Origin of the sequence: Novosphingobium aquiterrae (assembly GCF_042434435.1) — a bacterium.
Taxonomy (GTDB): Bacteria; Pseudomonadota; Alphaproteobacteria; order Sphingomonadales; family Sphingomonadaceae; genus Novosphingobium; species Novosphingobium aquiterrae.
On record NZ_JBHLTL010000011.1, the window covers coordinates 392,192 to 447,568 of the forward strand.

At 65.2% G+C, this 55,377-nt stretch carries 52 protein-coding genes, 2 tRNA genes and 1 other RNA gene (2 of these 55 only partly in view); 24 read left to right on the plus strand and 31 right to left on the minus strand.

Annotated features, from left to right (window positions below):
* The 18 genes from ACFFF7_RS15365 to ACFFF7_RS15450 all read right to left on the minus strand — a co-directional run.
* On the minus strand, positions 1-1,980 hold the 5' portion of the coding sequence (locus ACFFF7_RS15365) for a conjugal transfer protein TraG N-terminal domain-containing protein (protein WP_379482218.1). It extends 741 nt beyond the left edge of the window; only the first 1,980 of its 2,721 coding nucleotides appear in the window; its start codon is at positions 1,978-1,980; its stop codon lies off the left edge, out of view.
* Positions 1,981-2,012: 32 nt separating this feature from the next.
* Positions 2,013-3,362 carry a conjugal transfer protein TraH gene (locus ACFFF7_RS15370; RefSeq protein WP_379482372.1) on the minus strand — a complete coding sequence of 450 codons (1,350 nt, stop codon included), beginning with the start codon at positions 3,360-3,362 and terminating at the stop codon, positions 2,013-2,015.
* A 76-nt stretch (positions 3,363-3,438) separates the two neighbouring features.
* Positions 3,439-4,272, minus strand: coding sequence for a conjugal transfer protein TraF (locus ACFFF7_RS15375; protein WP_379482219.1), 834 nt, complete (start codon positions 4,270-4,272; stop codon positions 3,439-3,441).
* Positions 4,253-5,953, minus strand: coding sequence for a conjugal transfer protein TraN (locus ACFFF7_RS15380; RefSeq protein WP_379482220.1), 1,701 nt, complete (start codon positions 5,951-5,953; stop codon positions 4,253-4,255). The genes ACFFF7_RS15375 and ACFFF7_RS15380 overlap by 20 nt, the downstream gene beginning before the upstream one ends.
* Positions 5,950-6,642, minus strand: a complete 693-nt coding sequence (gene trbC / locus ACFFF7_RS15385; protein WP_379482221.1) for a type-F conjugative transfer system pilin assembly protein TrbC — start codon at positions 6,640-6,642, stop codon at positions 5,950-5,952. Before trbC ends, ACFFF7_RS15380 begins: the two co-directional genes overlap by 4 nt.
* A gap of 62 nt (positions 6,643-6,704) precedes the next feature.
* Positions 6,705-7,736: a conjugal transfer pilus assembly protein TraU gene (traU, locus tag ACFFF7_RS15390; RefSeq protein WP_379482222.1), complete on the minus strand. Its 1,032-nt coding sequence runs from the start codon at positions 7,734-7,736 to the stop codon at positions 6,705-6,707.
* Positions 7,733-8,380 (minus strand): type-F conjugative transfer system protein TraW, encoded by a 648-nt coding sequence (gene traW, locus ACFFF7_RS15395; RefSeq protein ID WP_379482223.1) that lies wholly within the window; start codon positions 8,378-8,380, stop codon positions 7,733-7,735. The genes traU and traW overlap by 4 nt, the downstream gene beginning before the upstream one ends.
* The gene (locus ACFFF7_RS15400; protein WP_379482224.1) at positions 8,377-8,922 is read right to left on the minus strand and encodes a S26 family signal peptidase; all 546 of its coding nucleotides are present in this window, start codon (positions 8,920-8,922) and stop codon (positions 8,377-8,379) included. Before ACFFF7_RS15400 ends, traW begins: the two co-directional genes overlap by 4 nt.
* A complete protein-coding gene (locus ACFFF7_RS15405) occupies positions 8,909-9,325 on the minus strand; it encodes a TrbI F-type domain-containing protein (protein ID WP_379482225.1) in 417 nt (138 codons plus the stop codon). Before ACFFF7_RS15405 ends, ACFFF7_RS15400 begins: the two co-directional genes overlap by 14 nt.
* The gene (locus ACFFF7_RS15410; RefSeq protein ID WP_379482226.1) at positions 9,322-9,792 is read right to left on the minus strand and encodes a hypothetical protein; all 471 of its coding nucleotides are present in this window, start codon (positions 9,790-9,792) and stop codon (positions 9,322-9,324) included. Before ACFFF7_RS15410 ends, ACFFF7_RS15405 begins: the two co-directional genes overlap by 4 nt.
* Positions 9,793-9,824: 32 nt before the next feature.
* A complete protein-coding gene (traC, locus tag ACFFF7_RS15415) occupies positions 9,825-12,371 on the minus strand; it encodes a type IV secretion system protein TraC (protein WP_379482227.1) in 2,547 nt (848 codons plus the stop codon).
* Entirely contained in the window at positions 12,371-13,129 is a 759-nt protein-coding gene (locus ACFFF7_RS15420; RefSeq protein ID WP_379482228.1) for a conjugal transfer protein TraV, read from the minus strand. The genes traC and ACFFF7_RS15420 overlap by 1 nt, the downstream gene beginning before the upstream one ends.
* A 5-nt stretch (positions 13,130-13,134) precedes the next feature.
* Positions 13,135-14,001: a DsbC family protein gene (locus ACFFF7_RS15425; protein ID WP_379482229.1), complete on the minus strand. Its 867-nt coding sequence runs from the start codon at positions 13,999-14,001 to the stop codon at positions 13,135-13,137.
* Positions 13,998-15,365: a TraB/TrbI/VirB10 family type IV secretion system protein gene (locus ACFFF7_RS15430; RefSeq protein WP_379482230.1), complete on the minus strand. Its 1,368-nt coding sequence runs from the start codon at positions 15,363-15,365 to the stop codon at positions 13,998-14,000. The genes ACFFF7_RS15425 and ACFFF7_RS15430 overlap by 4 nt, the downstream gene beginning before the upstream one ends.
* The gene (locus tag ACFFF7_RS15435) at positions 15,358-16,107 is read right to left on the minus strand and encodes a type-F conjugative transfer system secretin TraK (protein WP_379482231.1); all 750 of its coding nucleotides are present in this window, start codon (positions 16,105-16,107) and stop codon (positions 15,358-15,360) included. The genes ACFFF7_RS15430 and ACFFF7_RS15435 overlap by 8 nt, the downstream gene beginning before the upstream one ends.
* Entirely contained in the window at positions 16,107-16,679 is a 573-nt protein-coding gene (locus ACFFF7_RS15440) for a type IV conjugative transfer system protein TraE (RefSeq protein ID WP_379482232.1), read from the minus strand. Before ACFFF7_RS15440 ends, ACFFF7_RS15435 begins: the two co-directional genes overlap by 1 nt.
* Before the next feature lie 13 nt (positions 16,680-16,692).
* On the minus strand, positions 16,693-16,980 hold the full coding sequence (gene traL / locus ACFFF7_RS15445) for a type IV conjugative transfer system protein TraL (RefSeq protein WP_084276813.1): 288 nt from the start codon (positions 16,978-16,980) through the stop codon (positions 16,693-16,695).
* Positions 16,981-17,008: 28 nt separating this feature from the next.
* Positions 17,009-17,338 (minus strand): hypothetical protein, encoded by a 330-nt coding sequence (locus tag ACFFF7_RS15450; RefSeq protein ID WP_084276814.1) that lies wholly within the window; start codon positions 17,336-17,338, stop codon positions 17,009-17,011.
* A 353-nt stretch (positions 17,339-17,691) separates the two neighbouring features.
* Between ACFFF7_RS15450 and ACFFF7_RS15455 the strand changes: the two genes are divergently transcribed.
* Positions 17,692-18,159, plus strand: coding sequence for a hypothetical protein (locus tag ACFFF7_RS15455; protein WP_379482233.1), 468 nt, complete (start codon positions 17,692-17,694; stop codon positions 18,157-18,159).
* A 66-nt stretch (positions 18,160-18,225) separates the two neighbouring features.
* Positions 18,226-18,417 (plus strand): helix-turn-helix transcriptional regulator, encoded by a 192-nt coding sequence (locus ACFFF7_RS15460; RefSeq protein ID WP_379482234.1) that lies wholly within the window; start codon positions 18,226-18,228, stop codon positions 18,415-18,417.
* 299 nt (positions 18,418-18,716) lie between these two features.
* Here ACFFF7_RS15460 and ACFFF7_RS15465 read toward each other — a convergent pair.
* Positions 18,717-18,793: transfer RNA gene (locus ACFFF7_RS15465), tRNA-Pro, on the minus strand.
* Positions 18,794-19,047: 254 nt separating this feature from the next.
* Here ACFFF7_RS15465 and yajC point away from each other — a divergent pair.
* From yajC to secF, 3 genes are read left to right on the plus strand one after another with little or no spacing between them, the layout of a single operon-like run.
* Positions 19,048-19,380 (plus strand): preprotein translocase subunit YajC, encoded by a 333-nt coding sequence (gene yajC, locus ACFFF7_RS15470; protein WP_379482235.1) that lies wholly within the window; start codon positions 19,048-19,050, stop codon positions 19,378-19,380.
* An 18-nt stretch (positions 19,381-19,398) separates the two neighbouring features.
* Complete coding sequence (gene secD, locus ACFFF7_RS15475; protein ID WP_379482236.1) at positions 19,399-21,003, plus strand: protein translocase subunit SecD; 1,605 nt, start codon at positions 19,399-19,401, stop codon at positions 21,001-21,003.
* Between the two features lie 11 nt (positions 21,004-21,014).
* Positions 21,015-21,992: a protein translocase subunit SecF gene (gene secF / locus ACFFF7_RS15480; protein WP_379482237.1), complete on the plus strand. Its 978-nt coding sequence runs from the start codon at positions 21,015-21,017 to the stop codon at positions 21,990-21,992.
* Here the strand turns inward: secF and ACFFF7_RS15485 are convergent.
* Positions 21,989-23,170 (minus strand): glycosyltransferase, encoded by a 1,182-nt coding sequence (locus ACFFF7_RS15485; protein ID WP_379482238.1) that lies wholly within the window; start codon positions 23,168-23,170, stop codon positions 21,989-21,991. The two genes, secF and ACFFF7_RS15485, sit on opposite strands and share 4 nt — an antisense overlap.
* Positions 23,167-23,739, minus strand: coding sequence for a helix-turn-helix domain-containing protein (locus ACFFF7_RS15490; RefSeq protein WP_379482239.1), 573 nt, complete (start codon positions 23,737-23,739; stop codon positions 23,167-23,169). The genes ACFFF7_RS15485 and ACFFF7_RS15490 overlap by 4 nt, the downstream gene beginning before the upstream one ends.
* Before the next feature lie 96 nt (positions 23,740-23,835).
* Here ACFFF7_RS15490 and ACFFF7_RS15495 point away from each other — a divergent pair, with 96 nt between their 5' ends.
* Positions 23,836-24,309 (plus strand): DUF6456 domain-containing protein, encoded by a 474-nt coding sequence (locus ACFFF7_RS15495; RefSeq protein ID WP_379482240.1) that lies wholly within the window; start codon positions 23,836-23,838, stop codon positions 24,307-24,309.
* Between the two features lie 404 nt (positions 24,310-24,713).
* Here the strand turns inward: ACFFF7_RS15495 and ACFFF7_RS15500 are convergent, their stop codons facing one another.
* On the minus strand, positions 24,714-26,588 hold the full coding sequence (locus ACFFF7_RS15500; protein ID WP_379482241.1) for an ABC-F family ATP-binding cassette domain-containing protein: 1,875 nt from the start codon (positions 26,586-26,588) through the stop codon (positions 24,714-24,716).
* A 148-nt stretch (positions 26,589-26,736) separates the two neighbouring features.
* Between ACFFF7_RS15500 and ACFFF7_RS15505 the strand changes: the two genes are divergently transcribed.
* The 4 genes from ACFFF7_RS15505 (at position 26,737) to ACFFF7_RS15520 (ending at position 30,171) form a co-directional block, all read left to right on the plus strand.
* Positions 26,737-27,579 (plus strand): aminotransferase class IV, encoded by an 843-nt coding sequence (locus tag ACFFF7_RS15505; RefSeq protein ID WP_379482242.1) that lies wholly within the window; start codon positions 26,737-26,739, stop codon positions 27,577-27,579.
* 67 nt (positions 27,580-27,646) lie between these two features.
* On the plus strand, positions 27,647-27,940 hold the full coding sequence (locus ACFFF7_RS15510; protein WP_379482243.1) for a PepSY domain-containing protein: 294 nt from the start codon (positions 27,647-27,649) through the stop codon (positions 27,938-27,940).
* Between the two features lie 66 nt (positions 27,941-28,006).
* Positions 28,007-28,684, plus strand: a complete 678-nt coding sequence (locus ACFFF7_RS15515) for a response regulator transcription factor (protein ID WP_379482244.1) — start codon at positions 28,007-28,009, stop codon at positions 28,682-28,684.
* Positions 28,685-28,854: 170 nt separating this feature from the next.
* The gene (locus ACFFF7_RS15520; protein WP_379482373.1) at positions 28,855-30,171 is read left to right on the plus strand and encodes a sensor histidine kinase; all 1,317 of its coding nucleotides are present in this window, start codon (positions 28,855-28,857) and stop codon (positions 30,169-30,171) included.
* A gap of 3 nt (positions 30,172-30,174) precedes the next feature.
* Here ACFFF7_RS15520 and ACFFF7_RS15525 read toward each other — a convergent pair whose 3' ends face one another.
* Positions 30,175-30,474: a chorismate mutase gene (locus tag ACFFF7_RS15525; protein ID WP_379482245.1), complete on the minus strand. Its 300-nt coding sequence runs from the start codon at positions 30,472-30,474 to the stop codon at positions 30,175-30,177.
* A gap of 89 nt (positions 30,475-30,563) precedes the next feature.
* Between ACFFF7_RS15525 and ACFFF7_RS15530 the strand changes: the two genes are divergently transcribed.
* The 3 genes from ACFFF7_RS15530 (at position 30,564) to ACFFF7_RS15540 (ending at position 33,265) form a co-directional block, all read left to right on the plus strand.
* Positions 30,564-31,580 carry a polyprenyl synthetase family protein gene (locus ACFFF7_RS15530; RefSeq protein ID WP_379482246.1) on the plus strand — a complete coding sequence of 339 codons (1,017 nt, stop codon included), beginning with the start codon at positions 30,564-30,566 and terminating at the stop codon, positions 31,578-31,580.
* A 171-nt stretch (positions 31,581-31,751) separates the two neighbouring features.
* Entirely contained in the window at positions 31,752-32,084 is a 333-nt protein-coding gene (gene sciP, locus ACFFF7_RS15535) for a CtrA inhibitor SciP (protein ID WP_379482247.1), read from the plus strand.
* Positions 32,085-32,248: 164 nt separating this feature from the next.
* A complete protein-coding gene (locus ACFFF7_RS15540; RefSeq protein WP_379482248.1) occupies positions 32,249-33,265 on the plus strand; it encodes an aldo/keto reductase in 1,017 nt (338 codons plus the stop codon).
* Positions 33,266-33,268: 3 nt separating this feature from the next.
* On the opposite strand, the gene ACFFF7_RS15545 is transcribed toward ACFFF7_RS15540, so the two are convergent.
* Positions 33,269-33,526, minus strand: a complete 258-nt coding sequence (locus ACFFF7_RS15545) for a hypothetical protein (protein WP_379482249.1) — start codon at positions 33,524-33,526, stop codon at positions 33,269-33,271.
* 70 nt (positions 33,527-33,596) lie between these two features.
* Here ACFFF7_RS15545 and hrpB point away from each other — a divergent pair, with 70 nt between their 5' ends.
* The 5 genes from hrpB (at position 33,597) to ACFFF7_RS15570 (ending at position 38,815) form a co-directional block, all read left to right on the plus strand.
* On the plus strand, positions 33,597-36,038 hold the full coding sequence (gene hrpB / locus ACFFF7_RS15550) for an ATP-dependent helicase HrpB (protein WP_379482250.1): 2,442 nt from the start codon (positions 33,597-33,599) through the stop codon (positions 36,036-36,038).
* A 51-nt stretch (positions 36,039-36,089) separates the two neighbouring features.
* On the plus strand, positions 36,090-36,368 hold the full coding sequence (locus tag ACFFF7_RS15555) for an ETC complex I subunit (RefSeq protein ID WP_379482251.1): 279 nt from the start codon (positions 36,090-36,092) through the stop codon (positions 36,366-36,368).
* 190 nt (positions 36,369-36,558) lie between these two features.
* An RNA gene (gene ffs / locus ACFFF7_RS15560) (signal recognition particle sRNA small type) lies at positions 36,559-36,653 on the plus strand.
* A 49-nt stretch (positions 36,654-36,702) separates the two neighbouring features.
* Positions 36,703-38,475, plus strand: coding sequence for a DNA polymerase III subunit gamma/tau (locus ACFFF7_RS15565; RefSeq protein WP_379482252.1), 1,773 nt, complete (start codon positions 36,703-36,705; stop codon positions 38,473-38,475).
* Between the two features lies 1 nt (position 38,476).
* Complete coding sequence (locus ACFFF7_RS15570) at positions 38,477-38,815, plus strand: YbaB/EbfC family nucleoid-associated protein (protein WP_379482253.1); 339 nt, start codon at positions 38,477-38,479, stop codon at positions 38,813-38,815.
* Here ACFFF7_RS15570 and ACFFF7_RS15575 read toward each other — a convergent pair whose 3' ends face one another.
* Together ACFFF7_RS15575 and ACFFF7_RS15580 are read right to left on the minus strand one after the other, a co-directional pair.
* Positions 38,816-39,580 carry a COG4705 family protein gene (locus tag ACFFF7_RS15575; protein ID WP_379482254.1) on the minus strand — a complete coding sequence of 255 codons (765 nt, stop codon included), beginning with the start codon at positions 39,578-39,580 and terminating at the stop codon, positions 38,816-38,818. It abuts the gene before it with no gap.
* Positions 39,577-40,866 (minus strand): Xaa-Pro dipeptidase, encoded by a 1,290-nt coding sequence (locus ACFFF7_RS15580; protein ID WP_379482255.1) that lies wholly within the window; start codon positions 40,864-40,866, stop codon positions 39,577-39,579. Before ACFFF7_RS15580 ends, ACFFF7_RS15575 begins: the two co-directional genes overlap by 4 nt.
* A gap of 200 nt (positions 40,867-41,066) precedes the next feature.
* Between ACFFF7_RS15580 and lon the strand changes: the two genes are divergently transcribed.
* The 5 genes from lon (at position 41,067) to ACFFF7_RS15605 (ending at position 48,014) form a co-directional block, all read left to right on the plus strand.
* Entirely contained in the window at positions 41,067-43,484 is a 2,418-nt protein-coding gene (gene lon, locus ACFFF7_RS15585) for an endopeptidase La (RefSeq protein ID WP_379482256.1), read from the plus strand.
* A gap of 246 nt (positions 43,485-43,730) precedes the next feature.
* A complete protein-coding gene (locus tag ACFFF7_RS15590; protein WP_379482257.1) occupies positions 43,731-44,003 on the plus strand; it encodes an HU family DNA-binding protein in 273 nt (90 codons plus the stop codon).
* Positions 44,004-44,149: 146 nt separating this feature from the next.
* On the plus strand, positions 44,150-44,428 hold the full coding sequence (locus ACFFF7_RS15595; RefSeq protein ID WP_379482258.1) for a hypothetical protein: 279 nt from the start codon (positions 44,150-44,152) through the stop codon (positions 44,426-44,428).
* 88 nt (positions 44,429-44,516) lie between these two features.
* Positions 44,517-47,252: a preprotein translocase subunit SecA gene (gene secA, locus ACFFF7_RS15600; protein ID WP_379482259.1), complete on the plus strand. Its 2,736-nt coding sequence runs from the start codon at positions 44,517-44,519 to the stop codon at positions 47,250-47,252.
* 24 nt (positions 47,253-47,276) lie between these two features.
* Entirely contained in the window at positions 47,277-48,014 is a 738-nt protein-coding gene (locus tag ACFFF7_RS15605; protein ID WP_379482260.1) for a sulfite exporter TauE/SafE family protein, read from the plus strand.
* Here ACFFF7_RS15605 and ACFFF7_RS15610 read toward each other — a convergent pair.
* From ACFFF7_RS15610 to ACFFF7_RS15620, 3 genes are all read right to left on the minus strand, one after another.
* The gene (locus ACFFF7_RS15610; protein WP_379482261.1) at positions 47,931-48,896 is read right to left on the minus strand and encodes an acyltransferase family protein; all 966 of its coding nucleotides are present in this window, start codon (positions 48,894-48,896) and stop codon (positions 47,931-47,933) included. The genes ACFFF7_RS15605 and ACFFF7_RS15610 overlap by 84 nt on opposite strands.
* 58 nt (positions 48,897-48,954) lie before the next feature.
* Positions 48,955-49,029 (minus strand) — tRNA-Asn (locus tag ACFFF7_RS15615).
* Between the two features lie 80 nt (positions 49,030-49,109).
* A complete protein-coding gene (locus ACFFF7_RS15620) occupies positions 49,110-49,889 on the minus strand; it encodes an NAD kinase (RefSeq protein ID WP_379482262.1) in 780 nt (259 codons plus the stop codon).
* 76 nt (positions 49,890-49,965) lie between these two features.
* Between ACFFF7_RS15620 and ACFFF7_RS15625 the strand changes: the two genes are divergently transcribed.
* The gene (locus ACFFF7_RS15625) at positions 49,966-51,261 is read left to right on the plus strand and encodes an EAL domain-containing protein (protein WP_379482263.1); all 1,296 of its coding nucleotides are present in this window, start codon (positions 49,966-49,968) and stop codon (positions 51,259-51,261) included.
* On the opposite strand, the gene ACFFF7_RS15630 is transcribed toward ACFFF7_RS15625, so the two are convergent.
* Positions 51,248-52,765 carry an ArnT family glycosyltransferase gene (locus tag ACFFF7_RS15630; protein WP_379482264.1) on the minus strand — a complete coding sequence of 506 codons (1,518 nt, stop codon included), beginning with the start codon at positions 52,763-52,765 and terminating at the stop codon, positions 51,248-51,250. The two genes, ACFFF7_RS15625 and ACFFF7_RS15630, sit on opposite strands and share 14 nt — an antisense overlap.
* A gap of 46 nt (positions 52,766-52,811) precedes the next feature.
* A protein-coding gene (mfd, locus tag ACFFF7_RS15635) for a transcription-repair coupling factor (protein ID WP_379482265.1) crosses the window boundary here: on the minus strand, positions 52,812-55,377 show its 3' portion. It continues 908 nt past the right edge of the window; the window shows 2,566 of its 3,474 coding nt (coding positions 909-3,474); the start codon falls outside the window, past its right edge; the stop codon is at positions 52,812-52,814.

Consider the following 55,377-nt stretch of genomic DNA (forward strand, 5'->3'; position numbering starts at 1 on the left):
GGACTGGTTGCGCCCCCCTTTGAGGTTAGCTCCAGCACTGAAGACGCCTGCGTTGCCGCCCACACCCGCGGACGCCTCTCCATTCAAGAACCAAGATACAGTGATGTCGTCCGCAGCACGGCGCGATAGCCCGTATTTCTGCTGGAGGACGTTGGAAGCCTGGTCGACCTCGCTGTACGCGCTCTGTACGCTGTCGGAGCTAGACGTACCGCTGGCGGTCTCGATGCTTTGGCCGCTGTTGGTCTGGTCGCGCAGCTCGCGGAATTGCGCGATCGAGCTGATCGTCGATTGCTGGGCAAGCGCGCTCTTGGCTTGGCTGTTGGCATGGTAGCCGCTTGCCATGGTCGAGAGGCGCGAAGAGAAATCGCGGCCGAGCGTCGGGGTGAACGGGTAGCTCGAATTCGGGAGCTGGTCGTAGGCGGCCTCGGGGTAGCTGGTGGTCTGGCTGCCGCTGTCGCTGATCGTGCGGGTCTGTGCCGCGCCATAGGTGAAGCTCGGCGCGATCGTCCCTTGCGCGAACTGGCGGGTCATGACGGTCGAGTTCTCGAGGCTGGTGTTTCCGAGCGCGACATTGCCGGTGCTGGCTTCCCGAGCAGCTTCCTCGGCGGCATTCTGGCTCGGGTTGAGGTAGCTCGTGGCCTGGTGCGAGATCGCCATGGCACCCTTGGCAACACCGCCCGCGAGAAACGGCACCGAGGCGATGAGATAGCCGGCGAGAAGGCCAATGTCGGAGTTCACGTCGGCCATGCCGGTGAAGGTTGCAAGGCTGAGGCCACCCGCTCCTGCGACCGCAGTCATGTCAGCGGCGCCTTTGACCATCAACATCATGTGGAGGATCACGAACAGCGGTCCCCAGGCGGCAAGGTAGAAGAACCCGGTGACGTAGCCCTTGAGCGCCAGCGGTCCGGTTTTGGGCAGCAGGAACAGCGGAAACAGCACCGGGAACAGCGCATAGAACAGCACGGTCAGTACGACATTGAGCAGCGGCACCCATTTCATCGCGGAGTTCGCGATCGAGGAATAGGTCCGCTCGGTCTGGATGTCGGCGCGGGTCTGGGCATAGACATCGACATTGCCTGCACCGCTCGCCCCGCTGAACCCGTGCATCGCAGCTTCAATCGCGTTGATCGTCAGCGTCTGCTTGAACAGGTCGGTCGCGCTTGCCGAAACCCCGGTGAGGTACTGGTAAGCGACCGGCAGATCGGCGAACAGCTTGGCCTTGGCGAGCGCAGCAGTCTGGTTGGGGTAGAGCTGTCGGCCGAATACCGTGCCCATGGCGTCGATGAGCGAAGTCCACTGCGCGTTCATCGCGTCATAGGCCTCGCGGCAAGTGATAATCGTGGAGGTGACCTGGCCGCCGGTGTCGCGGGTGAGGAAGCGCTGGGCGCGGGCCTGGCTGCCCGGAGCGATTGTTGTCCAGATGTCGCTGCTCTCGGCGAGCTGCTTCATCGAATAGCGACCCAAAAGCACGTCGTAGAACACGCATTGGCGGAAGTGTTCGTCGAGGTTCGCAGCGAACTCCGGATCGGAGATGCGAAGGGAGCGCGTCGCGTCATAGAGCCGCGCGCCGTAGATCATCCCGTTCTTCGAGTAGTTGAGATCGCCGGGAAGGCCGAACACCACCTCGGCTGAGCCGGTCAGGTAGTCGCCGACCTGGCTGGTGAAGCTCGCCATCAGTGCCAGACCGAGCGGCACGTTGCTGACATTGGCGGGCGCAAGGCTCGGGTTGAGCCGGTCGGTGATGTGCACGTCGGTGCGCGGCACCATCAGGCAGGTGTACATCAGCGTCGCGCCGAGGAACCAGTTGATCCAGGCGCGCCAATCCTGATTGAACGCCAGCGTGATTGCCGAGAGCGCCAGTCCCATGACCATCACGACCTGGAGCAGGCTCTTGTAGCCGCCATTGCCCGTCCAGGCGGCAACCGCCTGAAACACGTTGACCAGATAGTCGCCGCCGCCAACCGTGAAGATCTCGAGCATGGGATTGGATGCCTTCTTCGGCTTGAAAGGTGTCAGTGGGTAAGTGCGCGGGTCTGGAGACCGCGCGACCAGTCGAGCGCGGCGGCCATGCCGGGCGACATTTGGGTGGCGAGCACGTTCTCGATGAACGCGGTCTTCTCGATGATCTGGAGCACCGCATTGACCTTGAGGTGGGTGTTGGCCTGCCGGTCGGCGAGCGCCTGACGGACGGTGTTCACTTGCCCCTGCCACATCGCGATCTTGGCTTCGTCGGCGCCGATAAAGCTCGACATCGAGCGCCCGGCTTCGCTGACGATCCGGTCGAGCACCGCGAACAGCAGGTCGACCGAGGCGAGCTCGGCGAGCGTCTCGCGGTCGTCAGTCGGCATGCCTCGCCCGTAAGCAGCCTGGACAGTCAGGATCTTGTAGAGCGGGACCGAGGAGACCTGAAGCAGCTCTTTCTGCGCTGCCGTGATCGGAGTGTCATCGCGGATCGCTTGCACCATCCCGTCGATCAGCGTGGAAACCCGGTGGCGCAGCGATTTCGAGACGGGGAGGTTCAGGGAGCGGAAGCCCGGATCGAGGCACTTGTCGGTCTCGTCGCAGTGGAAAATCAGGACATTGCCACTCGTCGTGCCGTCGAGCAGCGAGGTGACCAAGGTCGAGGAGCTTTCGCCAACGATGGGCACGAATTTGCCCGGTTCGTCGTCCTTGGGCGGCACGTAGATGATCGTGCCGAGCAGCGTCATCGCATATTCGGCGAGTTCCTGGTCGAGCGCGCCACCCGGCGAGAAGAACGCCGATTTCTTGAGGATCGTCCAGGTGTAATTGCGCGGCACACCGGGATTGACGTCGTCATACTCGCCCGCGCCCGCCGCCGTGGTGCTCGAGCGCTGTCCGCGCGTGCCGCAGCCGTGTTTGGCGGCGGCATAGTCGGTGAAGATCCCTTCCGAGTTCCCGATCGCCTCGCAGATCGCCTTGTCGGCAAGATCGCCCTTGGGCCAGATTCCCCCGACCAGGCCCTGGGCAAGCTCACACGAGTTGATGTTGAGGTTATTCATGAGCTGAGCCTTTTGGCTGAACTCCTGCATGATCTTCGAGCACTCGGGGCAGACCGTGTCGATCGCGAGGGAGAACGCGAACCCGACCGCATTGTTGGCGACGGCTTTGAGCATCGCAACGATTTCGCTCGCGTTGATGAAGCTGAAGGAGCCCGCGAAGATGTCGATCCCGCCGCAGCCGGCGCGGGCGCGCGGCAGCTGCAGGTTGACGAGGTTGGTCGTCTTTTGCGGGAAGCGCGTCCAGACGTTGCCGAGGCTGTAGTAGCCCGCCGACTGGCCCTGGAAGGCAGTTGGCCCGTTGACCTGCGCCGCGCCGCCGACATCGTTGAGGAACGAGTCCATAGACGATCCGACGTCGGCGCGAACGCTGTTGAGGGGGAGGGTTGCCGCCAGCAGCGCGGCGACAATGCGTTTGAACCTAGTAGTCACGTCCGGCTTCCTTCGAGGTCAGGAGGTAGATGCGGTCCTGGAGTTCGTCGGCGCTCATCACGCCGTATCCGATCGGGATCGCTTGGCCCTTGGCCGCGTCCCACAGGACGACGGCGGGGGTGATGCCCGGATCGAGCCCCATTCGTTGGCGCTGGTTGGTCTCGACCGTGTAGCGCGGGAAGTGGCGCGAAGGTCCGCCATCGGTCGACACCGCACGCACCGTAATGTGCCAGGTCTGCGCGACGCTCTGGACGATCGGCGACATCACCTCGCAGGCGCCGCAGGACTGGGCGAAGAAGTAAAACAGCCCGTAGCGCTCGGAGAGGTGCGCCATCACACCGTCGCGCTCTGTCTTGCGGTTGTCCTGCCAGGCACGCTTGCCAAGCGTCGAGACCGGACGTTGGAGCGTGTAGTCGAGGTCGGGCTCCTGCCAGATCGCGCGCTGCCAGACGTCACTGAACAGCGAGGCCTGGTCGAGCTGGCGGCGCTGGAAGCGGATGTATGCGGTGACGTTCTCCGGGCTGGGCTCGAGGATGGCCCTGGCCTTGAGTTCACGCAGCTCGGCGGTGATCGCATCGAGGCGGCTTGTCGCGCTCGGTTGGCTCTCCGGTAGGGGCTCTTGTCTTTCCGGCGGCTTGGGCCGGGTGCAATAGAACCAGTAGCCGAGCCGCCGCTCGGCGCAGTAGAACGGGTCCTGTCCGTCGCTGGTCTGGACGTTTGGCTGGTCCTCCGCTGCAGCGGGTAGCGGAGCTGAAAGGAGGCTGGCGGCGATCAGGCAGGCAGCAGTGAGCCGCCGGGTGCGGCTAATTGCGGGCGTTGGCATAGTAGTCCTCGATCTTCTGCTGGATCTGGGTGGCGGCTTGGAGCTCGTCGGGAAGCCGCGCGGCATCGGTGAACTCGGCGTAGACCTCGCTGAAATCCATCTTCGAGAGGTCGAGCCGGGAAAACTCATCGATGGTGAAGCCGAGGCACTGCTCGGTCTTGGGCTTGCCCCAGGGCTTGTTCAGCTGGAGGCGGCCTTGCTCCTGGAGGATCCGGCTGAGCTTGGATTCAAAGCAGCAGTAGACCTTGCGCTTGGTCAGGCAGACTCCGAGGAACGAGGACGAGCAATAGGTCCCGACATAGGCGCAGAGGCCCTGGACGTCCTTCTGGTGGAGCAACATCTCCTCGCGGCTGCAGCCCAGTGCCACGAGCAGCTGGATCCCCGGGATGAGCGGGAAGCCCTTGCCCTTGCAGCAGTTGAGGATGCCGAAGACTTTCGACGAGCAGCTCTCGCGGGTGCCCTTGAACAGGGTCAGGCTGTCGGGATCGAACTCGCGGCGGGCCTGGTCCATTGCGTTGAGTGCAACAACCGCGTCCTTGAACTCGTCGTTCGCCTGCCGCTGGATCGTCTCGCAGCTGCCATCGATGCAGTAGACGTCGCCGTCGCAGATGAACTGGTTCGGGTCCTGTGGCTGGTCGGGGACCGGGCAATCATAGACCCGCTCGAATGTGCGGCAGGGCACTTCGTCGGTGATGCAGTATTCCTGTTCCAACGTGCACCCAGGCGTGGAAGCGAGGGTATCGCAGTCCTGCGCCGGGCTGAAACGGTTGCACTGGTAATCGCGGCGCCAGGCCCAACAGGGCTGGGTCACTGCCACTCCGTCGATGATGCGGGTGGTCGGATCGCTGTCGGTGCAGGTCTCGACCGGATTGGTGCAATTGCTGTCGGCAGCGAGATTTGCGCACTGGCTCTCGTCCTTGGCGGTAGACACCGACTGGCGGGTCGAAACACGGATGGGCGTTTCGCCTGCAACGGGCGCAGAACAGGTATATTCGTCGACCGGATCGCCGGGCTCGAAGCACTTAAACCCGCCAGGCGTATCGACGCCCTGAAGGCACTTGCCTGGGTGGCTTCCAGTCCGCCGGCAAGTCGGAAGCTGAAATGCCGTGCAGTCGGGATCGAGCCTGGAGCAGTAGTAGAGATAGTCGGTGACCGTGGTGACGCTCGCCTGGAGCGTCACCGCGCAACTCTGGGTGCCGCTCTCGACAGTGTAGCCGGTGTTGCAGGTTGCCTTGTAGCGCGCGGCAGTGCCGCTCGTGGGTGGAAGCGGCACACAGCGACCCTGCGTGCCGCTGACCCCCATCCCGCTCGTATAGGAGAGCGGGTCCTGGCTGATGGTCTTCGACCGCGCGATAGTCGCGTCGAGATCGACCTTGTCGAACCTCGCGCGGCGATCCATCGAGTCCCGCATAGTCTGATATCCAGTGTTCGAAGAGACCTGGCTTGCGGCGGCGCGTTCCATCGATTTGGGATCATCGAAGTAGCCCGACTGGCTCGGCGTTCCATTGAACCCTGGCACCCGGTCGGCACTGGGCTGGGTCGTCGCGGCACTTTGCGCAGCGGCGCCAATGTCCCTGCCGAAAGCCTTGCCGTCCGCCTTCGCGGCATCGGCGGTAGTCTGCGCCTGCGCGGCGCAGGGCAGGGCAAGCGCAAGGGCGAGCGCGAGGGTGAGACGGGTCATGGCTGGTCTCCCTGGAGGCGGGCGAGATGCTGCGCGGCGATCCGCGCGCCGGGGCCGCCGCCTTCGGCAAAGGTGCGCAGCGCGTATTCGGCGGTGACGTTGCCGTTCATCCGGTCGTAGGGCGGGACTTCGCTGGCGCAGTCGAAGCCCGAGCAAAGATCGAAGTCGCTCGCGGTGACAACGTAAGCAGGAACCTCGCTGACACCGAACGCGCGGAACAGGCGCGGGTCGATTCCGACCCCGTCCATGCGCTCGCCGGGCTTCAGTACATTGCCGAGGGCCTCGGTCATGACCTTGGCCGAACCCTGGGTAAGCCCGCGAAACACCACGACGCCGCCGGCGCGGGTGACATCGTCCATCATCTGGCGGAGTGCCTGGGCCGGCATCGACAGCGACGCAAAGGCGATGAACCGCGGCGCCTCGCCGAGACTGTCCTTGGCCATATCCCCGGCGTCGGCGACCATCCGGTCAAAGTCGAACGTCGCATCGCCAGACGCAGGGCGGGCCGCGGCACCGGCATAGCGGCGGCCATTGGCCTTGCCTGCTTCGGCGCTCATGCTTGCGTCGCCGGTGACCTGCTCGGCCCGCTCACGCGCGCTCGCGGCAAGTGCTTCGGCTTCAGCGGTCTGCTCGGCGGCGCGAGCGCGGATCGATGCAAGGTCGATATCGGGGTCGCTGGATTGCGCCAACGCGCCACCGACCGCCGACGTCGCAGCAATCAGTGCAATTGCAAAGGCTTGGGGAGGGGTTCTCATAGCGCGCAGCAGTTCCGTTTGCGCCAGACCAGGTAGCCCATGTCTTCCCCGATCGCGGGGTAGACCTGGCCGGCCGACATGAAGGTGGTGGACGCGCCGATCGGCGCGCAGGCGTAGCGGCCCTTGGTCTGCGGATTGGGGTTGGTGGCCTGGAAGCGGTATTGCTGCTTGCGCATCACCGGCATCAGGTATTTGCCGCAGAGCCCCTTGCCGCCCATCGTGCCCCAGGCGACGAGCTCGCGGTGGAGCTTGTAGGCGAAACGCGAGAGCGCGAGCCGCGAGGCCTGGACGTGGCCGATCGTCGCCGAGACATTGCCGTTCAAGGGATACATCGAGCCTTGGCAGCCCGCGCACCAGAACAGGCTGTCCGAAGGCAGCTTGGTGGTCGCAAGGACGCAGTCGGCGGCGCAGGCGGCAAGCGCCAGCGGGTTGGCGAACAGCACCGCCTCGGGATTGATGATCGCGGTGAGCTCGCTGTCCTGCCACAGCGGATCGATCTCGGTGATGTAGAGGATGTCGATCGAGCCTTGCTCAAGGCAGAGGAAGTCGGCAACAAGCTCCATCCAGTAGATCAGCGGGTAGGCGTACCAGTGGATGTTCCACTGCGAGTTGTACTGGGCATTGCCGCCGACCGCGGAGGGTCCGGCCATGGTCTTGAACCCGATGTCGAACCCGGGATCGAGCTTGAGTCCGCCCAGGTTGACGAAGCACCATGGCTTCATCGAGACATCGGCGAGCCGGACCGGCTCCCAGAACCCCATCGCGATCCCGGGGCGCAGCCCGCACAGGCATACCGGGAGGTCGGGATTGTCGGGATCGGGCCGGTTCGAGGGCCAGATCTTGAGTCCCCCGATCGAGATCGGGAACAGGCACGACCAGCAGATGTCGGTGATCGGGTTGACGAAATGCCCGGTGCACTTGCCCGGACCCGAGGCGGCATGCGCCGGCGGCGCGGCAGCGCCAATCAGGAAGATCGCTGCAAAGACCGCGGACCAGAACCGCGGCAGGATGGATCGTATCTGTTTCATGACGGCCTCGCTGGCGGGAGCTTGGGGGGCTGCTCGGTGACCAGAAGCTGGCGGCCTTGCTGTTCGACCACGGCGGGAACCGCATGGATGGCGAAGTGTGCGGTGAGCTTGCCGCCCTGATCAAAGTAGAACCGGCGCTGCTTCGTCTTCATCAGTTCGAGCGGCGCGCCGCCGACGAGGATGAACTTGGCGGGCGTTCGGCCGTAGCGGGCGAGTGCCCAGTCGATCTGTGCCTGGTCGTCGCCATCGAGAAACACGAGGGGCGCGCGCAGCGGCACGGTGTCGAGCGGATTGACCCGGGTGCCGCGGGCGATGATGGTCCGGCCCTTGTCGTCCATGATATCGGCATCGACCGTGATCGTCGGATCGAAGCTCCAGCGGCGCACTGCACTCGCATTTGCGATACCGGCGACCGGCGCGGGCCTGTTCACACGCGCGATCGTGCGGCGCTTCAGTTCCTCGTTGAGCCTCGCGGTCTCGCCGGTCTGCTCGAGGTGGACGAGGCGCGCATGGATCTGGGCGAGGAGGTCGGGCTCGACCACCGTCCAGACGGTGCCGTGCTGGCCGTAGTCCCGCGCCTCTGCAGACGAGGCGACAACCAGGCAGAGCGCGGTAGCGCAGAGCGGGAAATTGAGGCGTGTCACAGCACAGCTCTCCCGACCCCGATGACCTGCGATTTGCAGATCCATCCGATCGCGGCGTAGCGGCTGTCGAACCCGTCCTTATGCTCGGAGCCAACGAAGTAGCAGCCCTTGGGAATGATCCCGGTCGGTCCGAGTGCAAGCGGTTCGCCCAGGCGGCTAGTGAGCTTGGCGAGGGCAACCGGCTTGTCGTTGACGTAAAACTCGCGGTTCGTCTCGGTGACACGGTCGCCTGCGACACCCAGCACGCGCTTACCGAACGGCTCAGGCTTTGTGCCGAAGTGGCGGATGACGAAGCTTGAGCGCGGCGGCATGAACACGATGAGGTCACCGCGCGCGGGCGTGCCGTTGCGGTCGAGCCAGATCGCCCAATAAGGGAGCGACGGACTGGCGTTGATCATCAGCGCATGGCTCTCGGCAAACCGGCTCGTCGCCGCAAGCACAAGCGCGCCAGCGACAAGCCCCGCGAGAAGCGTGAGCCGCGGTACCCGGGTCAGCAGCCTGCCAATCCGGGACGAGAGACGGGGCGCATCAGCGTGCGTCATGGTTCGCTGCGCCTGGTGCGGTGAGCCGCCGCGCAACGTCGGCGCGGACCTGCTCGGTGAGATCGGGGACGCCGCCCGAGACCACGGCCTCGGCGACGAGCACGGTTCGTCCGTCCCTACCAAGCGCTTGCACCGAGGCCTCTACCGCCTTGAGGTATGCGGCGACACGGGCCTGGGTCTCCTCGGCGGGGCGGCCCGAGCGGGCCTCGGCCTCGACGAAGTCGCCCATGATGTGGCTGAGCTGAACCGTGACCACTTCGCGGCGCTGCAGGGTCACGATCTCGCGGGTCGCCCAGGCACCCCACAGCGTCGAGGCGAGCATCGAGCCGGCGAGCACCAAGGCGGTCGGCGAAAGTCCGGCGAAGCGTCGTGAGAAGCTGGATGTTGCCAGAATGTTCTTCACGAGACTTTCCTTCTCGTCTTGAGGCCATCGCTGACTTCATCGAGGAAGCGTGGCAGCCGCCAGGCGGCGACCGCGGTGGCGAGCGCAACAAGCACCCAGCTCGCTTGGGCAGCGAAGGCATATTGGCGGTCGGGGGTGGCATCGGCGTAGGCCCCGAACAGCGAACCCAGGAAGACCAGGCCCTTGTCCATCTGACCGCCGGTGAGCAGCAGCAGGAACATCAGCGGCAGCCCCATCGCGATGATCCAGCAGGCCATCAGATAGAGGCCGGACTTGATCACGATGTAGCAGCAGTCGGCGCCAAGCCCCCACCAGTGGCGGCGCGGGGCCTTTGCTGCACGGCGTGGAGGACGAGGGAGCTCCTCTCCGCGCTCGACGGCTGCAATCATTGGCGCGTGCGGGAGCCAGTCCGGCTCGGGGTGCGCGTCGACCTCGCGGTCGAACGGGGTTTTCAGGTAGTGCGGCATAGGATTTCTGGTCCTCCTGTTTGCTTGGGGGTTCATTGGATTTCGGGGAAGGCGATGCGTTCGATCGCATCGGCGAGCTGGAGGCCGCGGGCGATCTCGGCATCGATCGCCGCGAACGTCGCGGGCGAACTCGAGAACAGCGTCGCGGAATAGTCGTCGAGCACGAGCCGGCCGATCGCCTCGGTTTCCGGGCCCTTGATGAACACCTCGGAATAGGCCGAGCCCGAGCGCTTGAGGCTGCGGATCAGCGTTTCGGTGCGCTCGTCCATGTCCAGACGCTTGCTTGCCTTGAAGTCGGCGATCGTCTCGGGCTTCTGCTGAAGGATCAGCATCCAGTCGCTGTTCTCGAGCGCAGCCGTCGCGCCGTCGGACTTGTAGTAGTCGTTGAGGCTCTGGGTCGCGGTGGCGAGCGCGCCGCCGTACTTGCGGCAGGTGCGGGCATAGGTCTCGACGAACTCACCCATCGAGCCGCCCTTGAGCATCGACCAGGCCTCGTCGATCAGCAGCAGCTTGCGGACCGAGCGCGGGCTGCGGGTCATCGCCTGGCTGGTCATGAACATGATCGCCGAAAGCACGACCGAGCGCAGTTCCTCGCGGGTAGCGAGATCCGACATCTCGAACACGGTGAAGTCGGCCTCGAGATCTAGGCTCGCCTGACCTTCGAAAAACTGGGCGTAAGTGCCCCCGGCGGTGAACGGACCCAATGAGGTGGCGAGGTCCGCGGCGGTCTCGTTGCCCATCGCGGCGAGACAGTCGCCAACCCTGGTGACGCTGGCGTTGGGCCCATGCTCGGACCAGACCAGGTTGACCGCGCGGTCGATCAGGCCACGCTCGGTATCGGTGAGCCGCGCGACGTGGCGTGCCATCTGGCCGATGATGGCTTTGACCATTGCAAAGCAGTCGAGCCGGTAGTCTTCGTCCTCAGCGGCGCGCGCGGCGTCAATCATCGAGAACGGATTGAGACAGAACCCCGAGGCGAGGGTGAACTCGATGAACCGGCCGCCCTGCAGCTTGACCGAGTGCTCGAAGCTGCGGCCGTCGTCGATCACGACGACCTTGGCACCCGCTCCGCGCAGCGCCGCGCACATTTCCTGGAGGAGCACCGACTTGCCCGAGCCGGATTTTCCGCAGATCGCGACGTTGTGGTTGCCCGCCTCGTTCTCGAACGGCGACCAGTAGAACGGTTGGCCGCGCCGCCCGACGAACAGCAGGTGCGGCACCGGGCCGCCGAGATACTCGCCCTGCAGCGGTGCGATATTGGCGGCCGTGGTCGAAAGTAGCGTCTTGAAGCGTTTGAGGCGCTCCATGTCGGCACCGAGCCCGTCGGCGAGGGTAAGCGGCATGGCGGCGAGCAGCCCCTGGATCTGCAGATAACGCTCGTCCGAGAGGTCCCAGCCTGCGGCTTTGTAGATCGACTTTACTGCCCGCTCGTGGCGGTCGCCCTGGCCGAGCGGTGACCAGGTGGTGATTCCGTAGAACACCCGGACCAAACGGCGGCCTTCCTGGAGCTCGGCCTGGACGTGCTGCCATTCGGCCGACTGTTCGGCGATCCGCGGCAGGAACCGGGCGCTGCGGGTCTGCGACAGGCTGGTGGTGCGCATGAATTTGAACCCGGCCTTGGCGGCGGCGGCTTCCTGGTCGGGGTAGACGAGGCACAGCATGGTCGCCGCCGGGCAGGGGAACCGCAGCTTGTCGGTGAAGAGATCGCCGATCAGCCGTGCGCATTCGTGCGGCGCCCAGCGCGGCGGCATGTTGCGCACCGCAAAATGGCGCACATCGAAGCGGTCGGGATAGACCGTGCCGATCTCGGGCACGCCCTGGTTGTGCACGCCGGTGGCGCGGAAGCGCTCGGTGCCGAGCTCGATCCGGTCTTCGCGTACCAGGAGCTCGATGTCGCGGCGGATCGCTTGGGATCCAATCGGATCATTGGGATTGTAGGGCACCGCATCGTCCTGCGGCGCGGTGGTCGGCGAGGTCAGATCGTCGAGCAGCGCGATGAGATCGTGCGGTTCGTATTCGATCACGCCGAGGTTCAAGGACTTCAGCATCGCGATCAGTCCCTCGCGGGCGTGGGTGAGCTCTTCGTTGCTCACCGCCTTCGCTTCGGGCACGCCGAGCGAAATCACCACCTGGTGTGCGCGGGCGTGGAAGGGGGCATCACTGGCGCCCGACTTCCAGACCATCGAATAGAGCTTTTTGGCGCGGTGGCGGGCGATCGCCTCGTAGACCCCGCCCTGTTCGTAGCGCGGGGCGAACCAAGGGCCGACGATCCGGCTGATCCGAGGGCTGGCGAGGTGAAGGATCTGCAGGCAGGAACCGGCCGGCAGGCCTTCGGAGAAGAACGCGCCGAGGATCTCACCGGTCCGCTCGTCGGCGCCGATCAACGGGGTGACCCCGAGGACGAAACCCTTCGAGCGGGCGTTGACATAGAGCCGGCTCGTGGGATCGTAGACCCGGTAAGGGAGCCAGTCCGAGAGCATGTCGAGCATGAGCATGGGGCGGCCCGCCTCGACCTGCTCGGCGTCGCCGAGCAGGCCTGCCAGCAGGCGTTCGCGCAGGGCCCCGAACGAGAGCGCCATCACTTGGGCTCCTTCTTGGGCGCAGCATCGACTGCGTGCTTGAGCGTCTTGGCAGCTTCAATCGCGGCGGCGCTCGGCCAGACGCGCTGCTCCTCCAGAGGCCGAGGGGCCCGGACATGCCGGGTGGGGGACATGTCGGACCCCTCGGCGGCCGATGGGGGGACATCGGCCTGGACCTCGCCGCCCGGGGAGGGGAGGACAAGCGGCGAGGAAGGGATGAAGGGATTGGTCGATGCAGGAGCATTGTCTTCGGGAGACAGGGGCGCGGGGTTCGCATCCGCGTCGGCGTCGGTCTTGCGCGAAGCATCTGCGGCGCGGCGGGCCTGGTCCTTGAGCGCTTGGCGCAGCGCGCGCATCGTGCCTTTGGGCTCGGTCACTTTGTCGCCGCTGAGCTCGCCTGCCCAGTGCGCCGCCTCGACCACAGTCCAGACCGCAGCTTCGTCGTGCAGCGTACCCGAGGCATCGACGTGCGCCGGGAACACAACCTTCAGGGTGCGCTCGCCGGTCCGGGCGGTTTCCGCCGCAGCTACAGTCACGCGCTGGCGAACTGCTGCGAGGTCGCTGCCTTCGGCCTTGATCAGTTCACGGATCGCCTTGGCATCAACTTCGCTGAGGGGCTGGCAGCCAGCCCCATGAGTTCGACTGGCTTGCGCGCGGCACGAGAAATCGCCCGCAATGTTGGTGCCGAGATGGGTGCAGCCGGCGAGGCTGAGGGCGAGGCCGAGGCTGGCGATGGTGAGCGGGATTGAGCGGTGCATGGGCATCATCCTTGGGGCTGAGTGGGGGAGAGGAAGGCGCGCAGCGCGGCGGCGTCGCGGTAACCCTCGATCACCGCGCCGTCGGACGGACGGACGATCACCGGCGTGCCATTGAAGCCGTGAGCCTTGGCAAAGGCCTCGTTGGCATCAAGCCCGCGCGTGTCGCAAGGAGCTGGGTTGGCGAGCGCCAGCCCGGAGTAGGCGGCGTGCAGCGAGACTTCGGGCCTCTGCGAACACAGCACCCGTTCTGCGTCCTTGCGTGCTTCCGCCCCGAAGATCGAAATCGGGCGTTCTTCGACCCGCGCGCCGATTGCCTTGAGCTGCGCCGAGAGCTTCTTGCAGTAGCCGCAGTGGAAGTCGGAGAAGACTGTGACCTTGGGGCCGTTCGCCGGACCCCAGGTGACCGCGCCATTGGCGGGAAGCCCGGCCAGCGACACCTGTTTCGGCGCACTCTTGGTCTGGGGCTGCGCGTCGTCACCGTCACCGCCGCCGCGCCGGGCAGCCCCGGCAGCGAGCAGGTCGGGATTGAGCGCCAGCAGCCGCGCCGCGGTCAGATCCTGACGCGCCTCCATGTCGTAGACCCGGCCGATCACCAGGTATTTGGCGCGGGCGTCGACATAGAATAGCGTGGTCTTCGAGGCGACTTCGCACAGGCCGCCAAGCCCCTCGCAGTTGATCGCGTCGATCGGGGTCTTGGGGAGGCGCAGTTTGAGCGCCGCCTTGACCTTGGCGAGATCGGGCGAACCGATGCTCCTGGCCGCAAAATGAGCAGCGCCCCATCCGGTGGCGCCCGAGAGCAGGGCTAGGGTGGCCACGCCGAGCGCGAGTCTGGGCCAGCGGCGCTGAGCCGGCGAATGCAGTCCTTCGATCATTTGGAATTCCTCACGTAGACGCCGTCGAGGAACACGACTTCGACCTCGATGCCGGTCGGCATCTCGACAACGGGCTGGTATTGTTCGGCGCGCTCGATGAGGTACTTGCTCACCGTATCGGCCGCGTCGGCAGCGCCCTGGCCGAGTCCGCCGCCGAGAATGTCGCCGGCAGAGAGCTTGGCCTTGGAGCCATCGGGATTGGTGCGGGTGGACGAGAACACCGAATTGGCATTGGCCGAGAAGCCGCGCCCGAACCCGCCGACGATCCCGGCGAGCAGAGCTTGCGTCACCAGGTTGCCCTCGCGGCTGACAACGCGGCCGCGCACCCCGGACTTGCCGGCAAACGAGATGAAGCCCTTGACCTCGCTGACGGCGACGCGCCCGCCGGGCTGGTCGCAGGTCATCCGTGCGAGCTTGACATAGACCTTCTCGCTCGAGAGATCGCCGCGCGCCGCGCCGTTGATCACGCAGCCCTCGAGCCGGGTGGTCAGCACCCGCCCGTTCTGCAGCACCGAGCGGGCCGGGCCGGTGATGCGCAACACCACGGGAAGTGGATCGGTCTGGCTCGCAACCCCGGCCGAGGCATCGACCCCGACGATCACCCGCGCCCGCGCGTAGCTATTGGGCGGCAGGTAATCGGGCGAATCCTCGACCACCAGCGGCGGGACATCGGCGCGGGCCAGTTTGACCCCGGCATCTGCGCCCTTGTCGCCGCTGAAGTTCATCAGCTTCACCTCGGCGGGCGGCGGCGCGCCATCGGCGCCGGTGTTTCCCGGAGCCAGGCCCCCCGAACTCGGCGGCGTGCCAGCGGCCCCTCGAGCATCGTAGCCGCCGGCGCGGGGACCGTAGGCGGGCATAGCCGCGGCATTGGGAGCGGGCGCGGCGGCCTGCGTCTGCAGCTGGTTCTTGAGCTGGGTGTTCTCGGCCGAGATCGCGTCGATCGCCGCTTGGCCATCGGTGCGCATGGCCTGATTCTCGGCCTTGAGTGCAGCCAGTTCGGCTTCCATCTCGGGACGCATCACCGCGCCGTCCTTCAGCACCTTCTGCTCGCGGGTAACCGCGCCCAACTGGTTGCCGTAGACGGTCGTGAATTCGCGCTGTGACAGGTTGCGATTGACCAGGCTGGCGGTCTCGATTGTCTCGGCGTCGCCTTCCTGATGCAAATTCTTCGCGTGATCGCTCCCGAAGATGATCCAGCTGGTGCCGGCAAGGATCACGGTCGCGATTCCCGCAAGCAGCATCCGCTGGCGCTTGGCGGTGCGCTCGTTGAGCTGCCCGACGCTGCTTGGCTCGTGGCCCTCGCGCTCTGCGCCGGTCGCGCTCTTGCCGATGACCTGTGCCTGTTGTGATGCCTGATCAGTCATGACCCTGCTCCCCGTTCGGGCCGACGAGGTAGGCCGTGGTGGCAGCGCCAGGTTCAAGCGTGGGCTGGGCGATCGAAACCGCGAGCGCACCTGCGCCGGCGAGATCCTTCTCGGCCACCGTCAGCGGCTTGGTACCGCGGTTGGCGAGACGGATGACTTTCCCTGCGAGCGCCGCGCCGCGATATTCGGCGATCAGCTGGAATTCTAGCGCGCCGATCCGGCTCGGGAGCGCGGCAGGCTGACTGATCTCGAAGCCTTCAATCGTCTGCTGGCCCGCCATGGCCTGAACGAGGCGGACAGCGGCTTCATCCTGCCCGGTCTGGCGCTCCCAGCGGCCCGCGTCGCCCTTGGCGAGTGCGGGGTTGGTGATGAACACCTGGGCGGCTTCGATCTTGTCGATCGAGCACGAGAACTTGTAGACGTAGCCCGCCTTGGTGGTGGCGAAGAAGCTGATCCGATTGGCGGCGAAAGTCTCGGGCACCGATACATAGATGTCGCCGCGCACCGGCTCGTGGGTCACCGCGAAGTCGTTGTAGGGATAACCGCTCGAGATCTTCGATACGGAGGCGAACTGGTCGCCAATCAGCGCGAAGCGGGTGAGCTCGCGCGCCGAGACTGAGCAGGCAACCGTGCCGCCGTCGGCGCTCTCCTTGAACTGGTCGGCAAGCGCCGGGCTGGCGAGCGCCAGCAGCGAGGCGGCGAGCGCAATTGCTGGGCCGCGCCGTCTGAAGCGAGAAGGCATCACTTGGTCTCCTTGTTTGTGTCGTCGGTGGGAATCTGGACGAATCCGGAAAGGCCGAGGCGCAGGCCCTGGTAGGTCCAGCTGAAGCGGAAGCGGCGCTCGTCGCTGCCGATCACGGTCGCGCCGACGAAGGTCTTGAGGGTGCCCTTGACCTCTGAGGTGAGGGCGGCGGGATCGACCTTGATCTCCTTGATCACGAAGGCCTGGGTGACGTCCGAGCCGCGCTGCTCCTCGACGATCTTCATCAGCTCGCCCTTGAGTGTGCCGTTGGCGGCGGGATCGGCGAGCTCAAGGATCTGGCTCATCCAGTAGTCGAGCCCTTCGGGGCTGCGGTTGAGCAGCATCAGCGCGGCATCGCGGGTGACGAACTCCATGTACTGCGCAGACACGCCCGCGCTCGACACGGTGAGCGGCGCGCGGACGGTCGGGACCAGGACGACTTCGCGGTCGCGGGTCGCGGCGAAGCCGCCGGCAATAACCAAGGCAATCGCAAGGCCCGCGCTGATCAGAGCGAACAGGTTGCGCTGCCTGAGCAGCGCCTGGCTGCGCTCGTGAGAAATCTGGACAAGCATGGTGTGTTTCCCCTCAGCCGGCGAGCAGTCGGCAGTGGGAGGGCGGCGTCATCTTGAGGCCGGTGAGACCTGCAGGCAGGTGCCAATAGGCGGCATGGATTATCCAGGCCCAACTGCGGCCTGCTTTGGCCTTGCGGAGCGCAAACCAGGCGGCGGAGCTGAGAATTATGCCGATAAAGACATGCTGCGCGAGGATTCCCCAGGTGAAGGGGAGGATCATCCCGGCGAACTCGTCGAGGGTCCAGAAGCCGATCAGCTCCGGGTCGTCGAGCCGCCGAGGAATGATGTACCGGTCGCTCATGATTGTTCCGCCCTCCTTTGGCTGACCGTCAGATGACCGCAGTGACCACCGAGGTGACGATCGGCACGCCGGTACCGACGCCTATGCCGACCCCGACCGGGACCGCGATCTGCGCGAGGGTGAAGCGGCCCGAGGCAAGCCCGATCAGGCCGCCCGCAAGGCTGAGGACGGTGATGATCTTGCCGCCCGAACCTTCGAGGAAGTCGGTGAACTTCGCGAGGGCGGGCGCGAAGGTCGTGTCGGCGCCGGCATAGGCCGCACTGGCGGCAAGCGCGCCGATTGCGACCGGCAGGGCCAGGCTGGCAATCTTGCCGAGGCGGGTGCCGCGGCGAATGGAGGGGAGGGCAGTGGCAGTCATGAGAGGTATTCTCCGCTTGGTGGTTACAGCGTTCGTTCGCTGTATGTTCTTAGTGCGGAGGTACGCGGCTGTAGGAAATGGGAAGCGTGTTCCTCGAACAAATTGGCAAACTAATTGTGGTGCCCGGTGGTCGGCTGCTGGTGCTTTGCGCGTTTCGAGGGCGGAAGCGCGCAACTAATGCGCGACGAAGCGCGTCACCTGCGCACCAGCGCGCGAATCACGCGCACTGGTGCGCAGCACGAGTCGGATGTCCCGTTATGGAATTCCTATAAGTTCTATATTTGTTCTTTTTACTTTCCTACAGACTGCGCACGGGGCTAGCTCGATGCTTCTCTAGCGAGTCGAGCCCCCTTATGAGCCACGCTAATCTCGATCTCTCTGCGCGGGTCGTCCGGCTGCTCGACCGTGCAGTCAAAGACAGTGGCAAGCCAGTTTCTGAAATCGCGCGACTTGCCGAGATGAAGCGCGACAGCCTGCGCCGCTCTGTTGCCGGAGAGCGCGTCCCTACCTTGAGCGAAGTGTTGCGCATACTTGAAGCCTGCGAGCATGCCGGCGAGGAAACGCTGCTGCTTCTGCTTCTTGTCGGAGAGGATTTCGCGCTTTCATATCGGGGCTCGGCACCGGCTAGATTCCTGGGCGAGCTGTTCAAACGCGCCCCAGCAGAGATCATCGAGCAACTTGGTGAGCTTGCGAGCGAGCTCCGGCCACGTTGGGCCAACGGAACGGCCAAGCTTCTAGCCCGGACACTTGAGCAACATATTACGGATCTGAACCGCAGGGGCGATGCGATCGGAGATCGGATCGCCCACGGCTCACCGTGATCCTCACACTATTGCGGACAAGGGCCTGCACGATGTTGCTCTCCAGATTGGTTCGGTAGAAACACCATGACTATCCAGGAACTCCTCACCTGCCAGGAAGTGATGCAGCTAACCGGGATTCGGAGCCGAACGACCATTTGGCGGCGCATCCAGAGAGGCGCGTTCCCGGCTCCTTTGGACTTTGGATCCGGTCGCCTGCGGTGGAAGTCCAAAGACATCTCTGACTGGGTCAATTCATTGCCCAAGCGACGCTACTGAAACCGGCGTATCTTGGGGTCCGTCCAGTCAACATGCGGTGCACGCAGCGCTGCGGATCTCGTCTTGCAGCTCGTAAATGAATGTTTGGCGGAGCGCTGCCTTCGCAGCCCGTCTAGCAGGCGGAAGGTGCCATTGGAGTGCCTTCGTGGCCGTCGCACTGCAGCAGGCTACCAGTGCCATTGATGCAAATGGTTGCATATGGCCGCGCTTTGTTCCGCTTGTTTGCACCACCAGTGCACCACCAGCGAAATTGTCGAGCGCTCCGTGGAGTAAAAAAGGCCGCTAAGTCTTTGAAAAATTGGTCGGGACGAGAGGATTCGAACCTCCGACCCCCACACCCCCAGTGTGATGCGCTACCAGGCTGCGCTACGTCCCGACCGGTTCCGTGGATCCCGCGCGGGGCGGGATCGGGGAAGCGCGCCTATAGGCAGGGGCGGCCGCCTTGGCAAGCGGGTCGCGATGAATGCGCTGCCCCTTGAAGCGCGGCGCGCCATTGCCATCTTTCGGACAGCCCGGCAGCTTGGGGCATGGGGTCGGCGCGTTGCTATCCCTTACCTTTGCTGCTAGGCGCGCGCCATTCCGTCCGGTCCGCCCGGGCAACCCCAGTATCAAGGTACGATCCGGACGCTTATGACCGCCCCGACACTTTCCCTGCTCGCTTCCGCCGCTGCGGGTTCGCCCCCGGCCTGGATAAGCTTCCTGCCGCTGCTCGGCATGTTCGTGATCTTCTGGTTTCTGATCCTGCGTCCTCAGATGAAGCGCCAGAAGGATCTGCAGAGCAAGCTGGGTGGTCTGAAAAAGGGCGATCAGGTGCTCACCGCCGGGGGCTTCCTGGGCAAGGTGATCAAGGTCGACGAACACTACGTCGATGTCGAACTGGCTCCCAATGTGCGGGTCAAGGCGGTCAAGTCGACCATTGCCGACGTCGTGCCGCCTGCGGGCAGCAACGCCGCCAACGACTGATTGGGCGGGACTGCAACGATGCTCGATTTTCCCCGCTGGAAGCAAGCCTGGCTCTGGCTCATCACCCTGGCCTGTGCGGCGGCCGCGCTGCCTTCGATTTTCGCGGTCGCCGGTCTGCACTGGCCCGCCGCGCTGCCCAATCCCAAAGTAAACCTGGGGCTCGATCTGGCCGGCGGCAGCCACCTGCTGCTTGAAGCCAGTCCCGACCAGGTCAAGCGCCAGCGCCTTGAATCGATGGAAGAGGATGTCCGCAATCGGCTCAAGGCTGCGGACAAGCCGATTCAGGTCGGTGATATTTCGACCAAGGACGGCACGGTCAGCTTCATGCTGGCCGATCCGACCCAGATCGATGCCGCGCGCGAACAGCTGCAAACCCTGACCCGCGGCGCCGGCATGACCGGCCAGCGAGACTGGGACCTGCAGGTTCTCGATGGTAACCGCATTGTCATGACCCCGACCCAGGCCGGGATCAACCTGGCGGTGAGCCAGGCGATGGAAACCGCCACCGAAGTGGTGCGCAAGCGCATCGACGCCTTGGGCACCCGCGAACCGACGATCATCCGCCAGGGCGACAACCGCATCGTCGTCCAGGTGCCGGGGCTACAGGATCCGAGCAAGCTCAAGGATCTGCTCGGCCAGACCGCCAAGCTGGAATTCAAGCTGGTCGACACCACGGCGCTGCCCAGCGACCTGGCCCAGGGCATCGCCCCTCCCGGCGACGAGATCGTCTATTTCCAGAACCAGGCCAAGGACGGCGCGCAGCCGATCGCGGTCAAGCGGCTGGGCGGGATCAAGGGCGATCAGCTGACCAATGCCCAGCCCGGCAACGACGACCGCAACAACCAGCCGATCGTCTCCATCACCTTCGATCAGCAGGGCGGCGCCAAATTTGCCAAGCTGACCACCGAAAACGTGCAGAAGCCCTTCGCCATCATCCTTGACGGCAAGGTGCTGTCCGCACCCAACATCGAAGAGCCGATCATCGGCGGTTCGGCGCGCATCTCGGGCAGCTTTACTGCCGAAAGCGCCAACCAGCTGGCCATCGCGCTGCGCTCCGGCGCGCTGCCGGTCGACCTTAAGATCGTCGAGGAACGTTCGGTCGGGCCTGACCTTGGTGCGGACTCGATCAAGAAGGGGGCGATCGCCTTTGCCGCGGGCACCCTGGCGCTGATGATCTTCATGCTGGTCACCTACGGCCGCTTCGGGGTCTACACTTGTCTGGCGCTGATCCTCAACACGCTGATGATCCTGGGCGTGATGGCCCTGATCGGAACGACACTGACCCTGCCCGGCATTGCCGGCTTCGTGCTGACGATCGGCGCCGCGGTCGACGCCAACGTGCTGATCAACGAACGCATCCGTGAAGAGCGCGCGCGCGGTCGGCGGGTGACCCAGGCGATCGAGTTCGGTTACAAGGAAGCGCGCAGCGCGATCTTCGACGGCAACATCACCAATGTGATTGCCGCGACGCTGATGTTCCTGATCGGCTCCGGCCCGGTCAAGGGCTTCGCCATCGTGCTGATCATCGGCATTGCCACTTCGGTCTTCACGGCCGTGACCCTGACCCGCATGTGGGTCGCCGGCTGGCTGCGCAAGGCGCGGCCCAGCGATCTGGCGCTGTAGGGATCCAAGAGATGAAACTGCTCAAGCTTGTCCCCGACAACACCAACATCCACTTCCTGCGCTGGCGGTTGCCGTTCTATGTCATCAGCGTGTTGCTGATCATCGCGTCGTGGACGCTGGTGGCGACCCGCGGGCTCAACCTGGGGGTCGACTTTGTCGGCGGCCAGATGATCCGGGTGACCTTCGTCAACACCGCCCAGGCGCCGGTTGCCCAGCTGCGCGGCGAAATCGGCCGGCTCGGCTATGGCGAACCGGTCGTCCAGCAATTCGGCAAGCCCAACGAAATCTCGATCCGCATGCAGCTGCCCGAAGGCGGCGACAAGGATCCGGCGCTGGCCGAAGCGATGAGCCGCAAGATCGTCACCAGCCTCAAGTCCACGCACCCCGATGTGCGCCTGGATGGCACCGATACGGTGTCGGGCAAGGTTTCGGGCGAGCTGTTCAAATCGGGAATGCAGGCGCTGCTCGCGGCCATGGCGGCGATCTCGTTCTACATCTGGCTGCGCTTCGAATGGCAATTCGGCGTCGGCGCGCTGTTCAGCCTGGTCCACGACGTGTCGCTGACCATGGGGCTGTTCGCGCTGACCCAGATGGAGTTCGATCTCAACATCGTCGCGGCGATTCTGACGCTGATCGGCTATTCGCTCAACGATACCATCGTGGTCTATGACCGGATCCGCGAAAACATGAAGAAATTCCGCCGGATGCCGATGCCTGAGCTGCTCGACCTGTCGGTCAACGAAACGCTCAGCCGCACCATCGTGACCTCGCTGTCGGTGCTGATCACGCTGCTGGCGCTGCTGCTGCTCGGCCCCAAGGTGATCTTCGGCTTCACCGCGGCGATCACCTTCGGCATCTTCGTCGGCACCTACAGCTCGATCTACATGGCCGCGCCGATCCTGATCTGGCTGCGGGTTTCGGCCAACAGCTTCGTGCCGACCGAAACCGCGCTGGAAAAGCAGGAACGCCTGACCCGCGAGCGGACCTAGGCCCGCCCCGCCAGCCGCCGCCAATGCGCCACCAGCGCGTCGGCGTTGGCCTGCCAGCTGAACCCCGCCACCGCCTCCTGCACCCGCTCGGGTGAAGGCGGCGCGGCGAGGATCGTGTTGACCGCCGCGGCGATCGCCTCGGCCTCGCGCGGGACGAGACGACCGAAATCGGGATCGGTGATCAGCTCCTGCGCGCCGGGCAGCGGCGTGGTTACCACCGGGGTGCCGCAGGCCAGAGCCTCGACCCAGGCATTGGCCAATCCCTCGCTGGCGGTGGGCAGGACGAAGACATCGGCGGCGTTGAGAATGATCGGCAGGTCGCCATGCGGCACCGAGCCGAGGAAATGCACCCGGCGCTTCAGGCCCAGCCGCTCGGTCAGGTTCTTGAGCGCGTTCTCGTCCGCGCCGGTGCCGGCGATCAGCAAAACGGCATCGGGAATATCCTGCAGTGCCTGGATCGCGAAGCGCTGGCCCTTGCGCGGGATCAGCGCGCCGATGCAGGCGAGGATCTTGAGCTCGCGCCCCAGGCCAAGCTGGTCGCGGCACATTCGGCGGTCATAGGGGCGGAACAGGTCGGCGTTCAGGCCGGTGCGGTGCACCGCAATCCGCTCGCGCGGCATGCCCAGCGCCACCATGTCATCGACCAGCCCCTGCGACACCGCGAGCAGCCCGTCTGCGGCCAGGCCCGCCGCCAGCACCTGTTCGCGGGTGGCGGGTGCGGTGCCCCAGTGGTGGATATCAGCACCGCGGGCCTTGATCGATACCGGCAGGCCCAGCGCCTTGGCCACCGCGACTGCGGCGGGCCCGTCGGGATAGAAGAACTGGGCGTCGACCACGTCGAACGGTGCCTCGGCATGGAGCCTGCGCGCCAGCGGGAGAACCCCGGCGGCTTCGGCCCGGGCATTGCGGTGTGCGCCGATGCTTGGGATCAGGCGAAAGCGCGGGTGAAGGACGCGAACACCGCCGCGCTGCTCCTCCTGCGGCAGCCGGTCGAGCGCGGCGTAGCGCGGGTGCAGCGAGAGCGGGAAGGGCGGCAGGCCGAGCGGATTGACCATCACCAGATCGACATCGCCGCGCCTGGCCACGGCCTGCATCTGCCGCTCGACGAAGACCCCGAAATTGGGGGTCAGGTCGTTGGGGTAGAGCGTGGAAAGCGAGAGGACCCGCAATCCGCTCACAGGGCGCGGACCAGCATTTCGGCGACGGCGAGCCAGGCGGGGTTTTCGACCACGACCTGGCGGTGGCCGGGATCGGGCGGCAGGATCGCGACCCGCGCGGCGTCGCGGTCGATCATTCGGCCGAAGGCGAAGCGCCCGCCCGAGCGCGGGGCAAGCACGTCGCGGTTGAGCAGGCGGGCATAGTCCTCCGGCTCGACCCGGCGCAGCCAGACCTGGTCGCCGGCGCGGTACTGTCCGACCGCGGCCTCGATCGCCAGCGCCATCAAACCGCCATCGCCGCCCAGCGCAGAGGGCAGGATCGCATCGCGCGGCGCGGCCAGCGCCTCGGCCCCGTCCTGGGTCAGGCGCGCGACGTATTTCGGCGTGACCGCCTCGTCGCCGCGGACCAGCAGTTCGGGATCGACCGCCAGCGCGGCGGCGATGCGGTTCATCCAGGTCAGCGACAATTGCCGGGTACCGGTCTCCAGCCGCCCGATGGTCTGGGCGGTGGTCGGCGGCGCGCAGCGCGCGGCGACATCGGCCAGGGTCAGCCCCTTTTCGCGGCGGATATCGCGGATGCGGTTGATCATGGGGCCTGTCCTTCGCGAACCGATATGGTTTTTCTACTTTCCTACAATCTGCCCGATTTGGCAAGTCCCTCGCGACTCAGCCGGATGGGAGATTTCATGAAGCGCGCATTGGTGGAACGCGAACTGACCGAGGCCGGACCGGGGCGCGCCGCGCCGGGCAGGGGTCGGCGCTCGGTCACGGTCAATCTGGCGGAAAGTCCGCTGACCTGGCTCCATTCCCGCGGCCACCTCAGCGACGTGCAGTTCGCCGCAGGGGAATGCCTGCGCCGCGATTTCGAGGCGGCGCAGCTGGTTCCCGGCACGACGATGCGCTGGGACCCGGTGCGGGTCCAGGGCGGTCCGGCCGAGCGCAGCCTCAACCCCACCGAACGCCAGATCGCCGCACGTAGCCGCTTCGACGGCGCAGTGGCGGCGGCTGGGCCAGGGCTGTCCGACGTGCTGTGGCGGGTGGTCTGCGCGGGGGAAACGCTGCCCGACGCGGAACGCGCGCTGGCCTGGCCGGTGCGCAGCGGCAAGCTGGTGCTGAGATTGGCGCTGGACCGGGTGGCGGGATTTTACCGAATTGGGTGAGAAGAATTAGATAGTCGGGCCGATTGCGATTGCCCTGGTTTTCTGATCTAGTCCGCATAATGATCGCCCGAATTTTGAGATTCCTGCTTTTCCCGCTTTTTCGGCCGCGCTCGTTGTTTCGGTGCCATTAGCTATGGCTGTAGGAATGGGGCTAGGGTCTCCGAATGTTGGATGGATTGGCTATGCTCTGTTTTGTCTGATTGGGTTGCTCGGGCCAACAGCTTTATTTATGGCTGCCCAGCTTACTTGGCCTTGGTCAAGTGAGCTTCAAGCGCAGACGAAGCAGAAGCTATTGATCGCAGCAGGTGTAGCTGTCGGATCTTATGGGGCGGCGTTGTTCCTTTCATTGGTGTGATATTGCTGGCTTTGCCTACGAAACTTAGTTCTCCGTGTAAGCCAGCCGCTCACCCCTCAACCATCTCCGCCAGTTCCAGCCACCGCTCCTCCGCCGCGTCCTTTTCCGCACGGGCGGCTTCGATTGCCTTGGTCAGTGCGGCAAACTTGGCCGGGTCGCGGGTGTAGAGTGCGGGGTCGTGCAGCGCGGCCTCGTCGCGGGCGATCTGGGCGGCGATGTCCTCGATCCGGGCTGGGAGCAGGTCGTAGTCGCGCTGGTCCTTGTAGGAGAGTTTGGCTTTTTTGGGCGGCGGAGGCGGGGCTAGCGCTTCGGTGTCTCGACTGCGCTCGACACGAACGGCGCCTGGTGATTTGACGCTGCGCGCCGCGCGCTGCTTCTCCCAATCCGCGTACCCGCCGGCGACGATGTCGACCTTGCCGCTGCCATCCAGCCCCAGTGTCACGGTCACCGTACGGTCGAGGAAGTCGCGGTCGTGGCTGACGATCAGGACGGTGCCGTCGTAGTCGGCGATCACTTCCTGCAGCAGGTCGAGCGTTTCGAGGTCGAGGTCGTTGGTCGGCTCGTCGAGCACCAGCAGGTTCGACTTGCGGGCAAATTCGCGCGCCAGTAGCAGGCGCGATTGCTCGCCGCCCGATAGCGTGCCGACGCGGGCGTCGACCAGTCCGGGATCGAACAGGAAGTCCTTGAGATAACCCTGGATGTGCTTGCGCACCCCGCGCACGTCGAGCCAGTCGCCGCCCTCTGCCAGCACGTCGCGCACCCGCTTTTCGGGCGAGAGCAGGCTGCGCTGCTGGTCGATCATCACCCCGTGGAGCGTTTTCGCCAGCGTGACCGTGCCGCTGTCGGGCGCAAGCTCCCCGGTCAGCAGCCGCAGCAGGGTGGTCTTGCCCGAGCCATTGGCTCCAACCAAACCGATCCGGTCGCCGCGGGTGATGCGCAGCGAGAAGTCCTTGATGATTAACCTTTTTCCACCTCCGTTCGTGTCGAGCGAAGTCGAGACACCATTGCGCAGCGTCTCGACTGCGCTCGACGCGAACGGGGTGTGGGGGAAGGCTTTGGACACCTTGTCGGCGACGATCACCGCCTTGGTCTTCACATCGTCGCTGGCCAGCTTGAGCTTGGCCGCGCCTTGCGGGCCGAGCATCGCGGCGCGAGTGGCGCGCATTTCCCAAAGCTTTTCGAGCCGCCCCTGGTTGCGCTTGCGCCGCGCTGTGACCCCGCGCTCCAGCCAGTGCGCCTCGATCTTGAGCTTGGCGTCGAGCTTGTCGGCGGCGCGCGCCTCCTCGGCGTAGATCTGCTCCATCCACGCTTCGTAGCCGCCAAAGCCGATGTCCTTGCGTCGGATCGATCCGCGGTCGAGCCACAGCGTCGCCCTGGTCAGCCGTTCGAGGAAGGTGCGGTCATGGCTGATCGCGACAAAAGCACCCCGATAGCGGCCCAGCCAGTCTTCCAGCCAGTCGATCGCGGCCAGGTCGAGGTGGTTGGTCGGCTCGTCGAGCAGCAGCAGGTCGGGGTCGCTGGCGAGCGCCCGGGCGAGCGCGGCGCGGCGCCGTTCGCCGCCGCTGGCGCTGTCCGCCGGCCGGGCCATGTCGATGCCGAGCTGGCCGGCAATCGCCTCGACTTCGTGGCGCGGCGGAGCATCGGGTCCGTGCAGGGCGAAATCCATCAGCGTGGCATAGCCGGTGAAGAACGGGTCCTGCTCGAGCATGACGATCTTCGTGCCGGGCTGGATCGAGCGGGTGCCCTTGTCGGCCTCGATCTCGCCCGCGATCAGCTTGAGCATGGTCGTCTTGCCGGCGCCGTTGCGCCCGATCAGCGCCAGCCGGTCACGCGGGGCGATGGCCAGGTCAAGATCGCGGAACAGCCAGCCCGAGCCCTGGTGGAGGCTGAGGTTTTCCCAGGATAGGATCGGTGCGGCGGCCATGGTGCGCGCGCCTCTAACCCAAGCCTTGCCTGATGGCGAGGGTGCTTGGCCGGGTTTCCTACGCCCCGTGCATCTGCCATGATCGCGGCTGCGACCGGCAGCGGGCGCTTTTTCTTTTCCGGCACCCTGTGAGGATTGTGAACTTCCGATGCGCACCGTCTGGCTGAACGGCGAATTCCTGCCCGAAAACGAAGCCCGCGTCTCGATCTTCGACCGCGGGCTCAACTTCGGGCAATCGGTCTATGAAGTTACCCCGGTGATCGACGGCCATTTCTGCAACTGGCCGCACCATCAGGCGCGGCTGGAACGATCGATGGCGACGGCGCGGATTGCGGACGATACTGATTGGCCTGCAGTGCTGAACGAACTGATCGCGCGCAACGGCCTGACCGAAGGGCGGATCTATCTGCAGGTCACCGCCGGCGCGCCCGCCGACCGGGTGTTTCCGATGCCTGAGCCGCAGGCCGCGCCGACGCGCTTTGCCTTCACCCAGGCCGATGCCCTGCTCGACAATCCGCAGGCGCGGCGCGGCCAGCGGATCGTGCTGCGGCCGGATCTGCGCTGGCAGGTACGATCGGCCAAGACCACCCAGCTGCTCTATGCCGTGCTGATGAAAGCCGAAGCCAAGGAGGCCGGGGTCGACGATGCCTGGCTGGTCGAGGACGGCGTGGTGACCGAGGCGACGAGTTCCAACGCACATATCATCGACAGCCGCGGCGTTCTGGTTTCTCATCCCGTCGATCATGGGGTTCTGCCCGGAGTGACCCGGATCAGCGTGATTGCGATCGCCCGTGAAATGGGCCTGACGGTAGAGGAGCGACCTTTTACCCCCGAAGAGCTGTTTGCCGCGCGTGAGGCCTTCATTTCCGGCGCAGGCACGCTGGTGGTTCCTGTGGTGGAAGTCGACGGAAATCCGATCGGCAACGGCGGGCCCGGCACGGTTACGGCAGAGATACGGCAGCGGTATATTGAGGTGCTACGGCAGCAATAGATGCCTGAACCGCACCACCTGCAACTATTCATGGCGCGTTCAATGCGTTCGGGTTAGTCCCCGCCGCATGAAGACGATCTCCCTCCTTGTTGCCGCGTCGGTGCTGCTGGCGCCCTTGCCGCTGCTGGCCGGTCCCGGCGGCGAACAGGGTCAGGCGCGCAAGGAGCTGCGCGCTGGCAACGTCCGTTCGCTGCGCGAGATCGAGCAGCGCGTGCTGCCTTCGATGCCGGGCGCGCAGTACCTCGGACCGGAGTACGATCCCGCGGCAATGGCCTATCGGCTCAAGTTCATTCGCGACGGCCGGGTCATCTTCATCGACATCGACGCCCGCACTGGTGAGGTTATGCGCCAGTCGCGCTAGGCCCTTTGCTTGACCTGCGGGGGGAATGTCCCCATTTGAAGAGCTGACATTTAGGGGATTTTCGCAATGCGCATCCTGATCGTCGAGGACGAACCAACCCTCGGCAAACAGCTCAAGTCCACACTTGAAGCCACCGGCTATGCGGTCGACCTTTCGACCGATGGCGAAGACGGCCATTTCATGGGTTCGACCGAGGAATATGACGCGGTCGTGCTTGACCTTGGCCTGCCCGAGATCGACGGCCTGACCGTACTCGGCATGTGGCGCAAGGAAGGCCGCAAGTTTCCGGTGCTGGTGCTCACCGCGCGCGATAGCTGGTCGGACAAGGTGGCGGGCCTTGACGCCGGGGCCGATGACTATCTGGCCAAACCGTTCCAGACCGAAGAGCTGATCGCCCGCCTGCGCGCGCTGATCCGCCGCGCTTCGGGCAATACCAGCAGTGAACTGACCGCAGGCGATGTCCGGCTGGACACCCGCTCGGGCCGCGTCACGCTTGACGGGGAGCCGGTCAAGCTAACCGCGCAGGAGTACAAGCTGCTGTCCTATCTGCTCCACCACAAGGGCAAGGTGGTCAGCCGTACCGAACTGATCGAGCATATCTACGACCAGGATTTCGATCGCGATTCGAACACGATCGAAGTGTTCGTCACCCGCATCCGCAAAAAGCTGGGCGCCGATGTGATCACCACGATCCGCGGGCTGGGCTATAGCCTGGACGATCCGGCCGGTCCGGGCCGCGGCTAAGTCGAGCCAGATTCCGTCTGCCCTGAGCTTGTCGAAGGGCTGTTCTTCTTCGCGAGGTAGCAAGAAAGTGCAGTCCTTCGACAGGCTCAGGACGAACGGTTAGGGTCTTTGCGGTGAGTTCAGGCAATCCGGCTTCGGCCATCCCCCACACCGGATCGCTGTCGCGCCGGATGATGCTGATCGCGGCGGCATGGATCGCTGTTCTGCTGCTGGGCGGGGGGATCGCGCTTGACCGGGCGCTGACGAGCCTGGTCACCCGTAACTTCGACAACCAGCTGGGCTACATGCTGACCGCGATGATCGGCTCTGCCGAAGTCGGTCCCGACGGCGAGGTGTTCTTCAACCGGCCGTTGGGCGATCAGCGCTTTCTTGAGCCCAACAGCGGCCTCTACTGGCAGATCAGCGGCAAGGGGCACGAGGAGTTTCCCTCGCGTTCGCTGTGGGACCGTACGCTGGAAATTCACGCCGATCACGTCGACATGGCGCCGCACGTGTACGATTCCAGTCAGTTCAAGGGTGAGCCGCTGCGGGTGATGGAACGCTCGATCGTCCTGCCCGGCAGCGAGACCAAATGGTGGTTCACCGTTGCCGAAAGTCGCAAGGAACTGGACGAGCAGATCCGCCAGAACCGCGCCATCGTGGTGTGGAGCTTTGTCGTGCTGGGCCTGGGCCTGATGCTGATGGCGGCCTTGCAGACCTGGTACGGATTGGGGCCGCTGCGCCGCGTGCGTCGCGCGATCCAGCGGATGCGCAGCACCGGCGAGAACCGCGTGACCGAGCCGCTGCCATTGGAAGTGCAGCCGCTGGTCGAGGAACTCAACGGCCTGCTGGCGCACTCGGTCAAGCAGGCGGAAGAAGCGCGGACCCACGCCGGCAACCTTGCCCATGCGCTCAAGACCCCGCTGACCGTGGTGATGAATGCGGCGACTGCCCACGCCCCGGACCTGGCCGATACGGTCATCCGCGAGGCGGCGGTGATGCGCCGCCAGGTCGATCACCACCTTGCCCGCGCCCGCGCCGTCGGTCGCCGCGCGGTCGGTCAGGCCAGGGCGCAGGTCGGCGAAAGCGTCGAGGCGGTGCTTCGCGCAGTAACCGTGCTCTATGACAAGACCCGCTTCGATCTTGACGGCGACCGCGAAGCCGTCGTTGCGATCGAGCGCCAGGACCTCGACGAAATCCTTGGCAACCTGATCGAGAACGCGGCGAAGTACGGCGGCGGCAGCGTCTTCGTCACCATCGATCCGGCCAAGGATGCGCAGATGTGCGAGATCTGGGTCGAGGACGACGGCATGGGCATCCCCGAAGAAGAACGCGACCGCATCTTCGATCGCGGCGCGCGTCTGGACACGGGCAAGCCGGGCACCGGATTGGGCCTCGCGATCGTCCGCGATGTCGCCGAGATTTACGGCGGGTCGGTTGAGCTGGACGAGAGCGAGGACCTTGGAGGGCTGCTGGTCAAGCTGCGCCTGCCGCGGGTGAAGGGTTAGTCCCTACTTTCCCGCCGCCTGCTCATGGTGGCGGATCACTTCCTGAATGATGAAACGCAGGAACTTCTCCGAAAATTCGGGATCGAGTTGCGCGTCTTCCGCCAGCTTGCGCAGCCGTGCGATCTGGCGTTCCTCGCGGCCGGGATCGGAAGCGGGCAAGGCATTGGTCGCCTTGAACGCGCCGACCGCCTTGGTGATGCGAAACCGTTCGGCCAGGATGTGGATCAGCGCCGCATCGATATTGTCGATGCTGGCGCGGTAGCCGGCAAGCACGGCATCAGGTTCGGGAGCGACTTGAGACATGATCGGTGCGCTAGCATGACTTTTTCGGCAATACCATTGCCCGCTTTGCACTTGCCTTGGCCGGGACGCACGGGCAAGGCACCACTGATATGAGCGCCGAAATCGTCCCCCTGCGCCCGCGTGAAACTGCGCCATCGCTTGGCCCGATCATGAACCTGACGGCGTCGGGCATGAATGCGGTCAATGCGGTCATCCTCGACCGGATGCAGAGCGAGATCCCGCTGATCCCGGCGCTGGCCGGCCATCTGATTGCCGGTGGTGGCAAGCGGATGCGGCCAATGCTGACGCTCGCCGGGGCAGCACTGTGCGACTATACGGGCACCCGTCATCACAAGCTGGCCGCAGCGGTCGAATTCATCCACACTGCGACCCTGCTCCACGACGACGTGGTCGACGGCAGCGAGCTGCGCCGCGGCAAGGCAGCAGCAAACCTGATCTTCGGCAATCCGGCCACGGTTCTGGTTGGCGACTTCCTGTTTACCCGCAGCTTCGAACTGATGGTCGAGGACGGCAGCCTCAAGGTGCTCAAGATCCTCTCCGGCGCCAGCTCGGTGATTTCCGAAGGGGAGGTCGACCAGCTGACCGCCGCGCGCCAGATCGAAACCAGCGAGGAACGCTACCTCTCGATCATCGGCGCCAAGACCGCCGCGCTGTTCGCCGCCGCCACGCGGATCGCCGCGGTGGTCGCGGAGAAGGGCGAGGCGGAGGAGCGCGCGCTCGACGCCTATGGCCGCAACCTCGGCATTGCCTTCCAGCTGGTCGATGATGCGATGGATTACGATTCCGACGCGGGCGAAATGGGCAAGGGCAAGGGCGACGATTTCCGCGAAGGCAAGATGACCCTGCCGGTGATCCTGGCCTATGCCCGCGGCAATGAGGCGGAACGGGCCTTCTGGCGTGCTGCGATTGCCGGACATCGAACAACGGATGCGGACCTGGCCCAGGCGATCGACCTGATCCGCCAGCACGACGCGGTCAGTGCCACGCGTGAGCGGGCGCGCCATTATGCCAGCCGGGCCATCGATTCGATCGCCGGCTTCCCGCCCAGCGAGGCGCACGCGGCGATGATTGAAGCGGCGGAGTTCGCCGTCGCGCGCCGCGCCTGATTCGGTTTTTCCAAGGCCTTCACAGCTTGTCGATGGGCAGCCTCGGCCCGGCGTGAGATGGCCTGTCCAAGCGGTGAGCCGCGGGCAAAATTTAGACGATCTTAACCAGCCGGGCGGCACTTGGAAGGTGCTTGGGGGCCAACGATTTGACCAAAAGTCGAGGGCCGTAAAATGATCGAATACCATAATTCCCGCGCCGCCCGGATCATCGGGCCGTTTCGCGAAATCCTTGACCGCGACAGCTTGCCGCCGCCGAATACCACGCGCTGGGTTGCCAGCCGCAAGGCTCAGGTGGTGGCCGCCGTCCAAGGCGGTCTGCTCAGCCTTGAGGAAGTGATGGCACGGTACAACCTCAGCCTTGAGGAGTTCTACTCATGGCAGCGGGCGATGGATCGCGCCGGCGTTTCCGGACTGCGCGTCGCATGGTCCTCGCAGGACCGAGCCCAGCGCCGGCGGTTGCGTGACGAGCCGTTCCGGCAGCGTCCGGAACTGGTCGCTGGGTGAATTCGCGCTTCCATCGAAGCGCACCGATGCCCCCAAGCCGCCGAGGGTCCCACGTCCCCCAGGTCTCCGAGCGGGACCCTCGGCGCAAAGGCTTGACCTGAACGGCGCAAGCCGCCACGTCCCGTTGCGAACGAAAACCAATCGCACCCGGGAGTCTTCCAACGATGCAACGTCGCCGCCTCGGCAAATCCGCCATTGTCGTATCCGATATCTGCATGGGCACGATGACTTTCGGCAGCCAGACGGACGAGGCGGAAGCGCACCGTATTCTGGATGCCTGCTTCGATGCCGGGATCGACTTCTACGATACCGCTGAAGGCTATCCGGTGCCGCCCGACGTGAAGTGGGTCGGGCGGACCGAAGAGATCGTCGGGCGCTGGCTCAAGACCAAGCCGCGCGATGCCATCATCCTGGCGACCAAAGTCTCGGGTCCCAGCCACGTCTGGTTCAAATCGCCGCTGCGTTCGGGCATGACCGCGCTCGATCGGCGCAACATTATCACCGCGGTCGAAGCCAGCCTGACCAAGCTGAGGACCGATTACATCGACCTCTACCAGACCCACTGGCCCGATCACGACCTGCCCTATGAAGAGACCATGGAAGTCCTCGACGAGCTGGTCCGTGCCGGCAAGATCCGCATTCTCGGCTGCTCGAACGAGACCAGCTGGGGCCTGATGAAAAGCCTGGCCGCGGCCGAAGCGGTTGGTGGTGCACGCTATGAGACAATCCAGAACAATTTCAGCCTCAATAACCGCCGCTTTGAGGACGAACTGGCCCAGGTCTGCCGCCAGGAAAAGATCAGCCTGATCCCCTATTCGCCGATCGGCGGCGGGGTGCTGTCGGGCAAGTACAATGACGGCGCGCGGCCCGAAGGCGCGCGCTTCACCCGTTACCTCGGCATGGAAGGGCGGCAGGCGGCGATGGGGCGGCGATTCGTCAACGACAAGTCGCTGGCATCGACCGCGCGCTTTGCCGAGATTGCCAAGGAGGCGGGGATCAGCCCGGTAACGCTGTCGGTTGCCTGGTCAAAGCAGCACGATTTCGTCGCTTCGACCATCGTCGGGGTGAGCAAGTTCGATCAGCTCGCGGAGATACTGGCCGCTGCCGATCTGGTGCTGGAACCCGAAACGATGAAGGCGATCGACAAGGTCTCGAAAGAGATCATGTACCCGATGGGCTAGGGGTCAGGCGGGCTTTGCCGCCGCGCGCAGGCGCTCACGCAGCTTGAATTTCTTGTCGATGAACAGCGGGACGATGACCGAAAGGGCTATGCCGCCCAGCGAGCAGATGCCCAGCCAGATCGCCATGAGCGTTCCACCGGCCTGGTACATCCCGTAAAGGACCGGGCCAGCCAGCACTATTCCGCGCAGTTCGTTGAATACGAACGCAACGATCGCCGATTTCAGCAGCACGTCGACAAAGGCGGCAAGAAGTGAACTCATGTCCATGATATTGGCATCATCTGGTTAGGAAACTGTTGATGCCGGCGCCGGAATCCCTATCCCGACCGCGATGAACCAGTTGCCGATCCATGCCGTGCTGCCAGACCTGCTGGCAGCGCTACGTGATGGCAATGGTGCCGTTCTGATCGCGCCGCCGGGGGCGGGCAAGACAACGGCGGTGGCGACGGCCTTGCTGGGCCAAGACTGGTGTACGGGCACGGTGCTGCTCCTTTCGCCAAGGCGCGTGGCCGCACGCGCCGCTGCCGAGCGAATGGCCGCGATGCTGGGCGAAGCGCCAGGTGAGACTGTGGGTTATGTAACGCGCCTGGACAGCAAGCGTTCCAAGACGACCCGCGTCGTGGTCCTGACCGAGGCGATCTTCGTCTCAACGATCCTGAACGATCCCGATCTGGCGGGCGTCTCGGCTGTGTTGTTCGACGAGGCGCACGAGCGCCACCTCGATTCCGATCTCGGTCTGGCCCTGGCAATCGAGAGCCAGTCGGTACTGCGGCCCGATCTGCGCCTGCTGGTGATGAGCGCGACGATCGACGGCGCGCGCTTTTCCCGGTTGCTGAGCGACGCGCCGGTGATCGAAAGCGCGGGCAAGGCGCATCCACTCGCTATCAAGTGGCTTGGCGCACGGCCCGAAGCGCGGATCGATGAAAGCATGGCCAGCGCGATCCTGACCGCCTGGCGCGAGGAACAGGGCGATATCCTGGCATTCCTGCCCGGCGTCGGCGAGATCGAGCGGACCCGCGAACGGTTGGCCGAACGTTTACCCGCCGCGCTGGTCCTGCCACTGCACGGGCAATGCGATCCCGCAGCCCAGCGCGCCGCAATCCGCCGCGACCCGGAGGGGCGGCAGCGGATCGTGCTGGCCACGGCGATTGCCGAAACGTCGCTGACCCTCGACGGCGTATCGGTGGTCGTCGATGCCGGCCTGTCGCGGCGGGCCGAATTCGACAAGGCGGCTGGCGTCACCCGACTGGTAACGCACCGCGCCAGCCAGGCCGCCGCGGCGCAGCGCGCCGGTCGTGCGGCGCGGCAAGGGCCAGGGGTCGCCTATCGGCTGTGGGACGAAGCTGCCCATGCCGGACGCCCACCATTTGATCCGCCGGAAATGCTAGTTGCCGATCTTGCGCCGCTAATGCTGACGCTGGCGCAATGGGGTGCAACACGGCCTGCAGCATTGCCGTGGCTCGATCCGCCGCCCGTTGCGGCACTTTCGGCAGCAAGGCAGACTCTTCAGTCACTTGCCGCGCTCGATGCTGCGGGCACGATTACGCAGCATGGCCGCAGCATGGCGCGCCTGCCGATGGCGCCGCAGCTGGCGCACATGCTGCTTTATGCTGCGCAGCATGGCGCTGAATCTGATGCAGCAAGGCTGGCACTGTTGTTGCAGGAACGCGGCCTTGGGGGACGCGGCGATGACCTTGCGGCGCGGCTGCAGCGCTGGGATGGCGACCGTTCGGGCCGGGCAGGGGATTCGCGGCGGCTTGCCGGTCGCTGGGCTGATCAAGCGCGCAACCTGGTAGCCGGCGGAGCGCGCGATGCGCCGCCTTTGGGCGTGCTCCTCGCCGAAGCCTATCCGGACAATATCGCGCGGCGCCGCGATGCAGCGGGCGAGCATTGGCTGACCGCCGGGGGGCGTGGGCTACGGCTCGATCCGGCCTCGCCGCTCGCCCGGTCGGAATGGCTGGCGGTCGGCGATGCCCAGGGCGAAGCCAAGGGCGCGCGGATCACCGGGGCGATTGCCCTGACCGAGGCCGAAATCGCACAATGGCTGGGCCACCGGACCGAGCGGCGCAGCACCTTGCGCTGGATCGAGGGCGAGGACCGGGTCGAGGCGCTGCTGGAAACGCGTCTCGGCGCGATCACCCTGTCGCGCGGTTCGGATCCGGCGCCCGATCCCGAAACGATCCGCGACTTCCTGCTGGGCAAGGTCCGAGCGGAGGGGCTGGGCCTGGTGCCTCTTTCGAAAGCCAGTCAGGCACTGCTGCGCCGCGCCCGCTATGCCGGGGTCGCCGCGCTGACCGATGAGGCCCTGCTGGCCGACGCGGCAGAATGGCTGGCGCCGCTGCTGCTTCGCCGGCTCGACCAGATCGACCCCGCGCGACTTCACGAGGCGCTGCGCGCCAGGCTCGATTATGCCGCGCAGCAAGCGCTCGACCGGCTCGCTCCGGCGCAATTCACCAGCCCGGCTGGAACCGGCCATGCGATCGACTACGACGATCCCGGCGGGCCTAGCGTGGAACTGCGGGTCCAGGCGCTGTTCGGGCTCGACCGCCATCCTACTTTCGGCCAGCCCGCGCTGCCGCTGCTGCTCAAGCTGACCGATCCCGGCGGCAAGCCGCTGCAGACCACGCGCGACCTGCCGGGTTTCTGGCGCGGTTCGTGGAAAGACGTCCAGCGCGATATGAAAGGCCGCTATCCCAAGCATCGCTGGCCCGATCAGCCGTGGACCGAAGCGCCCAGCCTCAAGACCAAGAACGCGTTCAACCGCTCGGGATAAGGCTACATTGCGATCTTGATTTGCCGCGCGATTCGACGCACTGCGCGAACCATGGCCGCACGCATCTATCAACGCCCGAAAAACGCCATGCAGTCCGGCAAGGCCCGAACTGGCGACTGGATCCTCGACTTCGTTCCTGCAGAGGCGCGCCGCGCCGACCCGCTGATGGGGTGGAGCGGATCGGGCGACACGCAAAGCCAGGTCCAGCTGACCTTTCCTTCGGCTGAAGAGGCCAAAGCCTATGCCGAAAAGTACGGGATCGACGCCACTGCCCACGCCGTGCCGCCGCGCCGGCTGAAGCTGCAGGCCTACGCCGACAATTTTCGCTGATTGTCATGGCCGGTGAATGGGGCGGCGGGCCAGTGAACTTGCTCGGGTCGCGCTGGTAAGCAGTTCCGGGCCCGCCGCCGGACCGGCCCGGGAAGGCCAGCCGACTGTCGCTGGGACGAGTCGCGGCGGAAACTAACCGGCTTCCAACCGCCACACTTGCTAAAACGCGACATCGCCGTCATATGCGCCGCCGGGAGTCGGTCGGACGTTTGCGTTCGCCAACCTGGTCAGGTCCGGAAGGAAGCAGCCACAACGGATTGCGGCGGGTCGGCCGGCTCCTTTTTCCGCCCTATTGTTTTCGACTTTCGCAGCGGCTCCGCCTAGTCTGAGGCCCATGGGTGATTCCCCCGATATCTTCGGCGACACGCCGGATCACGACGACGATGCGCCGACCGCGGCCGAGCTTGAGGAAGCCGGTCAGGAGTCGATGTTCGGCGCCCCCGAAGCCGTGACAACTGCGCCGCCGACCCCAGTCGCCGCCGTCGCGGCGCAGCCATATCGCGTCCTGGCGCGCAAGTACCGACCCCAGACCTTCTCGGCACTGATCGGGCAGGACGCGATGGTCCAGACGCTGGGCAATGCGATCAAGCGTGACCGGCTGGCTCATGCTTTCCTTATGACCGGGGTACGCGGAGTCGGGAAGACCAGCACCGCGCGGCTGATTGCCAAGGCCTTGAACTGCATCGGCCCGGACGGACATGGCGGGCCGACGATTGACCCCTGCGGCCAGTGCGAGCCCTGCGTGGCGATAGCCGAGGGGCGGCACATCGACGTGATCGAGATGGACGCCGCCAGCCACACCGGCGTCGACGACGTGCGCGAGATCATCGAAGCGGTGCGCTATTCGGCGGTATCGGCCCGCTACAAGATCTACATCATCGACGAAGTGCACATGCTCAGCCGCAACGCGTTCAACGCGCTGCTCAAGACGCTGGAAGAACCACCGGCCCATGTGAAGTTCTTGTTCGCCACGACCGAGGTCGACAAACTGCCGGTGACCGTGCTCAGCCGCTGCCAGCGCTTCGACCTGCGCCGCATCCCGGCACCGTTGCTGGGCGAGCACTTCGCGGCAATCTGCAAGAAGGAAGGCGTCGACGCGGAGGACGAGGCGCTGGCGATGATCGCTGCGGCGGCCGAGGGATCGGTACGCGACGGGCTTTCGATCCTCGATCAGGCGATCGCTCATGCCGATCTGGGCGGCGAAGGCACGGTGACCGCCGCGCAGGTCCAGGACATGCTCGGCCTGGCCGACAAGAGCGCGCAGCGCGGACTGTTCGCGGCGATGCTGGCCGGCGATGGTGCGAGTTTGCTCGACATGGTCGACCGCCAGTTCGCCCTCGGGGTCGAGCCGCTGGCGCTGATGCGCGGGGCGCTGGAACTGACTCACCGGATCACCGTGGCGCAACTTGGCAAGAGCGCGTCTGACGCGGTATCAGCTGAAGAACGCAGCGCGCTGGAAGACTGGGCGCAGCGGCTGACGCCAGGGCAGCTGCACCGACTGTGGCAATTGCTGCTCAAGGGACACGATGAGGTGCGCAGCGCACCCGATCCGCTGATCGCCGCCAAGATGGCTTTGCTTCGCGTGCTTCATGCCAGCGACATGCCCGATCCCGGAACCCTGGCGAAAAAGCTGGAAGCGATGGCGGCAAACGGAGTCACGCTTGGCGCAGCACCGATTTCTCAACCGTCTGCCGCCGCCGATCCCGTCGCCACGGGCGATCAGGCGTGGCGTGCCCTGGTCGATGTGGTCGACCAGTCCGGCCAACTGCGGCTTGCCCAGGTCATGCGCGACTGGGTGCGCGTGATCGAACTCAAGCCTACCGAGCTGCTCTACGCCGTTGCGCCAGGCTATTCCGGTGATCCAACGGCCGAACTGCGCGATGCCCTGCTGCGCGCCACGGGCGAGCGCTGGCAGGTGACCCGCGGCGAGGGGGAAGGCGCACCGACCTTGCGTGAGGCGGCCGAGGCGATCAAGGCCGCCGAACTCGCCGCGCTGATGCAGCATCCGCTGATGGAAGCGGCCTTTGCCGCCTTTCCCGATGCACAGTTGATCGAAGAAAACCCCGAAGCGCGCGTTGCGCAGGCCGGCAATAGATGGAGCAAGTGACGTGAAGTCGATGGAAGAGATGATCAAGGCGGCCCAGCAGGCGGCAGAGACCATCAGCAAGCAGATGGAAGAAAGCCAGACGAAGCTCGACGGGATCGAGGTTGAGGGCAAGGCCGGCGGCGGGCTTGTCACCGTGCGCGCCACGGCCAAAGGCCGGATCATCGGCGTATCGATCGACGAAAGCCTGTTGAAACCCGAGGAAAAGGGCATCGTCGAAGACCTGATCGCCGCCGCCTTCAATGATGCCCGGGCCAAGGCCGACGAAGTCGCCGGGCGCGAAATGGCCGCGATGCAGCAGGGCATGGGCCTGCCCCCGGGGTTCAAGCTGCCGGGGATGTGATCAGGCTTTGGACGCCGGATGCTCCCCCGGGCGCTGGGGGAGCAGGACGACCAGCGCGACGATTGCGGCGGCCAGTACCAGCGAGGCGAGCGGGCGGCTGAAGTCCAACCCGCCCTTGGCAATCGGCTTGTCGAGGAAATCGCCGACTGTCGCGCCGAGCGGTCTGGTCAGGATGAAGGCAGACCAGAACAGTGCGACGTGGCTGACCCGCGAGCGGAAGTAGAGCGCGGCAATCACCGTCAGTGCAGCGCCGAATATCACGGCGCCGCCCAGGTAACCTGGCCCAGAATCCGCCACCCAGTCACCCAGGGCGGTGCCCAGAGTCTGTGAAAAGGTGATTGTCAGCCAATAGAAGCCTTCGGCCGGTGGGCTTGCCACACTGTTGACGTCGACCGTGCCGAGTGTCCGGTGCCAGGCCAGCAGGCAGGCCAGGACCGCGCCGAACAGCAGCAGCGAGCCGCCGGGATAGCCGATCCCGATCGAGCGCGTCGCAAAATCGGCCATGGTCGTCCCCGCGGTGGTCGAAGCGATGATTGTTGCCCAGTAGAGAAAGGGATGGAAGCGCTGCGCCCGGATCTGGGCAATCACCAGCAGGATCAGCGGCACGACGAAGATCGCACTGCTGGCCAGATAACCGAAATCATAAGTCATCGACAGAGCATCGCCGCCGGTCTCGCCCAGCGTCGTGGCCAGGATCTTGATCACCCAGAAGCCCAGCGTGAGCGCTGGTACCTTGCTCAGGATCTCGGCTCGCTCGGCATTCATCGCGCGGGTTCGATACGCTTGCCGCCCTTGATCACGCCGCTGACATGTTCGAGCTGGCGCACGTCGGTCAGCGGATCGCCGTCAACGGCGACGATGTCGGCAAAGCGGCCAGTGGCGATCTGGCCGACGTCGCCCTCGCGCCCCAGTGCCTGCGCCGCGTTGAGCGTGGCCGCGCGGATCGCGTCGAGCGGGGTCATGCCATAAGTCACCATCGTGGCGAACTGTCTGCCGACCTGGCCGTGCGGCATCACCCCGGCGTCGCTGCCAAAGATCATGCGCACCCCGGCCTTGAACGCCTTGCGGAAGTTGTCCCGCTGCAGCTGGCCGATCTCGCGGTCCTTGCGCAGGCTGTCTTCCAGCACGCCGTTCTTCTTGCCTTCGGCCTGGGTGTAGTCGGTGTTGTAGATGTCCATTGCGAACCACACCGGCTGTTTGCGCGCTACGGCCAGCTTGATCCCTTCGTCGTCGACCAGGCTGGCGTGTTCGATCGTATCGATCCCGGCGCGGATCGCTGCCTTGATCCCCGCAGCACCATGAGCATGGGCGGCGACCCGGAGACCAGCCATGTGCGCTTCGTCGGCAATAGCCTCCAGCTCGGCCTGGGTCAGCTGCTGCTGGCCGGGTTCGTCGTTGTGCGAAAACACCCCGCCGGTGGCGCAGACCTTGATCACCTGGGCACCATACTTCTTCTGGCGCCGTACCTGGTAGCGCAGCTCGTCGGGCGAATCGCCGACGCCTTCTTCCTTGCGGGCCCTTTCCATGCTCGGCGGAAAGCCGGTCACGTCGCAGTGGCCGCCGGTGACCCCCAAGGCATAGCCGGCGCCGACAATCCGCGGCCCGACCACGTAGCCGCCATCGACCGCCTGCTGCAGCCCAATATCGTCCCAGTTGGCAGACCCGACGTTGCGCACCGTGGTGAACCCGGCATCAAGCATTGCGCGCCCGTTGGCGACGGCGGAAACGGCAAAGAAGCTGTCGGTATATTGCAAGCCGCGATAGCCGCCGATATCGGCCGGACTATCCAGGTGGACGTGCATGTCGATCAGACCCGGAACCAGCGTCTTGCCGCCCATGTCGATGTGCGTGGTCTCGGCGCTCCAGCGCACCGTGCGCGCATCGGCGATCCCGGTGATCCGGCCATCGGCGCCGACAAATATCGCAGGGTGCTCCACATAGGTGCCCTTGGCTACGTCGAGATAGCGATCGGCGGTAATCACGGTGTTGCCGGCACTGGCCGGTGCGGCAAGGCCGAGCAAGGCGGCAGCGGTAAGGATAGTCGTGCGCATGAAAGCCCCTGAAACAATAGGTCGTTCCTGCCTAACGCCAGTCAGGCACTTGGCAAGCAGTGATGAAGTCGCAGGGGAAAGCGGCCTTCCACAGCCTGATCGCCCCGCGCCATTGCACGCCGCGCCGGGCAACCCCATATCCCCGAACAAAGGCGGGATTCACCCGCGCGGTGCCATGCGGCGCCGGAACGGATAGACATATGACCAAACAGCTTCCCCTGCTTCCCCTGCGCGACATCGTGGTCTTCCCCGGCATGGTCGTGCCGTTGTTCGTCGGCCGCGACAAATCGGTCGCCGCGCTGGAAACCGCAATGGCGTCCGGCGGGGACAAGGACATCTTCCTGCTCGCTCAGCTCGATCCGGGTTGCGACGATCCTGACGATCAGGATCTCTACGACGTTGGCGTGGTTGCCACCGTGCTGCAATTGCTCAAGTTGCCGGACGGCACGGTGCGCGTGCTGGTCGAGGCCAAGCATCGCGCGACCATGGACGAGATGGCGCTGAGCGATGACGGCAACGGCGAATATGCCGTCGCGACGATCGCCGAAGTCGATCCGGTTTCGGTATCGGGCAACGAAGTGGCCGGCATGATGCGCTCCGTCGTCGAGGCCTTCGGCGAATATGCCAAGCTCAACAAGAAGCTCCCCAGCGAAGCGGGTGAGAATCTGGGCGACATCGTTGACGCATCGGCGCTCGCCGATGCGGTCGCGTCGCACATCCAGGCCAAGGTTTCCGACAAGCAGGCGATGTTGAGCGAGGCCGATCCACTCAAGCGGCTGGAGATGGCCTATTCCTTCATGGAAGGCGAACTGGGCGTGCTGCAGGTTGAGCGGCGCATCCGTGGGCGGGTCAAGCGCCAGATGGAAAAGACCCAGCGCGAATATTATCTCAACGAACAGCTCAAGGCGATCCAGTCGGAGCTTGGCGGCGGCGACGAGGGCGAGGCTGACGAAATTGCCGAGCTGCAGGCCAAGGCCGACAAGCTCAAGCTGTCGAAGGAAGCGCGGACCAAGGCCAATACCGAGATCAAGAAGCTGCGCGGCATGCAGCCGATGAGCGCCGAGGCGACGGTCATTCGCAATTACCTCGACGTGCTGCTGGGCCTGCCGTGGGGCAAGCGGTCAAAGCTTAAGCGCGATATCGGCGCGGCGCAGGCGATCCTCGATGCCGATCACTACGCGCTCGACAAGGTCAAGGACCGGATCGTCGAATATCTGGCGGTGCAGGCGCGGACCAACAAGCTGAAGGGTCCGATCCTGTGTCTGGTCGGCCCTCCGGGCGTCGGCAAGACCAGCCTGGGCAAGTCGATCGCCAAGGCGACAGGCCGCGACTTCGTGCGCCAGTCGCTTGGCGGGGTGCGCGACGAGGCCGAGATCCGCGGTCACCGCCGGACATACATCGGCTCGCTTCCGGGCAAGATCATCACCAACCTGAAGAAGGCGGGATCGAGCAACCCGCTGTTCCTGCTCGACGAGATCGACAAGCTGGGCCAGGACTTCCGCGGCGATCCGGCCTCGGCGCTGCTCGAGGTGCTCGATCCGGAACAGAACAGCAAGTTCCAGGACCACTATCTGGAGCTCGATTACGACCTGTCGGACGTGATGTTCGTCTGCACCGCCAACAGCCTTAACCTGCCGCAGCCGCTGCTCGACCGGATGGAGATCATCCGGCTGGAAGGCTATACCGAGGACGAGAAGGTCGAGATTGCCGAGCGCCACCTGATCGCCAAGCAGGTCGAGGCACACGGACTGAAGAAGGGTGAGTTCACCCTGACCAGCGAGGCCCTGCGCGACCTGATCCGCTATTACACCCGCGAGGCCGGGGTCCGCACGCTGGAGCGGGAAATCGCTCGGCTGGCGCGCAAGAGCCTGCGCAAGATCCTGGAAGGCAAGGAAACCGCAGTAACTGTCACGCCGGAAAACCTTGGCGACTTTGCCGGGGTGCGCAAGTACCGCTTTGGCGTGGCCGAGGAAGACAGCCAGGTTGGTGCGGTCACGGGTCTCGCGTGGACCGAAGTCGGCGGCGAGCTGCTGACTATCGAAAGCGTCACTGTGCCAGGCAAGGGCATGGTCAAGACCACCGGCAAGCTGGGCGAAGTGATGAACGAAAGTGTCCAGGCAGCCTACAGCTTCGTGCGGGCGCGCAGCCCGGCCTATGGGATCAAGCCCAGCCTGATCGCGCGCAAGGACATCCACATCCACTTGCCCGAAGGCGCCGTGCCCAAGGACGGTCCTTCGGCCGGCATTGGCATGGTCACCTCGATCGTTTCGACCCTGGCGGGCATTCCGGTGCGCAAGGACCTGGCGATGACCGGCGAAGTTACCCTGCGCGGGCGCGTGCTGGGGATCGGCGGTCTCAAGGAAAAACTGCTGGCGGCGCTGCGCGGGGGGATCAAGACCGTCCTGATCCCGGAAGACAACCGCAAGGACCTGGCTGAGATCCCGGCCAATGTGCTCAGCGGGCTGGAGATCATTCCGGTCAGCCATGTCGACGAGGTGCTGGAGCGCGCTTTGACCGCGCCGCTTGAAGCGATTGAATGGAGCGAGGCGGACGACCTTGCCAGCCAACCCGGCGCACCCGGCAACGACGGTCAGAACCGCCCGCATACCGCCCACTGATTCGCCCGCCGGCCCATGCTGCAATGCGGTATCGGGCCGGCCAAGCGATTCGCTGCACTGCACCAATCGGCCACTGGGACCGCGCAAGCCCTCAATTCGTCGAAAACCGCGGAAAAACGTGGATATTTGGCGATGAAAAACGCCGTTTGGCTTTGACAGATTCTGCAAAAGCGGTTCAAGTCCGCCCACCTTTAGAGGCGAATCAAACAACTACCTTTAATTCAAGATCACTTAGGGGGTTCCCGAATGAACAAGAACGATCTGATCAGCGCCGTTGCAGACTCGAGCGGCCTCACCAAGGGCGATGCCACCAAGGCCGTCGAAGGTGTTTTCGAAGCCATCTCGGGCGCGCTGAAGAAGGGCGACGAAGTTCGCCTCGTCGGCTTCGGCACTTTCTCGGTTGCCAAGCGCAAGGCCTCGACCGGCCGTAACCCGCGCACCGGCGAACCGATGAAGATCAAGGCTTCGTCGCAGCCGAAGTTCAAGGCCGGCAAGGGCCTCAAGGACGCTGTCAACTAAGACGGCACTGCCAAGGCATCCTCGCCTCGCAGACCTTGGTTATAACGCGCCGCGCTTGCCCCCGGGCAGGCGCGGCGTTCGTTTCTGGTGGTCGCGTTTTCGGCCGTACTGGACGCGTTAACTTTGCCGCACTATATCGACGCGCAATGAACCGTCTTCTCCTTGCATTCCTGGCCTTGCTTGCCGGACTGGTCGCACCCGTCGCGCCGGCCCAGGCGCGGCTCGGCGCGGGCAGCAATGCCGAAGTGGGGGCGGTCGAGTCGGTAGAGCATGTCGCGCGGATCTGCGCGATCGCGGCCACCGTTGCCGATATCCCGGCATGTCGCCCCGATCGGCGCGACAAGGCGACCGGACGGGTGCGCTCCGCGCGCCCGCGGGTCTACATCCCCTCGGTATATTTCGGGCCTGACCGCGCCTTCGAATAGGGCGACTTCGGCACGACTACCTTTGGCTCGCGCGGCTTCATGTTGCCGGCGCGGGCGCGCTCCCATTCAAATTCGTCAGGAAACAGCCATGCTCGGCACGATCGCCAAGTCCATTTTCGGGTCGTCGAACGACCGCTATGTCAAATCGCTGGACAAGATTGTCCGCCAGATTGCCGCTTACGAACCCACCATGCAGACGCTTTCGGACGCAGAGCTGGCGGCCCAGACCGACAAGTTTCGCGCCCAGCTGGCAGACGGCAAGACGCTCGACGATATCCTGCCCGAAGCTTTCGCCACCGTGCGCGAGGCATCGCAGCGCGTACTTGGCATGCGCCATTTCGACGTCCAGATGATCGGCGGGATCGTGCTTCACCGCGGCGAAATTGCCGAAATGCGCACCGGCGAAGGCAAGACCCTGGTCGCGACCCTGGCGGTCTATCTCAACGCGCTGGAAGGCAAGGGCGTCCACGTCGTCACGGTCAACGATTACCTCGCCCGCCGCGACGCTGAATGGATGGGCCAGATCTACAAGTTCCTGGGCCTGACTGTCGGCGTGATCGTCCCCAACCTCAACGAGTTCGAGCGGCGCGAGGCCTACGAATCCGACATCACCTATGCCACCAATAACGAGCTTGGTTTCGACTACCTGCGCGACAACATGAAGCATGAGCGGTCGCAGATGGTCCACCGTCCGTTCAATTACGCGATCGTCGACGAAGTCGATTCGATCCTGATCGACGAGGCGCGTACGCCGTTGATCATTTCGGGTCCGACCGACGACAAGACCGACCTCTATGTCTCGGTCGACGCGATCGTGAAGCAGCTCCCGGAAGAGCTTTACGAAAAGGACGAAAAGACCAAGAGCATCACTCTGACCGAGGAAGGGGTCGAATGGGCCGAGCGCCAGCTTGAGGCTGCGGGCCTGCTCGAAGGGTCGAACCTCTATGACGTCGAGAACACGCAGGTGGTCCATCACCTCGACCAGGCGCTGAAGGCCGTGGTCATGTTCAAGCGCGACATCGACTACATCGTCAAGGACGACAAGATCGTGATCATCGACGAATTCACCGGGCGCATGATGGACGGGCGGCGCTGGTCGAACGGGCTTCACCAGGCGGTCGAGGCTAAGGAAGGCGTACAGATCGAGCCGGAAAACCAGACGATGGCCTCGATCACGTTCCAGAACTATTTCCGCATGTATCCCAAGCTGGGCGGCATGACCGGCACTGCGGCCACCGAAGCCGCCGAATTCTTCGACATCTACAAGATGAACGTCGTGACCATCCCGACCAACGTTCCGGTTCAGCGCGTCGACGAAGATGACGAGTTCTACAAGAACACCACCGACAAGTTCCAGGCGATCGCCAAGCTGATCGAGGAAAAGGCCGCCGGCGGGCAGCCGGTGCTGGTCGGCACGGTCTCGATCGAGAAATCCGAAATGCTCTCGGAATATCTCAAGGCGCTGGGGGTCAAGCACAACGTCCTCAACGCCCGCTTCCACGAGATGGAAGCCCACATCGTTGCCCAGGCCGGGCGGCTTGGCGCAGTTACCATTGCCACCAACATGGCCGGGCGCGGCACCGACATCAAATTGGGCGGCAATAGCGAGTTCCGGATCGAGGACGAACTTGCCGACGTGCCCGAGGGCCCCCACCGCGATGCCGCGATCGAAAAGATCAAGGCCGAGGTCGACGCCGAGCGGGAGCGGGTGCTGGCTGCCGGCGGACTCTGCGTGATCGGGACCGAGCGCCACGAAAGCCGCCGCATCGACAACCAGCTGCGCGGCCGCTCGGGCCGCCAGGGCGATCCGGGGCTGTCGAAATTCTACCTCTGCCTCGAAGACGACCTGCTGCGCATTTTCGGGCCCGACACACTGTTTTCGAAGATGATGAACTCGAACCTGGCCGACGGCGAGGCAATCGGTTCGCGCTGGCTGTCCAAGGCGATCGAGACCGCGCAGAAGAAGGTAGAAGCGCGCAACTACGACATCCGCAAGCAGGTGGTCGAATACGACGACGTGATGAACGACCAGCGCAAGGTCATCTATGAGCAGCGCGCCGATATCATGGATGCCGACACCGTCGACGACGTGGTGATCGACATGCGCCACGACACGATCAACGCCCTGGTTGGCGATGCCTGCCCGCCGGGATCCTATCCCGAACAGTGGGACCTGGCGACGCTGAAAGAGCGCTCGCTCGACGTGCTGGGTGTCGAAGCCCCGGTCGAAGACTGGCTTAGCGAAGACGGGATCGAGCCCGAAGACATCGAAACCCGCATCCGCGAGGCGGCCGACGCCAAGATGGCCGCCAAGATGGGTGAGGACAGCTCGGTCTGGCGCCAGGTCGAAAAGCAGATCCTGCTCGAACGGCTGGATCATTACTGGAAGGAACACCTCGCCACGCTCGACGCGCTGCGCCAGGTGGTGTTCCTGCGCGCCTATGCCCAGAAGACCCCGATCAACGAATACAAGCAGGAGGCCTTCGGTCTGTTCGAACGCATGCTCGAAGCGATCCGCGAGGATGTCACCCGCATTCTGATGAACAGCGAACTGCGCATGCCCGATCCGGTTTCGTTGCCGGATCTGCCAGACTTCCTGACCAGCCATATCGACCCGTTCACCGGCGACAACGATGCTGCGGCCACACCAGGAGCGGCGACGATGATGTCTGCGCTGGGCGCTGCCGAAGCTTCGGCTGCCAGCGCTGTTCTGCCGCGCCCGGGTGAAGGCGATCCCTATGCCGGGCTGGGTCTGTCGCGCAACGCGCCGTGCCCGTGCGGTTCGGGCGAGAAGTACAAGCACTGCCACGGCGCCGCGGCCTGACCTGAGAGGGGTGGAGGGGGCGCGATGATCTGGCTTCCGCTCGGCTTCTTCCTGACGGCGTTGCTTTACGCCGCCGTCGGGTTTGGCGGCGGGTCGACCTACAGCGCGCTGCTGACCCTGGTCGGATTCGATTACCGGCTGCTGCCGATCGTCAGCCTGGCCTGCAATGTGGTGGTAGTCAGCGGCAGCACGATCCGCTTTGCCCGGGCGCAGGTCATCCCCTGGCGGCGGGCACTGACTCTGGCGCTGATCGCCGCGCCTCTGGCCTTCCTGGGCGGCCTGACACCGATCAAGCAGGCGACCTTCCTGTTCGTGCTTGGTCTTAGCCTGGTCTTCGCCGGATTGGCGCTGCTGCTGCCGCGCGCGCCCGAGAGCGAAAGCGAGCCGACCGCCGCTGCAAAGTACATGGTCTGGGCGGCTGCACCGCTGGGCTATCTTGCCGGGCTGGTCGGGATCGGCGGCGGGATATTCCTGGCCCCGCTGCTCCACCTGACTCGCTGGGCCAAGGCGCGCGAGATTGCCGCGACCACCAGTCTGTTCATCCTGATCAATTCGCTGACCGGCCTGATCGGGCAATTGGCCAAGAATGGTCCGGAGCGGTTCGGCGAGGCGATGGTCGGTGCCTTGCCGCTTCTAGTCGCGGTGGTCCTGGGCGGGCAGATGGGCAGCGTTCTGGCACTACGCTTCCTGCCCGAGCGAGTCATCCGCTGGCTGACCGCCGCGCTGACCGTCTGGGCGGGCAGCCGGCTGCTGCTGGGTTAGCGCGCGCCGTTCGAACAGCAGGGTCACTGCGGCGGCAGCGCCAAGCGCCGCGACGAGGCCGGCCAAGGAACCAAGTCCGAACTGGCGGCTCAGCATGAGCACGGGATAGTGCACCGCATAGAGCGGGAATGAGAGCGCGCCGAGCCATGGCCGGGCCCGCGTGCCAGTCAGCCCCGAAATCAGGCTGGTGGGGACCGCGACGAACAGGAACGCCCAGGCCAGCACCGGCGACAGGTCGGCTGCGGCAACCCCGCCCACCAGGACCAGAGGCGCAGCCAGGTACGGCAGGCGCGGCAGACGCCGGCGCAACCGGTAAAGCGCGATGCCCAGGCAATAGGACATCAGCGTGCGAAACAGGGCGAACGGGGGATCGTCGGGGGCCGCTGCAAAGGCAAGCAGAAGCACCGCGCAGGCTAAGGCCAGGGCCAGCACGGTCCGGACCCCGAGCCTTTGCAGCACGGCGGCGTGGAGCACGTTGGCGACCAGCTCGAACAGGATCGACCACTGCGGCGGATTTCCGGGAAACAGCCCATCGTCGCCGCGCGGCCAAGGGATGTAGAGCAGTGACAGCAGCGCGAGAAAGGACGCCATCGGCAGCCCAGCCGGGGCCAGCAGGGCAACGAACCCGAAAAGCGATCCGCAAGCCATGACGGGCGCAAAGCGGCGCATGCGCATCGCGCCGAAGGCCAGTGCCGAAGGAAAGCGCCCTTCGTAGGTTCGCGCCATGACGAACCCGCTGAGGGCAAAGAAGAAGTCTACCGCCAGATAGCCATGGGCGAACAGCCGCTGACCACCAACGATCAGTTCGGCGTGATAGGCCGCGACCATTATTGCTGCAATTCCGCGCAGGGTGTCCAGGCCGTGCAATCGCATCGCGGTCATGGCCTAGTGTCCGGACAAGCCGCTATCAGCGCAAGCGCGTTAACCGATCAGGAAAAGGTGGCTCCCCGAGTAGGATTCGAACCTACGACCAAGTGATTAACAGTCACCTACTCTACCGCTGAGCTATCGGGGAATGCTCGGCCGCCTTGTGGGCAGGGGTGGGCCTATACCAGCGCTTGGCGGTTTGGCAAGCGTGCGGCGCGGGAAAATTCGTCAGAAATGGAACTGCTCGGCAAAGATGCGTTCTTCCAGCGTGCGGCCGGGATCGAACAGCAGTTGCAGGCGTCGTTCCTGCGCGACCCGGATCCGCACTGCCAGGATATCGCGCAGTTCTTTCTGGTCGGCCACCGCTGCGACCGGGCGCTTATCCGGCTCGAGCACGCGGAACTGGACATCGTAATGGTCGGGAATGATCGCCCCGCGCCAGCGCCTTGGGCGAAACGGGCTGATCGGGGTCAGCGCCAGCATGTTCGATCCCATCGGCAGGATCGGGCCGTTGGCGGAGAGATTGTAGGCGGTCGATCCCGCCGGTGTCGCAACCAGGATGCCGTCGCAGAACAGTTCGGGCAGGCGGACCTTGCCGTTGACCGAGACTTCCAGCTTGGCGGTCTGGCGGGTTTCGCGCAGCAGCGACACTTCGTTGATTGCGCTGACCGTCTCCTCGCTGCCGCTGCCGGTGGTGGCAGTCATCTCCAGCGGCGTAACCAGCAGCGGTTTGGCCCGGGCGATCCGTTCCTGCAGCGTCCGGCTCGACTTCGGTTTGTTCATCATGAAGCCGACCGTGCCGTAGTTCAGGCCATAAACAGGGATGTCGCGACCGTTGTCGAGCAACTGGTGCAGGCAATGCAGCATGTGCCCGTCGCCGCCCAGAGCGACCAGCACTTCAGCCTCTTCCAAGGGCACGAAATCGCCGGTTTCACGCAAGGCCTGCGCCGCCTCGTGCGCGCGTTCGGTATCCGACGGCATCAGGGCAAGGCGCGGGGCGGCTGGCATTGACGGGTGCATATGGCGCAGCGCCCTGCTTGGCAACGCAACAATTTGGTAGCGGGTTGGGGCCTATGGCTGGCCGATGAATGCTGCCGCCGAAGTCGATACGGAATTGACCCGCGACGCCGTGACCGGATTGCCCGGCCGCGACGCTGCGCGTGTTCGACTGGCGCGGTGGCTGGGCAAGGGCCGCCAGGTCCATGCCATGCTAATCGGTCTGCGCCGCTTCGATGCGGTCAATCTGGCCTATGGCAGTTCAGCTGGTGATGCCGCATTGGCCGAAGTGGCACAGCGGCTGAAGCAGTTTGCGGCCAGTGCCTTGGACGGCAACTGGCTGGTCGCGCGAAGTGGTGGCGGGCAGTTCCTGGTGCTGAGCACCGAACCTTGCAGCCGCGAGGGCTGGCAGCTGGCAGCGGCGCAGTTGCTCGATGTAGTGGCGCGGCCGATTGCCGGGCAAGGATCAACCCTCCGCCTGTCGCCGCGCGCCGCCCTGATCCGCGGCCTGGCCGAAGAAGATGCCGATTCGCTGCTCGACCGGTTGGGTCAGGCCCTGTCGCGCCTGATGACCCATCCTGGACGCCGCTTGCTGTGGGCCGACGGCGAGGCGACCCGCGCTGGGCGGAGCGCCGTCCAGCTTGAAGCCGATCTGCTGCGCGCGCTCGACGGGGACGAGATCGAGGTGGTCTATCAGCCGCAGTTTGCCTGTGCCGACGACCGGCTTGTTGGCGGCGAGGCACTGGCGCGCTGGAACCATCCCAAGCTGGGGCGGATCGGCGCGGCGGCGCTGTTCGGCATTGCCGAGCGGGCCGATCATGTCGCCCAGCTTTCAACGCATATCGCACGGCTGGCGCTCACTGGGGCGCGGCGCTGGCCAATGGACCTGCGCCTGTCGCTCAACGTCACGCCGAGCGATCTTGCCTCAGGGAATTTCGCGACAGACTTCATAGCGCTCGCCGATGCCTGCCAATTCCCCCTGTGGCGTTTGACGCTAGAGGTGACCGAGCAGGTTCTGCTTGCAGATGTCGCCCAAGCGGCGCGGATGCTTGACGTGCTGACCGCAAAGGGCGCGCGGATCGCGCTCGATGATTTCGGCGCAGGATTTTGCAACTTCCGCTATCTCAAACTGCTGCCGCTGCACACGCTGAAGCTGGATCGAAGCATGATCGACGGGATCGCCGGCGACCCGCGCGATCTGGCCGTGCTGCGCGCAATCGTCGCGATGGCGCGGGCACTCGAACTGAAAGTCGTGGCCGAGGGGATCGAAAGCGAGGCGCAGCGCGCCCTGGCGGCAGCGGAAGGCTGCAGTTCTTATCAGGGCTTCCTGCGCGCCAAGCCGATGGCCGCAGACCAGTTCATCGCCTTTGCTACGGCCGGTTGATCCGGCGATAGACCACGACATCGCCGAACTGCGCATCGCGCCGGTAATTGTCCGCCAGCCAGGCATCGACCGGTTGCCCGGTGGCGCGCAGCCATTCGATCCCCTTGCCCTTTGCGTCGGTCACCACAAAATCGGGCTTCAAGACCAGCAAGCGCCCGACTTCGTCCCGGCCGATATAGCCGTGTGCTGCCAGCGGACTGGCGATCGGCGGGCGGGCAATGTTCTCGGGCTGGACACCGACCTTGGACAGCTGCGGGGCGTCGAGATACCAGTCGATCAGCTGATTGCGCCATGGCCAGACCGATGGATGCCGCACGCCGGAAGCGGCAATATGGCGGGCTGCAGCGGCGACTTCGAAGCGGTCCGCGCTCGCCTCGGGATTGCGGGCGACGGCGAGCGATTGCGGTAGCCGTTCGCCCAGCGCCGCGCCAAGCGGAAGCAGGGTCAGGGCCAATGCCGCGATCAGGCCAAGCCGGAGCTGCGCGACAAAGCCGATGCCGATGGCGCAGAACACGGCCAGCACGGGCAGAACCTGCAGCCAATAGTGCGGATAGACCGCGCCGCTCAGCGCCAGGCTGACCAGCAGGGCGGCAAGGGCCAGCAGCAGCACTGTCAGCCGCCAGCTTTCCTGGCGCTGCGCGGGGAAGGTCAGACGCGCCGCGGCCAACGCCAGGCCCAGCAGCGCCATCAGCACGAATGGCACGACGATCAGTGGTTCCATGGTCGTGATGACGTAGAACTGGGTCACGTTTTCGCGCACCGCGGCCAGAACGCCAACTTGCTGCGAATAGGCCAGCGGAACGTCGATCATCGCCAGCTTGAGCAGGTCGAGGTGCCCGGCCAGGGCATAGACCGCGATCAGCAAGGCCACCGGGACAAGGCCGCCAAGACCGAATGCCAGCCAGGCGCGCGGATCGGCAGTCGACCGCTTGCGCATGGCGGCGAACAGCAGCAGTGCCCCGAACACCAGCGGCAGCGGGTAGAGATTGGTGCGCGACAGCACCGCCAAGGATAGCAGCAAGCCGCCCAGTGCCGCGCGTTGCATGGTGACGGGAGAATGGGCCAGAACAGCGAGTGCGGCCATGCCAAAGAGCAGGGCGGGGAGCTCGCTGTAGGTCGGCTGCCCAAGATCGAGGCTGGCAAAGGCAACATAAAGCAGCGCACCGGCCAGGGCCGACCAGGCCGACGTCAGACGGCGGGCGAACAGGAACACCAGCACGGCCGTGCCGAGCAGCATTGCATCGCCCAGCAGGCGCACCGCCACGATGCTCTTGCCGAACACGGCGAGCACCGCGCCGATCGCCAGGAAGATCATCGGCGGCTTGAGATCGAACTGTTCGACGAAGGGCAGATGCCCCTTGGCGACATCGGCCCCCATCAGGATGAAGGTTGATTCGTCGGGATCGATCACCTCACGCCCGACGCTGAGAAACTGGGTCGCCAGCACCGCCAGCGCCAGGATTAGGGCTGCAGTCAGCGCGTTGGGACTGGCCTTTGCGTTCATCGTGCCACTGTGCCGAAGCCGCAGCGCTTGGCAATCGCCTTAACTATCAACGCGCTCTTCGCGCTATTGCACTGAGCCCCTTGGTCAGCTGGAACAGCCCGTTGAGACGGGCCTGCGGATCGCCCCAGGCGCGGACCACGGCAATCTTGCTGTCGGGGCGCAGCTTGATCGTGCCTTCCAGCCGCTGGGCGTAGGCGAACAGCCCCTCGGGATCGGGGAAGGTGTCGTTGTGGAAGGCGACCAGCGTGCCCTTGGGGCCGACATCGATCTTGGCTATATTGGCCTCGACCGCTTGGCGCTTGATCTGGATCAGCTTGACCAGGTTGGCCGTGGCGGGGGGAAGGGGGCCGAAGCGGTCGATCATTTCGGCCGACAGCGCCTCGATCTCGGCCTGGTCCTCGGCATCGTTGAGGCGGCGATAGAGCGCCATACGGACGGCCAGATCGGGGACATAGTCTTCCGGGATCATGATCGGCGCATCGACGGTGATCTGCGGGCTGAGCGAGTGGCGCTCCCTGGCCAGCCCCAGCTCTCCAGCCTTGGCCGCCAGGATCGCGTCCTCCAGCATCGACTGGTAGAGTTCGAAGCCCACCTCACGAATATGGCCCGACTGTTCGTCGCCCAGCAGATTGCCCGCACCGCGAATGTCGAGATCGTGGCTGGCGAGCTGGAAACCCGCACCGAGGCTGTCGAGATCGCCCAGCACTTTCAAGCGCTTTTCGGCGACTTCGGACAGCTGGGTATCGGCCGGCGTGGTCAGGTAGGCATAGGCGCGCAGCTTCGAGCGCCCGACCCGCCCGCGCAGTTGGTACAGTTGGGCCAGGCCGAAACGGTCGGCGCGGTGGATGATGATGGTGTTGGCGCTGGGGATATCCAGGCCGCTCTCGACGATGGTGGTCGACAGCAGCACCTCGTACTTCTTTTCGTAGAACGCGCTCATCCGTTCTTCGACTTCGCTGGGCGCCATCTGGCCGTGCGCGGTGACGAAGCGGATTTCCGGAACCGTCTCGTGCATCCATTTCTCGACGTCGGGCATGTCGGCGATGCGCGGCACGACGATGAAGCTCTGTCCACCGCGGTGATGTTCGCGCAGCAAGGCCTCGCGCATCACCATGTCGTCCCATTCCATCAAGTAGGTGCGCACCGCCAGCCGGTCCACGGGCGGGGTCTGGATCACCGACAATTCGCGCAGCCCCGACATCGCCATCTGCAGCGTGCGCGGGATCGGGGTCGCGGTCAGCGTCAGCATGTGGACATTGGTGCGCAGCGCCTTGAGTGTTTCCTTGTGGGTGACGCCGAAGCGCTGCTCTTCGTCGACCACGACCAGGCCGAGCCGCTTGAACTGCAGCGATTTCGCCAGCAGTGCGTGGGTGCCGATCACCACGTCGACCGTGCCGTCGGCCAGCCCGGCCTTGGTCGCCCGGGCCTCCTTGTCGCCGACCAGCCGCGACAGGCGTCCGACGTTAAGCGGGAACCCGGCGAAGCGCTCGGTAAAGCCGGTGTAGTGCTGGCGCGCCAGCAGCGTGGTCGGGGCAATCACCGCGACCTGCTGTCCGGCCATCGCCGCGACGAAGGCGGCGCGCAGCGCGACTTCGGTCTTGCCGAAGCCGACATCGCCGCAGACCAGCCGGTCCATCGGCTTGCCTTCGCCCAGATCGGCCAGGACATCGTCGATCGCGGCGTCCTGATCGTCGGTTTCCTGCCACGGGAACTTCTCGACGAATTGGTCGTAGCTGGCCTGTTCGGGGAGCAGCGCCGGGGCGGTGCGCAAGGTGCGCTGCGCCGCGGTGCGCAGCAGCTCGTGCGCGATCTCGCGGATCCGTTCCTTGAGGCGGCTTTTGCGCTTCTGCCAGGCCTCGCCGCCGAGCCGATCGAGAGCGACGAATTCCGCGTCGGAGCCGAAGCGGCTGAGCACGTCGATATTCTCGACCGGAACGTAGAGCTTGTCGCCGCCGTGGTAGGTCAGCATCACGCAGTCGTGCGGGCTATCGCCGACCGGGATCGACTGGAGCCCGCCATAGCGGCCGATGCCGTGATCCATGTGAACCACCAGATCGCCCGGGGTCAGCGCGGCCAGTTCGGCCATGAAGGCGTCGGCGCCCTTGCGCTTCTTCTTGCGCCGGACCAGCCGGTCACCCAGAATGTCCTGCTCGGTAACAAGCTCGATCTGATCATTGGCGAAACCGGTTTCGAGCGGCAGGACCATCGCCACCGGCGCGCCCTTCGTGGCGAGACCCAGTGCCTCCTGCCAGCTGTCGGCCAGGACCGGCTCGGGCCGCGCGGCTTCGCCCAGGATCGCAGCGATGCGCGCGCGGCTGCCGGCGGAATAGGCGGCGATAAGAGTCTTGCGCCCGCGCTTGGCCTGACCGGTCAGATAGGTCGCCGCCGCTTCATAGACATTGTCGCCGCGGGCACGTTCGGGGGCGAAATCGCGGCTACCGGAAAAGCCGCAGTCGATTACGCCAGCGCCTTCGGGCTGGGCGAAGATGTCGGTGCGGTGGATCGGACGCCCGGCCTGCGCGGCATCGAGCTCGGCCTTGTCGAGATAGAGCGCTTCCGGGCCGAGCGGGCGATAGCTGCCTGCCGCCTTCCCGGCGGTGTCGGTCCGCGCG

What these genes read in the sequence shown, in the direction of transcription:
- ACFFF7_RS15370 (WP_379482372.1), bottom strand. Translation starts at nt 3,362, where the DNA reads ATGGACTCGTTCCTCAACGATGTCGGCGGCGCGGCGCAGGTCAACGGG.
- ACFFF7_RS15375 (WP_379482219.1), bottom strand. Translation starts at nt 4,272, where the DNA reads ATGCCAACGCCCGCAATTAGCCGCACCCGGCGGCTCACTGCTGCCTGC.
- ACFFF7_RS15380 (WP_379482220.1), bottom strand. Translation starts at nt 5,953, where the DNA reads ATGACCCGTCTCACCCTCGCGCTCGCCCTTGCGCTTGCCCTGCCCTGC.
- traU (WP_379482222.1), bottom strand. Translation starts at nt 7,736, where the DNA reads ATGAAACAGATACGATCCATCCTGCCGCGGTTCTGGTCCGCGGTCTTT.
- ACFFF7_RS15400 (WP_379482224.1), bottom strand. Translation starts at nt 8,922, where the DNA reads ATGACGCACGCTGATGCGCCCCGTCTCTCGTCCCGGATTGGCAGGCTG.
- ACFFF7_RS15410 (WP_379482226.1), bottom strand. Translation starts at nt 9,792, where the DNA reads ATGCCGCACTACCTGAAAACCCCGTTCGACCGCGAGGTCGACGCGCAC.
- traC (WP_379482227.1), bottom strand. Translation starts at nt 12,371, where the DNA reads ATGGCGCTCTCGTTCGGGGCCCTGCGCGAACGCCTGCTGGCAGGCCTG.
- ACFFF7_RS15420 (WP_379482228.1), bottom strand. Translation starts at nt 13,129, where the DNA reads ATGCACCGCTCAATCCCGCTCACCATCGCCAGCCTCGGCCTCGCCCTC.
- ACFFF7_RS15425 (WP_379482229.1), bottom strand. Translation starts at nt 14,001, where the DNA reads ATGATCGAAGGACTGCATTCGCCGGCTCAGCGCCGCTGGCCCAGACTC.
- ACFFF7_RS15430 (WP_379482230.1), bottom strand. Translation starts at nt 15,365, where the DNA reads ATGACTGATCAGGCATCACAACAGGCACAGGTCATCGGCAAGAGCGCG.
- ACFFF7_RS15435 (WP_379482231.1), bottom strand. Translation starts at nt 16,107, where the DNA reads ATGCCTTCTCGCTTCAGACGGCGCGGCCCAGCAATTGCGCTCGCCGCC.
- ACFFF7_RS15440 (WP_379482232.1), bottom strand. Translation starts at nt 16,679, where the DNA reads ATGCTTGTCCAGATTTCTCACGAGCGCAGCCAGGCGCTGCTCAGGCAG.
- traL (WP_084276813.1), bottom strand. Translation starts at nt 16,980, where the DNA reads ATGAGCGACCGGTACATCATTCCTCGGCGGCTCGACGACCCGGAGCTG.
- ACFFF7_RS15450 (WP_084276814.1), bottom strand. Translation starts at nt 17,338, where the DNA reads ATGACTGCCACTGCCCTCCCCTCCATTCGCCGCGGCACCCGCCTCGGC.
- ACFFF7_RS15455 (WP_379482233.1), top strand. Translation starts at nt 17,692, where the DNA reads ATGAGCCACGCTAATCTCGATCTCTCTGCGCGGGTCGTCCGGCTGCTC.
- ACFFF7_RS15460 (WP_379482234.1), top strand. Translation starts at nt 18,226, where the DNA reads ATGACTATCCAGGAACTCCTCACCTGCCAGGAAGTGATGCAGCTAACC.
- yajC (WP_379482235.1), top strand. Translation starts at nt 19,048, where the DNA reads ATGACCGCCCCGACACTTTCCCTGCTCGCTTCCGCCGCTGCGGGTTCG.
- secD (WP_379482236.1), top strand. Translation starts at nt 19,399, where the DNA reads ATGCTCGATTTTCCCCGCTGGAAGCAAGCCTGGCTCTGGCTCATCACC.
- secF (WP_379482237.1), top strand. Translation starts at nt 21,015, where the DNA reads ATGAAACTGCTCAAGCTTGTCCCCGACAACACCAACATCCACTTCCTG.
- ACFFF7_RS15490 (WP_379482239.1), bottom strand. Translation starts at nt 23,739, where the DNA reads ATGATCAACCGCATCCGCGATATCCGCCGCGAAAAGGGGCTGACCCTG.
- ACFFF7_RS15495 (WP_379482240.1), top strand. Translation starts at nt 23,836, where the DNA reads ATGAAGCGCGCATTGGTGGAACGCGAACTGACCGAGGCCGGACCGGGG.
- ACFFF7_RS15500 (WP_379482241.1), bottom strand. Translation starts at nt 26,588, where the DNA reads ATGGCCGCCGCACCGATCCTATCCTGGGAAAACCTCAGCCTCCACCAG.
- ACFFF7_RS15505 (WP_379482242.1), top strand. Translation starts at nt 26,737, where the DNA reads ATGCGCACCGTCTGGCTGAACGGCGAATTCCTGCCCGAAAACGAAGCC.
- ACFFF7_RS15510 (WP_379482243.1), top strand. Translation starts at nt 27,647, where the DNA reads ATGAAGACGATCTCCCTCCTTGTTGCCGCGTCGGTGCTGCTGGCGCCC.
- ACFFF7_RS15515 (WP_379482244.1), top strand. Translation starts at nt 28,007, where the DNA reads ATGCGCATCCTGATCGTCGAGGACGAACCAACCCTCGGCAAACAGCTC.
- ACFFF7_RS15520 (WP_379482373.1), top strand. Translation starts at nt 28,855, where the DNA reads ATGATGCTGATCGCGGCGGCATGGATCGCTGTTCTGCTGCTGGGCGGG.
- ACFFF7_RS15525 (WP_379482245.1), bottom strand. Translation starts at nt 30,474, where the DNA reads ATGTCTCAAGTCGCTCCCGAACCTGATGCCGTGCTTGCCGGCTACCGC.
- ACFFF7_RS15530 (WP_379482246.1), top strand. Translation starts at nt 30,564, where the DNA reads ATGAGCGCCGAAATCGTCCCCCTGCGCCCGCGTGAAACTGCGCCATCG.
- sciP (WP_379482247.1), top strand. Translation starts at nt 31,752, where the DNA reads ATGATCGAATACCATAATTCCCGCGCCGCCCGGATCATCGGGCCGTTT.
- ACFFF7_RS15540 (WP_379482248.1), top strand. Translation starts at nt 32,249, where the DNA reads ATGCAACGTCGCCGCCTCGGCAAATCCGCCATTGTCGTATCCGATATC.
- ACFFF7_RS15545 (WP_379482249.1), bottom strand. Translation starts at nt 33,526, where the DNA reads ATGAGTTCACTTCTTGCCGCCTTTGTCGACGTGCTGCTGAAATCGGCG.
- hrpB (WP_379482250.1), top strand. Translation starts at nt 33,597, where the DNA reads ATGAACCAGTTGCCGATCCATGCCGTGCTGCCAGACCTGCTGGCAGCG.
- ACFFF7_RS15555 (WP_379482251.1), top strand. Translation starts at nt 36,090, where the DNA reads ATGGCCGCACGCATCTATCAACGCCCGAAAAACGCCATGCAGTCCGGC.
- ACFFF7_RS15565 (WP_379482252.1), top strand. Translation starts at nt 36,703, where the DNA reads ATGGGTGATTCCCCCGATATCTTCGGCGACACGCCGGATCACGACGAC.
- ACFFF7_RS15575 (WP_379482254.1), bottom strand. Translation starts at nt 39,580, where the DNA reads ATGAATGCCGAGCGAGCCGAGATCCTGAGCAAGGTACCAGCGCTCACG.
- ACFFF7_RS15580 (WP_379482255.1), bottom strand. Translation starts at nt 40,866, where the DNA reads ATGCGCACGACTATCCTTACCGCTGCCGCCTTGCTCGGCCTTGCCGCA.
- lon (WP_379482256.1), top strand. Translation starts at nt 41,067, where the DNA reads ATGACCAAACAGCTTCCCCTGCTTCCCCTGCGCGACATCGTGGTCTTC.
- ACFFF7_RS15590 (WP_379482257.1), top strand. Translation starts at nt 43,731, where the DNA reads ATGAACAAGAACGATCTGATCAGCGCCGTTGCAGACTCGAGCGGCCTC.
- ACFFF7_RS15595 (WP_379482258.1), top strand. Translation starts at nt 44,150, where the DNA reads ATGAACCGTCTTCTCCTTGCATTCCTGGCCTTGCTTGCCGGACTGGTC.
- secA (WP_379482259.1), top strand. Translation starts at nt 44,517, where the DNA reads ATGCTCGGCACGATCGCCAAGTCCATTTTCGGGTCGTCGAACGACCGC.
- ACFFF7_RS15605 (WP_379482260.1), top strand. Translation starts at nt 47,277, where the DNA reads ATGATCTGGCTTCCGCTCGGCTTCTTCCTGACGGCGTTGCTTTACGCC.
- ACFFF7_RS15610 (WP_379482261.1), bottom strand. Translation starts at nt 48,896, where the DNA reads ATGACCGCGATGCGATTGCACGGCCTGGACACCCTGCGCGGAATTGCA.
- ACFFF7_RS15620 (WP_379482262.1), bottom strand. Translation starts at nt 49,889, where the DNA reads ATGCCAGCCGCCCCGCGCCTTGCCCTGATGCCGTCGGATACCGAACGC.
- ACFFF7_RS15625 (WP_379482263.1), top strand. Translation starts at nt 49,966, where the DNA reads ATGAATGCTGCCGCCGAAGTCGATACGGAATTGACCCGCGACGCCGTG.
- ACFFF7_RS15630 (WP_379482264.1), bottom strand. Translation starts at nt 52,765, where the DNA reads ATGAACGCAAAGGCCAGTCCCAACGCGCTGACTGCAGCCCTAATCCTG.